This is a genomic window from Tessaracoccus zhenghani (assembly GCF_055326325.1).
Genome location: NZ_JBUZNQ010000009.1, coordinates 1 through 57,671, shown reverse-complemented (window position 1 = coordinate 57,671; position 57,671 = coordinate 1). Strand labels below are relative to the sequence as shown.

Here is a 57,671-nt window from a genome sequence, read left to right as displayed (position 1 = left end):
GGTGGACGCGGTCATCGACGTCGGCGTGAAGGCCGACACGGACCCGACCGCCTATCCGCACCTCGCCGTCGAGGGCGCACGCCTGATCGCGGCCGGGAAGGCGGACCGCGGGATCTTCGTGTGCGGCACAGGGATGGGCGTGGCGATCGCCGCCAACAAGGTGCCGGGGGTCAGGGCCAGCACCGCGCACGACTCCTACTCGGTTGAGCGTCTGGTGAAGTCCAACAACGGCCAGGTGCTGTGTCTCGGGGAGCGGGTCATCGGACGCGAGTTGGCGTTGAAGTTGGTGTCGGAGTTCCTCGGCCACGTCTTCGACCCGGAGTCGCCGTCCAACGAGAAGGTGCACGTCATCGAGTCCTATGAAGAGGAAGAGAGGGAGTGATGACCGCGACGCACGACGTCCGGCGCGATTTCGGCCTGCCCATCGCGCCCGGCAGGGGCCATTGGCGGCCGCTGGGGATCGGGGCCGTCGAGATCACGGGCGGCTTCTGGGCCGACCGGCAGTCGCTGAACGCCTCCACCCTGATCGCCCACGCCCAGGACTGGATGGAGAAGGTGGGGTGGATCGCGAACTTCGACTGGGCGGTGGAGGGCACCCTGCCCGAGAAGCGCCGGGGCCGGGAGTTCTCGGATTCCGACGTCTACAAGCTGATGGAGGCCATGGCGTGGGAACACGGCCGCACCGGTTCAGCCGAGATGAATGACCGCTTCGAGTCCCTCGCCCAGCGGATTCTCCCCGTCCAGGAGGAGGACGGCTACCTCAACACGAAGTTCGGGCGGCCAGGGCAGGAGCCGCGGTACAGCGACTTCGAATGGGGGCACGAGCTCTACTGCTTCGGGCACCTCATTCAGGCCGCCGTCGCCCGGGCGAGGACGTTCGGCCGGGACGGCTTCGTCGAGATGGCCATCCGCGCGGCAGACCACGTCTGCCGGGAGTTCGGCGAAGAGGGCAGGGACGCCATCCCCGGGCACCCCGAGATCGAGGTCGCGCTGGTGGAGCTGGGCCGGCTGCTGGGTGACGATAGGTACGTGCGGCAGGGGGCGCTCTTCGTCGAGCGACGCGGGCACGGTCGCCTGGCCGACATCGAGCTGGGGCGCAGCTACTACCAGGACGACGTGCCGGTGCGCGAGGCCACGGTCGCCAGGGGACACGCCGTGCGGGCGATGTACCTCGCCGCAGGCGCGGTGGACGCCGCCGTCGAACTCGACGACGTGGAACTCCTCGAGGCCGTCAAGCTGCAGGTGGTCAACACCGTCGCCCGGCGCACCTATGTCACCGGTGGCATGGGTTCCCGCCACACGGGCGAGGCGTTCGGGGAGGACTTCGAGCTGCCACCGGACCGGTCCTATTCCGAGACCTGCGCGGGCGTCGCCGCGATGATGGTCAGCCAACGGCTGCTGTTGGCCACGGGTGAAGCCCGGTTCGCCGACCTGATCGAGCGCATCCTCTACAACATCCTCGCCACCTCCACGGCCGAGGACGGGCACAGCTACTTCTACGCCAACACGCTCTACCGACGCTCGCCCGGGTCGCCGCCGGAGATGGACGTCCCCAGCCCCCGGGCCGATTCTTCCCTCCGCGCGCCCTGGTACGACGTGTCCTGCTGCCCCACCAATGTCTCGCGCACGCTCGCCTCGCTCGGCTCCATGGTGGCCACGACGGACGACGGTGGGGTCCAGATCCACCAGTACCTGCCGGCCCAGATCCGGGCCGTCGTCGACGGCGAACCGGCCGAGCTCGAGATGTCGACTCGCTATCCGGAGGACGGCGTCTTCCGGGTGGCCGTCCGCCGGGCTCCGAGCTCAGGGTTGCGGGTCGAGTTGCGGGTTCCCGAGTGGGCCGGCGAGGCGTCCCTGGACGCCGGCTCCGGTCCTCGGTCCGTCGGGCCCGGCTACGCGGTGGTCGAAGAGGTGCGGCCGGGCGACGAGATCGTCCTCACCCTGCCGATGCAGGCGAGGTGGATCTTCCCGGATCCGCGGATCGACACGATCACCCACCAGGTGGCCGTCGCCAAGGGCCCCAGGATCTTCGCGCTCGAATCCACGGACCTCGGCGCCGAGGTGGCCCGGGCCCAGGTGGATGTCAGCGCCGGGATCGTCGACGGGGCGGAACCGTCCGTCACCATCCGGCTCACCGAACCGGCCCACGCAGAGTGGCCCTACGGGGAGGCGCCCCCGGAGGCTGCCGGTGAGCTGCGGCAGACCGTGCTGATCCCCTATCACCGGTGGGGCAACAGGGGACCCGCCACGATGAGGGTCTGGCTGCCCCGGGCAGTAGGGTGAGCCCGAACCGGCACCGCGGCAGGTGTCCGACGACTCGCCTGAGGACTTCTGGAGGGATCTGATGACCACGACCATTCATCTGCGGGCCGACGGCGTCTCGCTGTTGCTCACCACCGACGGCGGGCTGCCTGAAGTCAGGCATTGGGGCGCCGACATCGGCGAGGTCACCGCAGAGGATGTGCAGGCCATGCTGGGCGCTGCCGGCTACACGGCCGAGCACAACGCCATCCTGGCGCCGCTGCGCGTCGGGCTGCTCCCGGAGGGGCGTCATGGCTGGATGGGCACCCCCGGCCTGGTCGGTTCCCGCGACGGCCGCGCGTGGACGCAGGCCTGGGAACTCGCGGGGATCACCTTGGACGGCGCGGACCTGACCGACGGCTTCACCGCAACCGGTCCGGCCGCGGTGGAGTTCACCGCCACGGCGCCCGACGCAGGGCTGACGCTGACACTGCGCGTCGAGCTGCTGCCTGAGGGGCTCGTCCGGGCACAGGCCACCGTCGGCAACACCGGTGAGGACGCCTTCACCGTCGACCAGCTCAATCTCGCGCTGCCCATCCCCAACCGCGCCGCTGAGGTGCTCGACTTCGGCGGCCGTTGGGCGTCCGAACGAGTGCCCCAGCGCTTCGACCTCACCATCGGCACCCATCGCCGGGAAGGGCGCCGCGGGCGCACCGGGCACGACGCCGCCTACATCCTGCACGTGGGCGAGCGTGGTTTCGGCTACGACGGCGGCGAGATCTGGGCCGTCCACACCGCCTGGAGCGGCAACCACGTCCATTACGTCGAGCGCGTCATGCCGGGCGTCCAGGTGGTGGGCGGCGGCGAACTGCTGCTGCCCGGCGAGGGTCGCCTCACGGCGGGGGAGAGCTACACGTCTCCCTGGGTCTACTTCAACCACGCGGCCGGTCTCGATGCGCAGGCCTGGCGCTTCCACCGGTACCTCCGTTCGCTCCCGGTCCATCCGGACAGCCCCCGGCCGGTCACCCTCAACTCGTGGGAGGCCGTCTACTTCAACCACGACGCCGGGCACCTGCGGCGGCTCGTCGACCGGGCCGCCGACGTCGGCGTCGAGCGCTTCGTCCTCGACGACGGCTGGTTCGGTGCCAGGCGCGACGACACCGCGGGCCTCGGCGACTGGGTGGTCAGCGCCGACGCCTACCCCGAAGGGCTCCATCCCCTGGTGGATCACGTGCGGGAACGCGGCATGCAGTTCGGCCTCTGGTTCGAGCCGGAGATGGTCAACCCGGATTCCGACGTGGCGCGTGCCCATCCCGAGTGGATCCTCCAGCCCGAAGGTCGCCTCCCCGGCGAGTGGCGCAACCAGCAGGTGCTGAACCTCGCCGTCGACGGCGCCTACCGCCACGTGCGAGACCAGGTCTCGGCCGTCCTCGCCGAGTACGCCGTCGACTACGTGAAGTGGGACCACAACCGCGATCTGGTCGACGCCGGTTCGGCCGTGGACGACGGCCGCCCGGGCGTCTCCGCGCAGACACGCGCCTTCTACCGGCTGCTCGACGAGCTGCGGGAACTGCACCCGGACACGGAGTTCGAGTCCTGCAGTTCCGGCGGCGCCCGCATCGATCTCGAGGTGCTGCAGCGCGTGGAGCGGGTCTGGGTCTCGGACAACATCGATCCCCACTCGCGCCAGCGCATGCTCTGGTGGACCGGCCAACTCCTGCCCCTCGAGCTGATGGGCAGCCACATCGCGTCCGGCCAGTCACACACCACGGGCCGCAGCCACAGCATCGAGTTCCGCGCCGCCACCGCCCTCTTCGGCCACCTGGGTATCGAATGGGACCTCACGCAGGCCACCGAGGAGGAGTTCAGCGCGCTGCAGCTCACCATCGGCTTCTACAAGCAGGTACGTGAATTGCTCCACACCGGCCGCCTGGTCCGCGTCGACATGGGTAGCCCCCACCTCCTGCTCAAGGGTGTGGTCACCCCGGCGCGGGCGTTGTTCTCCTTCGCCGTGATCGACGAGCCGATGATGCCTGAGCTCGGAGAGATCCGGCTCCCGGGGCTGGAACCCGAATCGCGCTACAAGGTCTCCCTCGTGGGCCTCGGCTACGAGCTGGGCGTCATGACCGGCCGCCAGTTGGCCACCGTCGGCATCCGGCTGGCCGGCCGCTTCCCCGAGGTGGCACTGCTGATCGACGTCGAGCGGGTGTGAGGGAGCCCATCGCCCTGTGGGGGGACAGGGCGATGGGCTCGTTCAGGGGGAGGTGCGCTCAGGCACCCACGACGCGGGTCGCGCCCGCGAACGGCATGGAGTTGAGGGAAGCCACCCGAACGCCGGTGCTCGGGTTGGCCGCGTCGACGATCTGCCCGTTGCCGATGTAGATGCCCACGTGGCTGATCGGACTGTAGTAGAACACCAGGTCGCCCGGCTGGAGTTCGCTCTTGGCCACGCGCTTCCCCACGGAGATCTGCGCACTGGAGCTGCGCGGAAGCGTCACGCCCACCTGCTTGTAGGCCCAGGAGGTCAGGCCGGAGCAGTCGAACGTCGACGGGCCCGCGTTCGCGTACCGGTAGGCGGAGCCCACCTTGGTCAGCGCAGCCTTCGCCACCTGCTGGCCGACGGTGACGTCAGGGATGGGCTTCTCGACCGGCACCCAGCTGAGCGCGGGGGCGGCAGCGGGGATCCTGGTCACGGCCGGCACGCTGGCCGTGGAGAACTGCACGATGTTGTTGATGACCCATGCCTTGGCCGAGGTGTAGGTGCCCGTGGCGGTCTCGATGGTGGTGGTCACCGCGTAGGAGCGGCAGGCGCCGCGGCCGGTGGCGGCGGTGTCGCACTCGGTCTTCCAGCGACGGCCGTCGGTGCCCGTCCAGCTGCCCGCTGTGGCGAGGGGGTTGCTGCCCCAGGAGGCGCGGTCCGACGGGAGGTAGGTGAGCGTGTTGAACACCCAGCCGTCGTGGGTGACGAACCGGCCCTGGTGGCTGACGACACTCGTGGCCCAGATGTCGGTGCTGCAGCGCACGACCTCCGGGGAATACATTTCACAGGTGGTGTGCCAGTAGCGGCCGTTGACCAGGTGGTACCCGGGCTGCGTGTAGACGCTGCCGCCGGCCGCCTGCGCGTCGCCGCCGTAGGCCACGCTCAGCGTCACGGCCATGACGGCCGCGACCAGGAGGTGGATCGCTCGCTTCAACATATCTGTGGGGTGCCTTCCGAATGACTGACCCGCAGATAGTAGGCACCCGAACCTGAGAAATCCAAATCTGGTTCTCAGGAACATCTGTTTCACGAAAGGAACTAGCTGCTCGTCAGAGCATGTTCAACTGGCTCTCACTGAAGAACTCTCAGGACGTCATTCAGCAGCAGGGGGTTTCGCGCGCATCACGGCTGCGTGGCCCCGTCCCCGGCGTACGATGTCACATGGAGTCCTACTGGTTTGCAACTCACCCTCCGAAGACTGATTTCACGGCCGCGTTCAACGCCGGCGCCCACTACGACGTCGTCGTCGCGGGTGCGGGGCTCACCGGCCTCACCACCGCACTCCTCCTCGCACGCACCGGGCTGACTGTCGCCGTCCTGGAAGCACGCAGCGTCGGTGCCGTCACCACCGGCAACACCACGGCGAAACTCTCTCTGCTGCAGGGCCTGTCCCTCAGCGGCATCCGTTCCCACCAGAGCGAGAAGGTACTCCGCGCCTACGTCGAGGGCCAGCGCGAAGGCCAGGCCTGGCTGGTGCGCTTCCTGGAGACCGAGGGCGTCGAGTTCCAACGCCGTACGGCCTACACCTACGCCACCACCTCCGACGGCGCGGGCAAACTGCGCAAGGAACTGGAGGCCTGTCAGGCCGCCGGCCTTGATGAGGTCGTCTGGACCGATCAGACCGAGCTCCCGTTCGCCACCACCGGAGCCCTCACGATGCTGGACCAGGCGCAGATCCACCCCCTCACCGTCCTCGACGCACTCGCGGGTCAACTGCTCGCCCACAACGGCGTCGTGTTCGAGAACACCCGGTTGCTGAACGCTGAGGGCGATTCGCCCGTGAGGGTCACCACCAACCGCGGTGAACTGACGGCCGGCCGGGTGGTGCTGGCTACCGGCACCCCGCAGCTCGACAGGGGCGGCTACTTCGCCAAGCTGGTGCCCTCGCGCTCCTACGCCACCGCGCACCGGGTCTCGAGCGGTCACATCCCGCAGGGCATGTACCTCAGCGCCGACAGCCCCACCCACTCGCTGCGCACCCTCGACGACGGCCCGGAGCAGCTGCTGATGGTGGGCGGTCATGGCCACACCGTCGGCCGCGCAGATTCGGAGGCGGCCGCGCTGCAGAGCCTCGTCGCTTGGGCCGACTCGGTCTTCCCCGGCCTGGAGATGACCCACTCCTGGTCGGCACAGGATTACACCACCGTGGACCGGGTGCCGTACGTGGGGAAGCTGCCCGGCGGGCACGGCGACATCTTCGTGGCCACCGGCTACAACAAGTGGGGCATGACCAACGCTGTGGCGGCCGCGCTGAACCTCAGCGCCCAACTGCTGGGCGGTTCCATGCCCTGGGCAGAGACACTCACGGACCGCGGCACCTCCGCCAGCGCCGTCGGCGAGGCGTTGAGCGCCAACGTGAAGGTGGCCGGGCACCTCGCCAAAGACTGGCTCCGCGGCGAACTCAGCTCGCTGCCCGACGACCCGCCCGGCGAGGGCAAGGGCGTCGTGGGCCGGCTGGACGGGAAGCCCGTGGCGGCCAGCACCGTCGGAGGCGTCACCTGCCGGGTCTCCGGGGTGTGCACCCATCTGGGCGGCATCGTGCATTGGAACGACGCGGAGAAGTCCTGGGACTGCCCGCTGCACGGGTCGCGGTTCGCGGCAGACGGCACCCTGCTCGAAGGCCCGGCGCTGAAGGACCTGGGGAAGGCCTAAGCTTCGCCCGCCTCCGGGTGCGGCACCCCGCGCACCTTGTGGGCCGACGGCACGACGGGCACCTCGACAGCTTCGGGGTGCCCGTTCTCGTCGTGGCCCTTCCCGAACGGAAGGACGTGCATGATCGCCACGAGGATGGCGCCGGCGACGATGCCGATGACGGCCGAGAAGAAGGTGTTGATCAACCAGCCGAGGAGACCACCGCCGACGGCGGCCTCGAGGTCGTGCACGAAGTTGTAGATGGGGTGGAACCCGAGGTCGTGCATACCGACGAGCAGGATGTGGCCGCCCACCCACAGCATGGCGGCGATGCCGACGGTGGACAACACGCTGAGCACCACGGGCATGGCCTTGACGAGGCCCTCACCGAGGCGCTTCGAGTTGGGCTTCGCGGCGAGGTGGAGGCCCAGGTCGTCCATCTTGACGATGATGGCCACCACGCCGTACACCAGCACGGTGATGGCCAGTGCCACTGCCACCATGGAGGCGGCCCGCATCCAGAAGCCGAGATCCGTCACCTCGTTGAGTGAGATCACCATGATCTCCGCCGACAGGATGAAGTCGGTGCGGATGGCCCCGCTGACCATGGTCTTTTCGTGGTCTGCCCCCTTGACCAGCGCCGGGGCCTTCTTCGCCTTGGAGTGGCCGGTCACTGATTCCCAGATCTTCTCCACGCCCTCGTAGGAGAGGTAGAGGCCGCCCAGCATCAGCAGCGGTGTCAGGGCCCAGTTCGCGAACTGGCTGAGCAACAGGATGGCGGGGAGGATGAAGACCAGCTTGTTGACGATGGAGCCCTTGGCGATCCGCCAGATCACCGGCAGTTCCCGATCAGGGGAGAAGCCCTGGACGTAGCGGGGGGTGACAGCCGTGTCGTCGACGACGACGCCCACCGCCTTGCTTGAAGCCCTCGCGGCAGCCGCGGCCACGTCGTCGACGGAGGCGGCCGCAGCACGCGCGATCGCGGCGATGTCGTCCAGGAGGGCTGCGAGTCCGCCGGCCATGGGTGCTCCTACTTTCGGGGTCAGTGACACCGCATTCTAGGCGGGTCAGTGTGTCAGCAGCGAGACCCAGCGCTGCAGGGTCGGCTCGAGGCGGCCGTGGATGCGTAAGGTGGCGACGTCGTCGCCGCGGGTACTGCCGTCGTTGGCGATGATGACCTCCTTGCCGTCGCGGGCCGCCCGGCGGGCGAACCGCAGGCCGCTCATCACGGTGAGGCTGGAGCCCAGCACGAGCAGCACGTCGGACTCGTCGAGCAGCGCGTTGGCGGCGGCCACGGTGTCGCGGTGGGCGTTCTCGCCGAAGAAGACGACGTCCGGCTTCAGCATGCCGCCGCACGTGGGGCAGCCGGGATAGACGAAGTCCTGGGTGCGGTCCACCTCGGCGTCGCCGTCCGGGGCGGCCGCCGCGTCGGAGGCGAGCTGCTCGAGGTGGGCGGCGAACGAGGGGTTGAGCTGGAGGAAGAGCTGCTGCAGCTCGTGGCGGCTGATCTGCCGCCCACACTCGAGGCAGAGGACCTGCGCCAGGTTGCCGTGCAGATCGAGGACGGGGTGCGAGCCGGCCTTCTGGTGCAGGCCGTCGACGTTCTGCGTCACCACCCCGGTGAGCGGGGTGAGCCGGCCCATCCGGGTGAGCAGATGATGTGCCTCGTTGGGCTCGGCTGAGGCGAACGAATACCAGCCGACGGTGGAGCGCGCCCAGTAGCGACGCCTGCTGAGATCTGAGCCCACGAATTCCTGGAACATCATGGGAGAGCGGGGCACCGCGTCGCGGCCGCGGTAATCCGGCAACCCGGAAGCGGTGGACATGCCCGCCCCTGTCAGCACCATGGTGGGACGCCCGCGGAACAGGTCGACGGCGGCCCGCAGGTCGTCGTCGTGCGACTGGCGCCCGAAACTCCCCGTGCCCGGGCCCCAGGCGCCCGTGTTCGGGAGCACGACGGGGCCGTCAACCGCGGTGCGGAACCAGCCACCGACGTCGCGAGGGGTCATGTCTCAACGATAGTGGCCGACCCGCAACGTGCGGGTCGGCCACCATGGCTCAGAGGGGCGTCGGTAGACGTCACAGGGGGTTGCGGTCGTCAGAACGCACGTCCTCCACGGAGCGCTGCGTCTGACCCTTCACCTCATCGACGGCGTGCTGGGCATCGTCCTTCACGTGGCCGGTGCCCTCCTGGGCCGCCTCCTTCACGGAGTCAGCGGCCAGCTGCGCGGACGGCTTCAGGTTGTCCATGGCGTCCTGCGCCATGACCTTCGCCTCGTCCATGAGCGGCTGGGCCTTGTCCTTGGCCTGGCTGGCCAGCTCCTGCTCCGTGCGGGTGGAGGGGATGAGCCCGCCGATGAGCGCGCCCAGCCCGAAGGCGATCAGCCCTGCGGAGATGGGGTTGCCCTGCGTGGAGCGCCGCACCTTGTGTGGGGCCTCCTGCACCTTGTGCGTGGCGTCGTCGACGGCGTGGGCCATCGTGCCTCGCGCGTCGCCGAGCCTGTCCTTGGCGTCGCCCATCATGCCCTCGTCGTACGGGTCGTAGGGGGAGCCGAACACGCGCTCCTTGAGGCCGCGGGCGCTGCCCTTGACCTTGTCCATCTGGCGCTGCGCCATCCGTGCCGGGTTGGCGGAGTCTGCCAGTGCGTTGACGTTGTTGCTGAGGTCGGTGCGGGTCCGTTCGATGTCGCGACGGATCTCTTCGGGGTTGTCTGTCATCGGTTCTTCTCCTCATGGCCGGTTGCGGCGGCGGGAATCTTGCTGACGGTCTCAGTGGTCTTCGGCAGACCCTTCATCTTGGTGAACTCGGACTTGCCGGTCATGGCCAGGATGAGGGCGATCACGAGATAGATCGCGCCCACGATCAGGCCGGACCAACCCAGTGCCGGCTCCGCGTAGCTGCCGATGAGGATGGCGATGCCCCACCACGCGGCCAGCGACAGGAACAGCAGACCGAGGTAGCCGGTGACGGCGGCACCCGAGAAGAAGCCTGCGCCCTTCCCTGCGCGGGTCGCCGACTGCTTGAGTTCGACCTTGGCCAGTTCCACTTCCTGACGGATCAGGGTCGAGGCGTTGTCCAGCGCATCGCTGGCGATCTCGCCCAAGGACCTCGGGTCCGCGTCTCGGCGGTACTGGCCGGCCTCGTCAAAGGCTGTCGCGGGCGCGTGGTCACCAGGCTGCGGAGCGATGTCGTCCGCATGGTGCACGCGCTGCGCCTGTTCGGGGGTGTGACTCATAGGTTCCCCTGCCACGGGTTGGGCTGCGCCCCCGGCCCGGTGGACAGGTTGGGGGGCACTTCGCGGCCATAGTCCGTTGTCAGCGGTGTCTCGGCCGGAGTCGTCAGGGCGTAGCCCTGGGAGTCGGTGCGCGGGTAGTAGCCGCTGGTGTCGGCAGCGAGCCGGGGCACGTCGTCATCCGAAGCCGCGTCCTTGAGTCCGCGGGAGAGGCGTCCGACGACGAGGCCGGCGCCGGCCGCGATGGCCAGGAACGTCCACGGGTTGCGCGACGCGTAGCGGCGCACACTCGTCATGACCTGGTCGGGATCGTTCTCCCTGAGCCAGGAGGACGCGCGGCGACCCCAGTCGTGCGCGTCACCCGCGAAGTGGGTGAGCGGGCCGTCGGTCTGGGTGTTCGCCGACATCACACCGAGTTCCTCGGTGAGCGCGTCGACCGTGTCGGCCAGCTTGGCCTGGAGCGTGTTCGCCTGGGACCGGAGTTCACCGACACCCTCGTCAAGAAGGCGTCTGCCCTGGAACTTGGCCTCCTGGGCGACCTGCCCTGCTTCGAACTTGGCGGTGTCGAGGACGTCGCGCCCGGCTTCCGCGGCCGTGTCCTTGACGTCGCGGGCAGGGCCCTTCAACGAGTCTGCGGCCTGTTCGGTACGTCCTGGCGTTGTGGCGTCGGCGTCGAACCCGCGGTACCCGGAGTCAACCGGGACCTGGGGCTCGGTGGGGCGAGGCTCGAAATCGTGGGAGGACATAGGTGGGACTCCTCTCGTAGTGGTGCGCGGCTGAAGAGCCGTACAACGACGCTAGTTCGCTGGGGCTTCGACTGACAGGCCCCTAAAGGTGTGAATTCAGGGGTGGGGTGGGAGTAAAATCGCGCCCGCCTCTTCTCACCAAGGTCGGCCCGATGCAGATATCTCCCAAGGGGTCGTCTATTTTTCTCCTATGAGTGCTGAGACAACCAGGCCCAGGAAGTTCTCCTTCGGGCTGCTGCCCCAGATCGTCGCCGCCATCGTGCTCGGCGTGCTGCTGGGCACCGTGCTGCCTGACTGGGTGACGCGCATCTTCGTGACGTTCAACGGACTGTTCGGACAGTTCCTCGGATTCGCCATCCCGCTGATCATTCTCGGCCTCATCGCCCCCGCGATCGCCGATCTCGGCCGCGGTGCCGGTAAGTGGCTGGCGATCACGGCCGGTCTGGCCTACCTCTCCACCATTCTCGCCGGCCTGATGGGCTACGGCGCCTCCATGCTGGTGCTGCCCAGGGTGCTGCCGGCCGACGGCGCGCAGTCCCTCACCAACCCGGAGGAGTCACTGCTCGCTCCCTTCTTCGAGCTGCCCATCCCGCCGCTCTTCGGCGTGACCACGGCCGTCGTGCTCGCCTTCGTGGTGGGCATCGCGCTCACCGTCGTGGAGGGCGGCGCACTGCTGCGCGGTTTCCGCGAACTGCGTGACCTGGTCAACTGGGTGATCGCCAAGATCATCATCCCGCTGCTGCCCATCTACATCTTCGGCATTTTCCTCAACATGACGCAGGGCGGCCAGGTGGCCACCGTCATCGTCACGTTCCTCGGCGTCGTGGTGTTCGTGTTCATCCTCACCTGGATCATGCTCGTGCTGCAGTTCCTGGTGGCCGGCGCCGTCGTCGGCCGCAACCCCTTCCGGATGCTGCTCAATATGCTGCCCGCGTACGCGACCGCCCTGGGCACCTCCTCGTCGGCCGCCACCATCCCGGTGACGCTGCGCTCCACGCTGAAGAACGGCGTGTCCCAGCCGGTGGCGGCCTTCGCCGTGCCGCTGTGCGCCACCATCCACCTGGCCGGCTCCATGATCAAGATCACCTGCTTCTCGATCGCCGTCATGATGCTGTCCGGCAGCGCCATCCAGCCCGGTCTGATGATCGCGTTCATCTTCATGCTCGGCGTCATGATGGTGGCAGCCCCCGGCGTGCCGGGTGGCGCCATCATGACGGCTGTCGGCCTGCTGTCGTCGATGCTGGGCTTCACCGACGCCCAGGTGGGCCTCATGATCGCCACCTACATCGCCATCGACTCCTTCGGCACCGCCACCAACGTCACGGGCGACGGCGCGATCGCCGCCATCATCGACAAGTGGGTCCGCTCCTCCAAGAGCCAGGAACAGCTCTCCGAGGAGTCGGCGGCCAAGGCGGACGCCGAGGCGGTCGACGCGCTGGCCAGCTGAGCCTGACGCCGACGGCGAACGCCGCTTCCGTGAAACCAGCGGTGTGGTGAGATGGAGCCATGACGACACACGTTGATTTCTGGTTCGACCCCGTCTGCCCCTGGGCCTGGATGACCTCCCGCTGGATGCTCGAGGTGGAGAAGGTCCGTGACGTGAAGACCACCTTCCACGTCATGAGCCTCTCCGTCCTCAACGACGGCCGCGACCTGCCCTCCGGCTACCAGGAACTCATGGACAAGGCATGGGTGCCGGCGCGCGCGGCGGTGCTCGTCGAGCAGCGCCACGGCTCGGAGAAGCTGCTCGAGTTCTACACGGAGATCGGCACCCGGTTCCACCTCAACGATGAGGAGCGCTCCCCGGAAACCGTCAGGGCGGCGCTCGCCGCCGTCGGGGCTGACGCCGACATCGTCGACATCGCCCAGACCGGCGACATCGACGACGACCTGCGCCGTTCGCACCACGAGGGCATGGACCCGGTGGGCGACGAGGTGGGCACCCCGGTGCTGCGCGTCAACGGCATGAGCCTGTTCGGCCCGGTCATCTCGCCCGCGCCGAAGGGCGAGGAGGCGGGGGACCTGTTCGACGGTTTCGTGAAGGTCACCGCCTACCCCGGGTTCTTCGAACTGAAGCGCACCCGCACCGTCGGGCCCATCTTCGACTGAACCCGGGCCCGTTAGGGGCGACCCCGGAGTCGGCGGGCACAACCGCGTCACTATCGTTACTTCATGACTTCGGTTCTTGTCGGGTACGCCACCCGCACCGCCTCCGCCCGCGACGTCGCACTCACCGTCGCAGAGGTCCTTCGTGAGGGCGGTCACGACGTGCGCGTGGCCGACCTCAAGGACAAACCCGCCGTCGACGGGGCCGGTCTCGTGATCTTCGGCAGCGGCGTCAACGCCAACAACTGGTATTCCGAGGCAACGATGTGGGCCGCCTCCCATGCCGAGGCCCTGAAGGGCACCAGGGTGGCGGTGTTCAACACCTGCCTCAGCGCTCAGGACCCGGCCGCGCGTGACCAGTCCCTTGCGTACAACGCGCCGGTGGTGGAACTGACGGGTGCGGAGGCCAGTGAGTCTTTCGCGGGGCGTTACGTGCCCGGGAAGGTGGGCTTCTTCCGCCGCCTGTTGATGAAGTCGATGAAGCACGGCGAGCAGGACCACTTCGACCCGGCCGCCGTGCGGGCCTGGGCGGCGACGCTCAACCCCTAGCCGCGGCGTCGAGGAACGCTGCCCAGCCCTCCGTCGTGCTGAGGCGTTGCGTGATGCCGAACTCCTGCTGCAGGGCGCGGGCGGCGTCGCGGGTGGTGGCGTCGAAGTCGCCGTGGTCGGGCACGTCCCGGCCGAAGACCCAGCGCACCACGCCCTGCACGAGCGTCACGTGCGTGCGGGAGCCCTCGTTGAAGCCGAACGGTTCGTAGCCGCTGACGCCGTTGTCGACGTGGATGTGATTGTGGTGCTGCTCGTTGTAGCGGTAGGTGAGCGTGTAGTTGAAGTGCTTCGCCAACGACGCCGCCAACCGCCAGTACAGGGCGAGCCTCGTCGGGTCCTCCCCGTAGAGGTCGTAGCGGCAGGAGACCTCGGTGCCGTCCTCATGGGTGAGGACGCCGAAGTCGAACGCCCGGCCCGCGGCGTGCCAGGACCCGCACTTGTCGACGTGGGCACCGTAGGTGGACACCGCCGCCAGCGCGCCGAGCCCGCTGACCGCCACCCAGTCGTCGGCCCAGCCCTGCAGTTGCTCGACGAACCGCGGGTCCGCGTTGAAGCTCTGCGGGGTGCCCGTGATCTCGTAGCGCAGAGGCGCTCCGCCGAGCGTGTCGAAGGCGGTCAGTGACTCAGGCGAGCGGCAGGCCACTGGCCCGTCCAGGGGCACGTCGAAGCCGGGGTCGAACCGCCCGCACGCGGCCAAGGGCAGCACCGCAGCGCCGAGGAGCAGGGCGCGGCGGGACGTCATGGCAGCCAGCGTAGATCTGCCGCCAAGCCCCCGCCATCCGCCGGAAGTGCCGGCGCACCCCGACCCTGCCTCAGGTGGCCCGCTTCGCGACGCGGAACCACCGGTAGCCATACCCGTCGAGCGGCACCTCGAAGCCGCCGCCCTCGTGGTGGACCACGGCCTCGCCGTCCAGCAGGTCCTCCACCACGTCGTCGTCCCCGAAGACATCCGTGAGGGAGACGACGGTGCCGTCCGAGGAGAAGTTGTGGAGAGCCACGACGGAGGAGTCATCCAACTGCAGGCGGTGCGCAAGCACGGAGGGGGTCTTGTGCTCCAGCACGCTGAAGTCGCCCCAGCCCAACTCGGGCCGCCGTCGGCACACGCCGATCAGGGTGCGGATGAAGGACCACAGCGAGCTGGGATCGTGCTCCTGGTCGGCGACGTTGACGTGCTCGGGGCCGAAGCCGTCCGCCACGGGCCGCTGGATGAGCTTGCCGGGGGCCGCGCTGGAGAAGCCTCCGTTGCGGCCGCTGTCCCACTGCATGGGCGTGCGCACGGACATGCGCCCCTCGGCCGAGAGGTCCTCGCCCATCCCGATCTCCTCGCCGTAGTAGAGCGTGGGGGAACCGGGCAGTGAAAACATCAGTGAGTAGGCCATCCGGACGCGGCGGGGGTCGCCGGCGAACATGGGTGGGAGCCGGCGCTTGAGGCCGCGGTTGTAGACCTGCATCTCCTCCTCTGGGCCGAAGGCCTCGAAGACCTCCTGGCGCTCTTGGTCGGTGAGCTTGTCGAGGGTGAGCTCATCGTGGTTGCGCAGGAACGTGGCCCACTGGCAGGTGGGGTGGATCTCGGGGCGGTCCACTAGCGCCTTGATGAGCGGCGCCGGGTCCTCCCGGGCGAACGAGAGGTAGCAGGCCTGCATGGCGATGAAGTCGAACATCATGTGGAGCTCGTCGCCGCGGTCCTCACCGAAGTACTTCAGCTGCTCCTCGTGCGGCACGTTGACCTCGCCGAGCAGCATGGCGTCGCCCTTGCGGCGGCCCAGGAAGTCGCGGATGCCGCGGATCACGTCGTGCGGGTCCGTGTACTGGGTGGGCGTCGTCGTGGTCTCGGAGTTCTGCAGCAGGAAGGGCACGGCGTCGACGCGGAAGCCGTCGATCCCCAGCTCCAGCCAGAAGCCGACGGTGCGCAGGAGCTCGTCCATCACCTTCGGGTTGGCCACGTTGAGGTCCGGCTGGTGGCTGTAGAAGTGGTGGAGGTACCAGGTGCCGGTGCGCTCGTCCTTTGTCCAGATGCCGTCCTCCTCGCCGGGAAACACGACTTCGGCCGAGGTGTCGCCCGGGTCGTCGTCGCGCCAGATGTAGTAGTCGCGGAACTTGTTGGTGGTGCTACGCCGCGACGCGACGAACCAGGGGTGCTGGTCCGAGGTGTGGTTGACGATGAGGTCTGCGATGACCCGGATGCCGCGGCTGTGGGCGGTGCGGATGACCTCCAGCAGCTCGCCGTGATTGCCCAGACGTGGGTCGACGCCGTAGAAGTCCTTGATGTCGTATCCGTCGTCGCGGTCCGGGCTGGGGTAGAACGGCATCAGCCACAGGGTGTTGACCCCGAGTTGGGCGAGGTAGTCGATGCGCTGGGAGAGCCCGGCGAGGTCGCCCACGCCGTCACCGTCGCTGTCCAGATAGGTCTCGATGTCCAGGCAGTAGATGATGGCGCTCTTCCACCACAGGTCGCTCGTATCGGTAATCCTCATGGGTCCATCGAAGCCAGGTCAGGCGAACTCTGGCAAGACCCTTGAGCCGAACTCCTCGATGAAGGGCTGCTGGTGTTGGCCCACGAAGTGGAGGTAGATGTCGTCGAAACCGAGTGCTGCGTACTCCTGAATCCAGGCCACGTGCTGGGCCGGGTCGTCGGAGATGCGCACCGCACGGCGGACCTCGTCGACGGTGATGTGGGACGCCGCCACGTCGAAACCCTCCACGGTGGCGATGTCCCAGGTCAGGGGTGCGCCCACCGCATTGCCCGCCCACTGCTCGTGGGCGATGTGCTCCGCCCTCTCCAGGCTGGGGGCCCAGCTGAGGTGCAGCTGGAGCGCGAGTCGGCCCCTGCCTCCGGCGCCCCGGTAGGCGTCGATGACCCGGCGGAGCGATTCGTGGTCCTGGTTCACCGTGATGAGGCCGTCGGCCCACTGCGCGATGCGCGCGGCCGATTCAGCCGAGACGGCGGGCCCGATGAGCAGCGGCCGTTCCGTGGGCAGGTCCCAGATGCGCGCGCCGTTCACGGTGACCAGGCCGTCGTGGGAGACCTCCTCACCGTCGAGCAGGCGGCTGATGATGCCGACGCATTCGTCGAGGCGTTGTTCGCGAACCTCCTTGCGCGGCCAGACGTCGCCGGTGATGTTCTCGTTCATCGCCTCGCCGCTGGCGAGCGCCGTCCAGAAGCGGCCCGGGAACATGGACGCCAACGTGCCGATCTTCTGCGCCATGACGGCCGGGTGGTAGCGCTGGCCGGGGGCCGTGACGCAACCGAACGTGAGCCCGGTGGTGGCGAGCGCCGCGCCCAGCCAGCTCCACGTGTAGCCGGAGTGGCCCTGCGCCGTGGACCACGGCACGAAGTGGTCTGAGCACATGGCCATCTGGAACCCGGCCTGTTCTGCGAGTTGAACGTCGGTCAGGAGCTGGCCGGGGGCGATCTGCTCGTGGGAGGCGTGGAAGCCGAGTCGCGTCATGGCCCCTAGTCCAGCCCATCCGGGGCCATGGCGCAACGGTTTCGGCTACTTCAGGAGTGCCTCGCGGAGGGTGTCGAGGCCCACGGAGCCGAGGTCCAGGGCCCTGCGGTGGAACGACTTCACGTCGAACGCGTCGCCTCCCCGGGCCGCCGCCTCGTCGCGCGCCTGCTCCCACAGCCGCTGGCCCACCTTGTAGGACGGCGCCTGACCGGGCCAGCCGAGGTAGCGGTCCAGTTCGAAGCGCAGGAACTCTTCGGCCATGTTGGCGTTGGCCTTGAAGAACTCCCAGGCCTTGGGCTCGTTCCACGTGCCGCCGCCCCATTCCTCCGGCGCGTCCTTGCCCAGGTGGACGCCGATGTCGAGGACGACGCGGGCAGCGCGCATGCGCTGGGCGTCGAGCATGCCCATCCGGTCTCCGGGGTCGTCGAGGTAGCCGAGGTCCGCCATCAGGCGCTCCGCGTAGAGGGCCCAGCCCTCGCCGTGGCCCGAGACCCAGCACGCGAGCCGGCGCCAGCGGTTGAGGAGCGCGGAGCGGTAGATCGTCTGGCCCAGCTGGAGGTGATGGCCCGGGACGCCCTCGTGGTAGACGGTGGTCTTCTCGCGCCAGGTGCCGAAGCGCTCGACGCCCTCGGGCACCGACCACCACATGCGGCCGGGGCGGGAGAAGTCGTCAGAGGGGGCGGTGTAGTAGATGGCGCCGGTGTTGCTGGGGGCGATCATGCACTCGAGCCGGCGCACCGGGGCGGGGATGTCGAAGTGGACATCTGCCAGCTCAACGACGGCCTGGTCCGCAGTCTCCTGCATCCAGCGCTGGAGGGCGTCCACGCCGTGGAGCTGGCGGTTGATGTCGTCGTCGAGGCGCGCCATGGCCTCCTCCGGTGAGGTGCCCTCGCCGTAGAGCTGGAGGGCGACGTCGTCCTGCTCGGCGACGATGCGGTGGAGCTCTTCGCGGCCCCACTCGTAGGTCTCGTCGAGGTCGACACGGGCGCCCAGGAAGTAGCGCGAGAACCGCTCGTAGCGCTCGCGGCCCACGGCGTCGTCCTTCGGGGCGCGGGGGGCGAGCTCACGCAGCGCCTCGGCGAGCCGGCCGTAGGCCCCGCGGGCGACATCGGCGCTGCGGAGCAGCGAGGCGGAGGCGGCGTCCGGCACCTGCGCACCCTCGGCGAAACGGGTCCAGAAAGAACCGCCGCCGGCGAGCTCCTCTGCCTGCTTGACGCCCAGCTCGATCTGGCGGAGCGCAGGGAACGGGCCGTCGGCGTGGGCAGCCGCGTGGCGGAGCGATTCGATGTAGCCGTCCACCGCCGTCGGCACGGTGGCCATGCGCTGGCCGATGACCTCCCACTGTTCGAGGGTGTCCGTGGGCATCAGGTCGAAGATGTCGCGGATGCCCTGCAGCGGCGAGGCGAGGTTGTTGAGGGTGGCGTAGCTCTCGCCGGCGTCGTGGAGTTCGAGTTCGAGGCCGAGCCGCTCGTTCATGGCGGCGGCGGTGACCTCGTCGATCGCATCCTGCGGGGCGGTCTGACGCACCTTCGCGAGCGTGGCGCGCGTGGCGTCGGCGAGGGCGTCGAGCCCGGCCGGGGAGAAATCATCGAGGAGATGGTCCTGGCCGGGGATGCCCCAGTTCGTCGCGGCGATGGGGGAGAGCTTGGCCAAGGTCTCGACGTAGTCGTCGGCGATCTGGTCCAGAGGCGAGCTTGGTCGCGCGGGCGTTTCTGTCATGGATCCGACGCTAGCACCGGCCTCTGACCGCCCGGCGAGGGGATCCTCACGGCTCAGGCGTCGGCGAGCATGTCCTTGACGAGCGGGACCACCTCGGTGCCGTAGAGCTCGATGGAGCGCAGGATCGCCTCGTGAGAGAGACGGCCGGCGGACACCTTGAGCTGGTAGCGGGTGGCGTCGAGTGCCTTCATGCCGTCGGCGATCTTGCGGGCCACGGTCTCCGGAGAACCCACCGCCATGGAGCCGTGGGCGGCCTCGTGCTCGAAGTGCTCCCGGCCCATCTGGCCCCAACCGCGCTCACCGCCGATGCGGCGGCTCTGCTCGAGCCACGCGGGGTAGAGCTGCTCCAGAGCTTCCTCGTCCGTTGGCGCCACGTGACCGTACGTGTGGTAGCCCACGGGCTGCGCCGCCTTACCCAGTTCCTCGAGGGCCCGACGGTGCAGTTCGGCGAACGGCGCGAACCGGGCGGTGGGACCGCCGATGATGGCCAGCATGAGCGGCAGACCGTGCGACGCGGCGCGCACCACGGACTGGGGGCTGCCTCCCACGGCGACCCACGTCTTGAGCGGCCCGTCGGCCAGGGTGGGGAAGAGCTCGACGTCCTTGAGGTTCTGGGTGAGCTTGCCCTGCCACGTGTTGATGCCGCCTTGGATGAGTTGGGCGAAGAGGGCGAGCTTCTCCTCGAAGAGCTCCTCGTAGTCGGCCAGGTTGTAGCCGAACAGGGGGAACGACTCGGTGAAGGAACCGCGCCCCACCACGATCTCGGCCCGGCCTGAGCTGATGGCGTCCAGGGTGGCGAAGCGCTCGAACACGCGCACCGGGTCGTCGGAACTGAGGACCGTGACGGCGGAGGTCAGCTTGATGTGCTGGGTGCGGGCGGCGATGGCCGCGAGCACCATCTCCGGCGAGGACACGGCGAAGTCGTCGCGGTGGTGCTCGCCGATGCCGATGGCGTCCAGGCCCACCTGGTCGGCGAGGATCCCCTCATCGACGACGTTGCGCACGACCTGGTCGTGCGGCAGCAGCGTGCCGTCGGCGGCCGCCGTGACGTCGCCGAAGGTGTCGATGCCGAATTCAAGCGTTTCGAGGTCCATGCCCACTCCAACAATGTTTAGGGTTCAACTATTCCCGGAGTCTAGCCGATCAAGCGCCGGTGACCTTGGCGGGCTCCCTGGACTCCTTTAGACTCGGCGCTGGCGACCCGCCCCGGACGACGGATCAGTACCCGGTGAAGACAAGACTGGCCCCCTCGCGTGAGGGCAGTGCAGAAGGAGTTGTGTCTTCATGGATTGGGTCATCCTGCTCGCCTCCGGTGTGATGGAGGCCGTCTGGGCCACCGCGCTCGGCCGCTCGAACGGGCTCCGGCGCCCCCTGCCCACCATGGTCTTCGTGGTGGCGTCCGTCCTCAGTCTCATCGGCCTCGGGGTGGCGCTCGACACGCTGCCGACGGGCACGGCCTACGCCGTCTGGACCGCCACCGGCGCTTCGCTCACCGTGATCTGGGCGATGGCCACGGGCGCGGAGCCGGCCAGCATCAAGAAGGTCCTGCTGCTGGTGGGCATCGTGACGTGCGTCGTGGGCCTGAAGGTGGTGGCGTGATGCGGCTGCCGCAGTCCTGGGCCTGGCCCGTCCTCCTGGTCAGCGCCGTCCTCGAGGCGGTGTGGGCCAACGCGCTGTCGGCCAGCGAGGGTTTCACGAGGCTCGGGCCCACCGTCGTGTTCCTCGTGGCGGTGGCACTGTCCACCGTCGGCCTCGGGTTGGCGATGAAACACATCCCTACCGGGACGGCCTATGCGGTGTGGACCAGTCTCGGGGCGGTGCTCACCGTGACCTACGCCACCCTGACCGGCCAGGAGCAGATGTCCTGGCTGAAGGCGCTGTTCCTGGCCGGCATCATCGCGTGCGTGATGGGCCTGAAGCGGATGGATCGGGACAGCCCCCACTGAGGAGATCCTCGCCGCCGGCCGATGGGCACTGCTCCGGGCTGGCATTCTTGGAAGCCCAGCGACTGAGAAGGCACCCATGAAGCGACGCACGTTCCTCGCTGTTGCCGCAGGCAGCACCGTGGTCTCGTGCGCGCCCGGCTCCCATCAGGAACCGACTGCCAGCACCCAGCCCGGTGCCGTCGCGGACCCTGACATCGCGTCGCTCGGCGACCTTACGTTGACCGTGTGGGACCAGGAGGTCCGCGGGGGTCAGAACGCCACGATGGAGGCCTTGAACGAGGGCTTCCAGGACGCGTTCCCCAACGTGACGATCCGGCGACTGTCGCAGTCCTTCGACGACCTCCGCAAGCAGGTCACACTCGCGCTCTCCGGCAACGATGTGCCCGACGTGATGCAGGTCAACAACGCCCGGGCCGACATGGGGGCCTTCGTCCGTGCGGGTCAGATCCTCGACCTCTCCGGGTTCGCGGCCGCCTACGGCTGGGACGACCGGTTCGCCGGCTCGGTGCTGGGCAAGATGCGCTACTCACCAGATGCGGTCAGTTTCGGGGAGGGGAACCTCTACGGAGTGCCGCAGACGGGGGAGATCGTCGGGTTGTACTACCGGCAGGCGACCCTGGACAGGCTCGGCGGCGAGGCCCCCGGAACGTGGGAGGGCTACTTCGCCCTGCTCGACGCGGCGCGCGGCGACGGCCTGCAGCCGATGGTGCTCGGCAACCTGGACAAGTGGCCCGCCCTCCATGTGTTCGGGCCGCTCCAGGCTGCCTACGTGCCCACGGACGACATCATCAAGCTCGGCATGGGCAACTCGGGGGCCAGTTGGACCAGCGCCGCGAACCTCGAGGCGCTCACGAAGTTCGCCGCCTGGGGTGCGGAGGACTACCTGGGTGACTCGCCCAACGGCACGGACTACGACTCGGCCTGGCTCCACTTCGCCGAGGGCAAGGCTGCCTTCCTGCCGGCCGGGAGTTGGCTCGCCACAGACCTGCAGAATGCCGTGGGCGAGGGACTGCGCTTCATGGCTCCACCCATGGGCCTCGACGGGGCGCTGGCCACCACCGGGGGTACCGGCATTCCGTGGTCCATCCCGTCGAGGGCCGCCCATCCGGAGGTCGCGGCAGCCTATCTGGACTTCATCACCAACGAAGGGGCCATGGAGACGGTCGCGGCCAACGGCGGGCTCCCCGTGCTACGGGCAGGCGAGCTGGCGCCGGAGACCGGCGTGCTGCACGACGTTTTCGTGGAATTTGAGGCCGTGTCGCAGCGGGGCACGCTGTTGCCCTACCTCGACTACGCGACGCCCACCTTCGGCGACACCGCGGGCGCGGCCTTCCAGGAACTGATCGGCGGCCAGAAGGACCCCGAAGCGGTGGCCGAGGTCCTCCAGGCCGACTACGCGGCCTTCGTCAGCTGAACAGAGCGGTGATCAGGGGCGCCGCGGTGGTGCCGCCGCTGTCGCCGACCTCCACGAACGCCGACACCGCCACCTTGTCGTTGTAGGCGATCATCCACGCGTGCGTCTGCTGGTTGCCCGTCGGTCCCCACTGGGCGGTGCCCGTCTTGGCGCCGATCATCTTGCCCTTCAGGGACTGCGCGGTGCCGGTGTCCACCGTCGCCTTCATCATGGCCTGGAGGCTCTGCGCCTCGGCAGCCGCCAGCGGAGCGGCCGTCGGCGACGCCTGGTGGCCCTTGACGAGCCACGGCACGACGGTGCGGCCGGCGCCGACGGAAGCGGCCACCGCCGCCATGCCCAACGGCGACATCGTGATCTGGCCCTGACCGATCATCGACGCGGCCCGGTCGATCCGGTTGCTGGGGGCCACCGTGCCGAAGTTCGACGTGAACCCGGCGTCGTAATCGGTGCCCACGCCCAGCGACCCTGCGGCGGCGGCCAACTGGTCCGAGGTGACGGTGTCTGCGGCCGAGACGAACGCGGTGTTGCACGAGTACTTGAAGGCGTCCGTCAGCGTGATGGCACCGGTGCGGCTGTAGCCGGTGTAGTTGCCGAAGGTGTAGGTGTCGATGGCGAGCGTGGGTGGGCATTGCACCGTCGACGACGGCGACAACCCGTTGCGCAGCATCGCCAGCGACGAGACGACCTTGAAGGTGGACCCTGGAGCGAACTTGCCGAACGTGGCGTGGGGGTAGGTGCCGCCCGACGGCGACTGTGCCGCCGCGAGCAGCCCACCGTCGGCCAGGTTGATCACCACGAGCGACGCGAGACCGGGCTGCGTCGCGAGGACCGCTTCGGCCTTTGTCTGCAGGTCGCGGTCCATGCTGAGGTCGATGCCTTCGCTGACGGATGTGTCCTGGAGGAACAGCGGTCGGGGTTCCATGGGGGTGGGTGACGGTGACTCGCCCTCCTCCGTGGCCCGCGATACCAGGTCCACCCGGATCAGGGGTACGCCGCGGAGTTGCTCGTCGTAGCGCAGTTGCAGGCCGGAGATGCCCACGCGGTCGTTGACGGTGAGCTTGCCCCCGGACTCCTCGATCATCTCCGCGGTGGGCTCCCCGATCGCGCCCAGGATGGGCGCGGCGAACGTGGAACTGGGGCCCAGCACCGCGCGGATCTCCCGCACGTGCCGGCCCGGCACATCGGCGACCCCGGCGGGGATCTCCGACTGCGGCAGCGTCTTGGCGATCACGAAGGCCTTCGGCCCGCCGCCCAGCACCTTGGCCGTGAAGGCCTCCGCGTCGGCGCCCAGGAGGGTGGCCAACTGGGCGGCCGAGGCGGCCCACTCTGCTTCGGCCAGCGCCGCCTTGTCGATGCCCACCTCGTAGAGCGCGCGCTCCTCGACCAGCGCCAGGCCGGTGTTGTCGTTGATGGGCCCCCGCTTGGCCTCCTCCTGCGTGAAGCGCAACCTCGTCGACCCCGTCAACTCCGGGTGCGCCAACGTCGGCGACCACTCGAGCACCCACTGGTCGTCGCGCAAAGTGAACGCGGCAGGCGTGGCGTAGGTCCAGCCTTCCACGCCCAGCGGGTACGTCACCGTCAAGGTGCCGACGGCGCCCTCACCCTGGTAGGTCAGCTCGCCCGGTTCGAACGTGGGGTAGATGCCGTCCATGCCGGCGAAGATCGTTTCGAGTTCGGCCTGCGCCGCGGCGTTGCTGGCCGACATCGTGAGCTTGGAGACATCCCTGGCCGTCAGTGCGGCGGCCACCTCCGCCAGGACGGAGTCTGCGGCGGGCAGGTCACCGGCAGGGCTTGCCGCCGTCGGCGACTCCTGCGGCTGGGGCGACTCCCCGTCGGTGCCCGGGGCGCAGCCCGAGGCGAGTAGGACGGCGGTCAGTGCCGCGGCCAGCAGTCGACGCATAGGGGACCTCCTCTTCGGCGCCACCCCAGGCTACCCAAGGGTGACGTCAGCCCTCGCAGAACGCGCGGTGGCTTCCGGCGTTTCCGGGCGGGCCGTGCCGGACGGTAGACTTGATGAGTCATCGACGTTGGCCCTGAAGGGTACCGATGGCAGAAACCCCGTTTTCTCGCCAGTCAGGAGCTTTTGCGTGTCGACAAACGTGCCCCTCTGGGTCTGGGCGATCACTCTGGTCGCCATTCTGGCCCTTCTCGCGTTCGACTTCTTCTTCCACGTGCGTCAGGCGCACGAACCCACCCTCCGCGAGGCCACCATCTGGTCGGCCTTCTATGTGGGGGTGGCGATCCTCTTCGGTGTCATCCTGCTGGTCTTCGGTGGCACCACCATGGGCGTGGAGTACTTCTCCGGCTATCTGCTGGAAAAGGCGTTGTCAGTTGACAACCTCTTCGTGTTCCTGGTGATCATCTCCAGCTTCGCAGTGCCCCGCGCGGACCAGCAGAAGGTGCTGCTGTTCGGCATCGTCTTCGCGCTGATCGCCCGCTCGGCCTTCATCTTCGCCGGCAAGGCGATGATCGACAACTTCACCTGGACCTTCTACCTCTTCGGCCTGATCCTCATCGTGACGGCCGGCAAGCTGCTGGCCCCGGAGAAGGAAGACTCGGAGGCGGACAACTTCATCATCCGCCTGGCCAAGCGCTTCCTCCACACCACGGATCACTACGACGGCGACAAGCTCTTCACCATGGAGAACGGCCGCCGGGTCCTCACCCCCATGCTGCTCGTGATGGTGGCCATCGGCGGCACGGACATCCTGTTCGCCCTGGATTCCATCCCCGCCATTTACGCGGTCACCACCAACGTCTACATCGTGTTCGCCGCCACCGCGTTCTCGCTGATGGGTCTTCGTCAGCTGTACTTCCTCATCGACGGCCTGTTGGACCGCCTCGTCTACCTGAAGTACGGCCTGTCGATCATCCTCGGCTTCATCGGCGTCAAGCTGGTGCTCGAGGCGCTGCACACCAACGCGCTGTTCTTCATCAACGACGGTGAGCCTGTCAACGTGTTCACGTTCGACGCGTACACGTCGCTGCCCGTCATCGTCGGCGTCCTGACCCTCACCGTGGTCGCGTCGCTCGTCTCGCCCAAGGGCAAGCTCATGGCCGCCGTCCGCCGCGTGGACCGCCTGGCCCACGGCTACCTGAGCCACGACTACCAGGGTGAGCCGGGTGAGCGCACCGCCAAGTACGAGGAGATGCTGGCAGCGCAGAACGCCCTCATGCGCTTCGACCGTGACAAGGTCGACGCCATGATGGAAGAGGTCGGTGCCAACTGGTCCGTCGAGAAGGCGGAGCGCGCGCACGCCGAGGCCAGCGGCTACTGACGTGCAGCTGATCAGCGCCCTCAGGCGACTCTGGCGCCACGCAGCCTTCCGTCGGCTGCTGACCCTGCGGATCCTGAGCCAGGCTGCTGACGGCACACTCCAGGTGGGGATGGCCAGCTACATCCTGTTCTCCCCACAGTCGCAGGCCAGCGCCTGGGCGATCGCGGGTGTGCTGGCGCTCACCCTGCTGCCGTTCACCGTGATCGGCCCGTTCGTGTCGCCGCTGCTGGACCGCTGGTCACGACGCGACGTCGCCCTCTACTCGGACCTCACCCGTGCGGTCCTCGCCGCCACCATCGGCGTGATCATCGCCACGGGGGCCACGACGGGGGGCTGGGCCGTCGTGCTGTTCGGCGCGCTCCTGGTCGCGATGAGCATCAACCGGTTCATGCTGGCCGGGCTGTCGGCCGGGCTGCAGCACACCGTCGAGCAGGACGAGTACCTCACGGCGTCGTCGATCGTGCCGACGGTGGGGCCCATCGGGGTCGTCATCGGCGCGGTCGCCGGCTTCGCCGCCCGGTTCGCGCTGGGCGACGCGCTGGGGGCCAACAGGGCCGATGCCGTGGTGTTCGGGTTGTCGGCGGTGATGTTCGTCGGCTCGGTGCTGGTGTGCCGCGGCTTCCACCGCGACGCCCTCGGCCCCGGCCCCGTTGACCCAGCCGCTGGCGGCGTGGGTTCCACCGTCGTCAGGCGGAGTTCGACCACGGAGGTGGTGGCCGGCCTGGCAGATGCCGCCCGCCATCTGCGCACCCGTCCCGTCGCGCTTCTGGCGCTGCTGCTGATGGCCGCCACACGGCTGCTGTTCGGCCTGCTCAGCGTCGCGGTCATCCTCGCCGCCAGGCACCTGTGGCACCCTTCGGACCGCCCGGAACTGGCGCTCGCCGACCTGACGGTCTGGGGCCTGGCCACCGGCGCCGGCTTCATCCTGTCGGCACCCGTGGTGCCCGTCATGGTGCGGTGGCTGGGGCTGCGCCGCACCTCGATCGCGGTGCTCCTGCTCGGCACGGCCACCTCGGCGGCGTTGGCCATCAGCTCCGCGAAGCCCGTGGTCTTCGTGACCAGCTTCTTCGTCGGCCTGGCCGTCCAGGCATTCAAGGTCTGTGTGGACACCATCGTCCAGTCGCACGTGGAAGAGCAGTACAAGGGTCGCGTCTTCACCTTCTACGACATGCTCTTCAACGCCGCGTTCGTCACCGCTGGGGTCGTGGCTGCCTTCGTGCTGCCCACCACGGGGCTGTCGACTGCGGCCTTCCTCGGCATCGGGGTGGGTTACGTGGCCTGTGCAGCGGTGCTGTTCGGGGCAGGGGCGCGTCTGGGGCACGCCACGTTCGAACGCGGGACGGAAGACCTCACGCGCGCGTCCTGAACGCCGGTGTCAGTCTGTCGCCTCAGCCCACAGCTCGCGGCGACGCGCGGCCTGCCGACGGTCCACCGCCCCCACCACCACGCAGGCCAGGGTGATCAACCCGACGAGCCACAACAGTTTGCGCATCATGGCCGCCAATCTACCCGGCCGGCCCTGTGTCCCGCGGCTGCTCACCAGCCGCGGGCGATCCAGTCAGCGAGCTGCGGGCGCTCGGCCCCGATGGTGGTGGAGGTCCCGTGCCCGGTGTGGACCACCGTCTCGTCGGGAAGCGTGAAGAGCCGCTCGGAGATGGACCCGATGATCTGCTCGAAGCCGGAGTAGCCCCAGCGCGTGGCGCCCGGGCCGCCCTCGAAGAGGGTGTCGCCGGTGAAGACGCAGCCGAGATCCTCCGCCACCAGAGACACCGCCCCGGGCGTGTGGCCCGGGGTGTGCCGCACCTCCAGCTCGGTCCCCGCGACGGCGAGGCGCTCGCCGTCGAGCAGCGGGTTGAAGTCGTCGCCCGGGTGCTCCTCGTCCCAGAGGAACCTGTCGGCCTCGTGGAGCCGGATGGGTGGGTTGTCCACCTGGGGTGCGAAGTCCAGGACTGCTCCGATGTGGTCCCAATGTCCGTGTGTCAGCACGATCTGCGTGACGCGCCGCCCGCCCACGAGTTCGACGACGGCCGAGGCGTCGTGGGCCGGGTCGATGACGATGGCCTCGGTGTCGTCGCCCACCAGCCACACGTTGTTCTCGAAGCCCTGGCCGGAGGCGGTCACCAGGTGTTCGACGCGGGCGCTCACGCCCCGGTCCCGATCGGCTCGACGAAGGCCTGCGAGGCGAGGGTGATGAGCCGCTTCGATTCCTCGTTGTAGCCGATCTGGCGGGGGGAGTAGTGCAGTGTCTCGAGGATCTCCAGCGCATCGGCGACCGGGACGGTGAACCGCACGCCGGCGCGGGCGGCGGCCTGCTCGGCGACCTCCAGGTACATGGGCAGCAGCCCGGCGCGGGTGGCGCGCAGCCGCTCGCCGAACTCGGGCACCCGCGCGGCCCGCAGCGACAACTCCACCTCCGTCGCATGCAGTGCGGGGGACAGGTGCGCCACGTCGAGGATGGCCGTGACGATGCTGTCCGCCGGGATCTCGTCGGGCATGGTGGCCAGCGCGTCCCGGATCCGGGCCGACGCCTCCTCGGCCACGGTCTGGGCGATCTCGATGCAGAGGTCGTCCTTGCTGGAGAAGTTCGAGTAGAAGGCCCCACGCGTGAAGCCGGCCGCCTCACACACCTGCTCGACGCTGGTGGCGTCAATGCCACGGGTGCCGAACTCGCTGATGCCGGCCTCGACGAGGCGGGCGCGGGTGGCCCGTCGTCGGGCTGTGTCCAAGACCGTCATGTTGCTCACTTTCGCGACGGGTACAGGAATGTATTGAAATCGGTACACCGATGTATCCTGATGCCGGTACACCAGAGGATAGGGCAATCTCATGTCAGCTTGGCTTTACGCCGTCGGCAAATGGTGCTTCCGGCGCCGCCTCACCGTGCTTGCCATCTGGCTGGCGGTCCTCCTGGGCCTGGGCGGCGCGGCCGCGGCCTGGTCAGGGAGCTTCAACAACGACTTCGACATCCCCTCCTCCAACTCCCAGGAGGCGCTGGAGAAGCTGAGGATGACGTTCCCGCAGGGTGCCGCCTTGTCGGCCATGGCGGTGATCGTGCTCCCCGAGGGCGAGTCGGTCGAGACCTACCGGCCCCAGATCGAGGACGCTGTCGCCAGCTTCGCCGCGCTCGACGAGGTGGAGGCCGACGGTGCCACCTCGCCCTGGAATGAGTTCGTGGACGGACTCATCTCCGACGACGAACGCGCGGCGCTGATCCAGCTGAGCCTCGGGTTCTCCGGAGTGACCCCGACCGCCGACGACCTGGCGCCCATCACCGAGGTGGCCGACGCCCTGCAGGCGGAGCTGCCGCCGGGCAGCGAGGTCGCGATGGGCGGCGAGGCCTACAACATCGAACTGCCCGCGCTGAGCCTCATCGAGATCATCGGCCTGGTGGTGGCCCTCATCGTCCTCACCGTGGTGCTGGGATCCCTCGTTGCTGCGGGACTGCCGCTGCTGACCGCCATCATGGGCGTCGGCATCACCACGGCGCTCATGTTCCTGCTGACGTCGGTCTTCGCCATCAACTCCACCACGCCCATCCTCTCCGTGATGCTCGGCCTCGCCGTCGGCATCGACTACGCCCTCTTCATCCTGTCGCGGCACCGCGACCAGTTGCGCCAGGGCCTCGAGCCGCAGGAGTCGGCCGGCCGCGCCGTCGGCACCTCCGGGTCGGCCGTCGTGTTCGCCGGCCTCACCGTCTTCATCGCGCTGCTCGGCCTGTCCGTGGCCAACATCCCGTTCCTGACCGTGATGGGCATCTTCGCGGCGCTCGGCGTGGCCTTGGCCGTCGCCGTCGCGCTGACCCTGCTGCCCGCGCTGATGGGGTTCATGGGCGAGAAGATGCGCCCCCGGGAACGCGCGCCGAAGGCCAGGAAGAAGTCCCGTTCCGGGACGGGTGCCTTCGCCTGGTGGGTGGGCGTCACCACCAAGCACCCGGTGGCCACCATCATCAGCGTCGTGGTGCTGCTCGGTGCGTTGACGATTCCGACGGTGGGGCTGCAGGTGTCGCTGCCCAACGCCGGCCAGCAGCGCGCGGAACAGCCCGCGCGGATCGCCTACGACCTCATGGCGGAGCACTTCGGCGAGGGCGTCAACGGCCCGCTCGTCGTGACCGCCGACATCATCGGCTCGACGGACCCCCTCGGCGTCATGGCCGACCTCAAGGCCGACATCGAGCGGATGGACGGCGTCGCCTCCGTGCCGCTGTCCACCCCCAACCCCAACGCCGACACGGGCCTCATCCAGGTGGTCCCCACCACCGGCCCGGACGACCCCGCGACCGCCGTCCTCGCCCGCGCGCTGATGGACCGACACGACGAGTGGCTGGCCGAGTACGACGTCAACACCAACGTCACCGGCATGACCGCCGTCCAGATCGACATCAGCGACAAGCTCACCCAGGCGCTGCTGCCGTTCGGGCTGCTGGTGGTCGGCCTGTCCCTGGTACTCCTGGCCGCAGTGTTCCGCTCGGTGTGGGTTCCGGTGAAGGCGACGGTGGGCTACCTCCTCAGCGTCGGCGCGGCGTTCGGTGCCACCACTCTGGTGTTCAACCACGGCTGGCTCAAGGAGTTGGTCAACCTCGAGCGCGGCATGCCGGTCATCTCGTTCCTGCCCATCCTGCTGATGGGCATCCTGTTCGGCCTCGCCATGGACTACGAGGTGTTCCTCGTCAGCCGGATCCGTGAGGAGTACGTGCACGGCAAGAGCGCGCTCGACGCCATCCGCAGCGGCTTCGTCGCCTCAGGGCCGGTCGTGGCCGCTGCGGCCGTGATCATGTTCGCCGTGTTCGCGTTCTTCGTCCCCGAAGGCATGGGGCCGATCAAATCGATCGCGTTCGCGCTGGCCGTGGGCGTCGCTGTGGACGCGTTCCTGGTCCGCATGACGCTGGTGCCGGCCGTGATGACGCTGCTCGGCGACCGCGCCTGGTGGCTGCCCGCGTGGCTGGACCGCCTGCTGCCCACCTTCGACGTGGAGGGCGAGGTGCTCTCCAAGGAGATGGCGCTCAAGGAATGGCCCGGCGACGGGTCGGCGCTGCACGCCGAAGACCTTGAGGTGGAGGGCATCGTCGAGCCCCTCGCCCTGTGGCTGATGCCCGGCCAGGTGGCCGGAGTCGTCGGCCCCGTCGGCGCCCGCACCGGCGCCCTCCTGGCGCTGGGCGGCAGGCTCCAGACCACCGGTGGCCGAGCCCGGGTGGCCGGCGCGTTGCTGCCCGAAGGGGCAGGCCGGGCCCGCCGTCGGGTGACCTACCTCGACCTCGCCCATGTCGAGGACGTGGCCGCCGCGCTGGAGAGCACCCGTCCGGCCACCGTCGTGATCGTCGACTCCGTCGACGTGGTGACCCCGGGCGCCGCGCGGGACGCCCTCGACCAGCTCATCCAGAACACCCGTGCGCGGGGCGCCGTCCTCCTGGGCGCCGCCAGCGCGGAGCACCTCATCGACCTGACCCCCGACGGCGTGCTGAACGTCGCCACCCCCCTGCACGAGGAGACAAGGGCATGAGAAACACCCGCCCCACCCCTGCACAGATCGTCGCGATGGCGCTTGTGCCGCTGCTGGCCGCAGGCCTGCTGCTCGGCCTGATCGGCCGTGGCGGCGAGAGCCGCATCGAGGCCGCCGTCGTGAATCTCGACCAGGCGGTCACCGTCGGCGACCAGTACATCCCCATGGGCCGCCAGCTCGCGGCCGCCATGCTCGAGCGCGAAGGCGACAACATCAGCTGGACCCTCGCGGACGCGCCCAGCGCCACCGAGGGCCTCAGGTCCGGCAGGTTCTCCGCCGTCGTGACCATCCCGGAGAACTTCTCCGCCAACGCCACGTCCTGGTCCGAGAACGACGCGGCCAAGGCCGAGCAGGCTGGCATCCAGGTGGCGGTCAGCGACAACGCGCCGGTCACGGACGCCCAGGTGGCCGAGCAGATCGCCCGCATGGCCACCGACACCATCAACGCGCAGCTCACCGAGGGGTACCTCGACGGCATCTACGTGGGCTTCAACACCGTGGGCGAGCAGTTCGGCACCATCGTCGACGGCGTCTCCGAGTTGGAGGACGGCGCCTCGCAGCTGTCCGACGGCGCCCAGCAGTCGGCCGACGGCGCCGCCCAGCTCAACGACGGCATGACGCTGCTCAAGGACAACGGCGGCAAGCTGGCCGACGGTGGCGCGCAGCTCGCGGAGGGCGTGGGCGACCTCGCCGTGGGCGTCGGCGCCCTGAACACAGGCGCCGGCCAGCTCGCTTCGGGAGCCGACCAGTTGGCCGACGGCGTGGACCAGTTCGCCGGTCAGGCGCCCCGCCTCGTCGACGGGGCCGAACAGTTGGCTGACGGCGTCGAGCAGTTCTCCGGACAGACCCCGGCCCTCGTCGACGGCGTGACGCAACTGGCGGACCAGGGCGGGCAGTTGCTCGCCGGGCTCCCCGAGTTCGCCGAGGGTTCCGCCGCAGTGGTCGGCGGGGTCGACCAGCTCAGCGACGGCCTCAGCCAGATCATCACCGGCATCGAGAACCAGCCGGTCGACACCGCGGAGCTCGATCTGTTGGCCCAGGGCGCCCGCGCCACCGCCGACGGCGCTGCCGGGCTCAGCGGCGGCCTCGCCCAGGCGGACCAGGCCCTGCAGGGCTATGCCTCCGGCGCCGTGCCCATGCCCGCCGAGGTCGCGGCGGTCGCAGACCAGATCGCGCAGGCCTTCACGTGCCCGGTGGAGGATCCGGCCACGTGCGAGATGCTCCGCCAGACGTTCGCGGCCGGCGCTGCCGCCGGCGTGCAGGGCGGGTTCCAGGCCGGCACCGGCGCGGGTTCGGCCGCGCTCAACACGCCAGACCCGCAGAGCGGGCTGTCGCTGGTGGGCGGCGCGGGCCAACTCGCCGGCGGCGCCGACGCGCTGGCTGACGGGGTCGACACCCTTGTCGCCGAACTGCCGACGCAGACCGCCGAGCAGATGGCCGTCCTCAGCGGCGCCCTCACGCAGGTGCGTGACGGCGCTGACCAGATCGTCACCGAGGCCCAGCCCCTCGTCGACAACGCCCCCCTCATCGCGGACGGCGCCACCCAGTTGAACGGCGGGCTCCAGCAACTCAAGGGGCAGATCGGCGCGCTGCCGACCGGAGTCACGCAGTTGGCCGACGGCGCCCGCAGCCTGGCAGACGGCATCGCCCAACTCCCGGCCGGTGTGCAGCAGTTGCAGACCGGCGCCCGCGGCCTGGCTGACGGGGCCTCGGGCCTCGCCAGCGGCGTGGGGCAGCTCGACTCGGGCGCCCAGCAGCTGCAGACCGGCGCCGAGGAATACGTCTCGGGCGTCGGCCAGTACACCACCGGCGTGCGCTCGGCGGCCGAGGGAACCGACGCGCTCAGCGGCGGGCTCAGCCAGCTGTCGTCCGGCGCCGGCCAGCTCTCTGACGGTCTCGAGCTGTTCAACACCGAGCTGACGAAGGGCGCCGCGGAGCTGCCCAGCTACTCGGCCGAGGACCGTAAGCAACTGTCCAGCGTCGCCGCGTCGCCGGTGGCCGAGGAGAAGGATTTGATCACGCCCACGGAGGTGGGTTCCACGGCGCTGCTGATCGTGGCCGGGCTGTGGCTCGGCGCCCTGGCGGCGTTCGCCTTCTGGCGTCCCGTGCCGCGCAACGTCGTCAGCTCCCGTGCAGCGAGCATCGTGCTCTGGGGCCGCACGGTGTGGCTGCCTCTGGTGCTCGTCGTCGGCCAGGGCCTCGTGCTGGGGCTCATCGGTTCGGTCGTGCTGGGCCTGGGCGTGGGCACGGCCGCGGTGCTCGTGTTGCTGATGATGCTGTTGGGCGGCTCGTTCGCGTTGGCCAACCACGCCCTGGCCGGTTGGCTGGGCAACATCGGGCGGTTGATCTCCGGGCTGCTGCTCGTCGTGACGGTGGGCCTCGGCCTCTCCTCGGCCGTCGGCTGGCTCTCGCCGATCGGCGCGGTGTCACCGCTGCAGAACGGTTTCGAGCTGGTCCGCACCCACATGGCGGACGGCACCGGCGAGGTGGGCCTGGCATCCGTGGCGCTCCTGCTCGGCGTCGTCGCCCTGGCCTTCTCGGTGACGGCGATCGCCGCCAAGCGTCGTCTGACACCTGCGCAGTTCCGGGCGGCACACGCCGGCTGATACTCCAAGCAGGTGGGCGTACGGGGCCCCGCCACCGGCCGGCAAACGGTGTGTGACGTGACCCGAACGGCTGGTTAACTTGGCAACGGTCTATGCCCGGAGGAGATGGCCATGGGTGACGCTGACGAGGCGTGGGAGCAGCTGATGAAGCGGGCCGCCGAGGGTGGTTTCGCCGGGTTGCGCGCAGATTCCGACGACGAGATCGACGACTCAGACCTGGGTGAAGCGCCCATCAATCCGAACTCCACCGGCTCCAAGGGCAGGAAGGGCGCCGGCGGTCCGGCGATGATGCCGCCCATGATGGGCGGCCCGGGCGGCGCGGGCCGCCCCGGTGCGCCCGGCGGTGTGGCCCCCGGAGACATGGCGGGCGCCATGGGTGGCGGGATGATGCGAGGCGCCCCCGGCGCGGCCGGAGCTGGCATGCCCGGTGGTGCCACGTCGATGGGCGGCGGCCTCGCCGGAGGCGGCGCGGGCGCCCCCGCAATGGGCGGCGTGCCCGGTGGTCCGGGTGGCCCCATGGCAGCGGGCCTCGGCCCGGACGGGACCGGCCCCGGAGGCCCTGGCCACGTCCTGCGGCCCGGTGACCCGGGCTATGTGCCCCGTCCGGGTGATCCGGGCTATGTGCCGGGGCCCGGGGAGCCGGGCTATTCTCCCCGCCCCGGGGAGTCCGGCTATTCGTTGCGTCCGGGTGATCCGGGGTACGTGCCGGGTCCGGGTGATCCGGGGTACGTGCCGCGTCCGGGTGATCCGGGCTACGTGCCGCGTCCGGGTGATCCGGGCTACGTCCCCGGCCCGGGGGATTCGGGCTACGTCCCCGGCTCGGGCGATCCCGGCTACGTCCCCGGCCCGGGCGATCCGGGCTACGTCCCACCGTCGCCCGGCTCAGAGGGTCCCTCGCCGTACCAGCCGCCGAGCTATCAGCCACCCTCCTATCCGGCGCCCTCATCCCCGCCCGCGTACCAGCAGCCCGGAGCCGAGGGTTCTGGGCAATACACGTCACCCAGTTACCCGACAGGGCCAGGGTCGTACTCGCCGTCCGGCGGCAGCTCGGGCGGCGGCGGGAGCACCGGTGACTATCAGGTGGATCCGGCCCAGCTGGAGGCTGCAGCCCAGGAATGGGAGGAGCTGTCCGGCGAGATGGAGTCTGTGACGTCGACCCCGGTCCCCACCGAATTCGGTCTCGTGCCGGACCTCGGTGTGAACTCCCTGACCTCGTCCACCACTGACTGGTCCTCCGGGGCGGGGGGCGAGTACAACACGATCTCGGCGATGCTGCGGTCCTCCGCCAGCGACTACCGGGGCACGGAGCAGGCCAATGCCCAGCAGGCGAAGGGGATGAACTGATGATTCCGATCGATCTGGTGGACGGGTTGTTCATCAGGCTGGGCGGCCAGCCGAGCGGATTCTCCCTGACCGAAGCGGAGGGCGTGGGGGCCCACCGGCTCGGGCCGGCCGTCGACGCGCTCAAGGCTGCCGTCGACGCCGCGGTGGAGGCGGATCGGAAGGACTCCGTGAACTGGTGGGACGAGTTCCTGTCGTTCGTGGAGCACGGCCTCTTCGGCTACCAGCAGGACCGCCGCGAGTTTGAGGCGAAGGGCGAGAAGATCATCCGGGATCTTCAGCGCGAGGTTGAGGCCGTTCGCGAGCAGATGACGGTCGTCCGAACGGAGGTGGGGCATGTCCCCGGCGACCTTGAGGCTGATGCGAGACGGTGGCGGACCAAGGCCGAACAGGTGTCACAGGTGCGCAGCAGGATCACTTCACTGCGACAGATCCCCGGTTGGATCAGCGGCGCCAGCAGCAGTTACACGGCGCGCAGCATCGTGCAGGACGGCGCGACGGAGGAACTGCGGGGGTTGGCCACCAGCATGGCCAATGCGATCAGCCAGCTCGCGCTGTTCAACCGGGCCCTCTTCCTCGTGATGGAGCGGGAGATCAAGGCCACCACCCAGGCTGTCCAGAGTCTGCAGCCTGGCGCCAAGGGCTATCACTACCGACGGGTTGCCAACGCGCTCGATCTTCTGAGGGCGTTGCGGACGAACCTGCAGGACGCCCAGTTCGGACGCCCTGTCCGAGACAGCGCCGATGCGCTTGCCGGCAAGGTGACGGAATGCCTCTCGGCTCCTCAGCTGCTTCAGCCTGGCACGTGGCCCACAGGCGGTGGGCAGGCCTCTGTCCCGCCGGCCCCCACGGACTCGGTGCCGGATCCGGATGAGGCAGAATCTCGGGTGGACGATCCGGCCGGCGCCCAGCAGCCCGGCGGAACCAACGACGGGGTGAAGAGGTAAGGAATGCGTGGAGCCGTTTCATTGGGATTGCGGTCCCTGGCCGCTTGCAGTGTCACGCTGTTGATCGTGAGCACCGGCTGCACCCCGGACGGCCCGGCACCCCCCAGCCCCACAGGGACTGTTGAGGCGTCGACAGCTGCTCCCTCGGCGACCCGGTCGTCCAGTGACCCGGCGGCCACTGGGTCGGTGCAGCTGGAGGAGTTGGGCGAAGACGAATACCCCACGACCGTCGGCGATTTCACCCTGAACTGGCTGCTCGGACAGCCGGTGTACGACGCCGGAAAATCGGATCGGATCGTTGTCGCGCCCTGGGCATGGAGTGAGCGGGCGGCCGAGTGGAGCGAGGGCCTCGAGAAGGGGCAGACAGAACTGCGCCCCGGTGTCTGGTGTTACGAGGCCAATGACGCGCAATGGTGCGTCGGGAACTCGGAGAGCGGTCGCCTCTTCCTCAACCGGGACATGTTTGACACCTTGACGCTGGAAGAACTCGCCGCCTGGACCGAGAGCTTCGTGGCGGAGGTTCCCTGACGTGACCGAATTCGACGACGACCTGGACCCGCTCGCGCCGCCACCTTACGGCGGCAATGAACCCGAGGAAGAGGCGATCGACGAATCCGACGGCGGGTTCTCAGACCGCGAAGGCATTGTGCGCCTCTGGTCTGAGCACGGCCGCCTCACCAAGGTGCGGCTGAGCCCCGTCTGGTTCCACAAGGTGCCGGACGCCGCGGCGTTGGAGGCCAGGTTCCGCGAGGCGCTGATGCTGTCGACCCTCCAGCTGGCGGCACCGCCAGAACCCGGCGCGGCTCCCGAGGAGCCCGAACTGCCCCGTGAAGTGCGCGAGCGTCTGCGCGACCTGCCCGCGCTCAGCCGTCGGTCACTGGTGTTGTTCGACCGCGTCGGCCGGGATCTCGACGCGCGGCATGCCGCAGCCCTGGCTGCGACCAGGGAGACGGAACCAGGGGCGCCGGCCAGGGGCCGCTCGAAGGGCGTCACCGTCATCCTCAACGGCGACGGTGGGGCGGAACGCATCATGTTCGATCCGAAGTGGCTCGATGATGCTCAGGTGGGGTCCATCTGCACCCACATCATGCTGGCGGCCGAACGGGCCTATGCACGCCACGATGAGGTCGAACGGCCACCCTCTGGGCTGGATGAACTGGCCCAGGAAAGAGACGTGTTGAGGACGGCCCTCCTCACCATGCTCAAACCTCGCGACAGTCGGCCCTGACAGGGTCCTCTGCCTCTTCCCCGTCGGCATCGACAGCATTTCATCACGCAGTTATGTGCACCGGTGTCTAACCGTTGTGCACAAGTGTGCATGGCTGTTGCAATGACGTGCAACATGCCCTTTGCTGGAGCAAACGCGTCTATGGAAGACGTCTATCTGACACTGCAGTCAGGAATGGAGAAATCATGGGAACCATCTTCCTCTCTGAGGCCGTTGGCTCGATGCTGCTGCTGCTACTCGGTGGTGGCGTGGTGGCCAACGCATTGCTCGCCAAGACGAAGGGCAACGGCCAGGGCTTCCTCTTCATCAACTGGGGCTGGGGTCTTGCGGTGTTCGCGGGCGTCCTCGCCTCCTACGCATCCGGTGGCCACATCAACCCCGCCGTCACCGTCGGCCTGCTCGTCAACGGCGCCGAGGAGATGGGTGGCGAACCCGTCTCCGTCGGCCTGGTGCTGGTGTACTTCGCCGGCCAGCTCGTCGGCGCCATGGCCGGCGCCGGCCTCGTGTGGCTGACGTACAAGCAGCACTTCGACACCGACACGGACCCCAACCTCAAGCTGGCCGTCTTCTCGACCGCACCTGAGATCCGCAACCCGCTCTGGAACCTCATCACTGAGGCCATCGGCACCTTCGTGCTCGTGTTCGTCGTCATCGCGGCCGGCAAGTTCACTGAGGCCGGCGGCGAAGGCCCGGCCAACCTCGGCTGGCTCGGCGCCCTCGGCGTGGCACTGCTCGTCGTCGGTATCGGTATCAGCCTCGGTGGCCCCACCGGTTACGCCATCAACCCCACCCGTGACCTCGGCCCCCGCATCATGCACGCCATCCTGCCCATCCCCGGCAAGCGCGACTCCGACTGGAGCTACGCCTGGGTACCGGTGGTCGGCCCCCTGATCGGTGGCGCCCTCGCGGGTCTGCTCGCGCTGGTCCTGCTCCCGCCGGTCGCCTGATCGCATCCATCCACCCTCACTGACGAGAAGGACTGAAGACACATGACTGACAAGTACGTACTTGCCATCGACCAGGGCACGACGAGTTCCCGTGCCATCGTTTTCGACCACAAGGGCACCATCGTGTCCGTGGGCCAGAAGGAGCACGAGCAGATCTTCCCCCGCGCCGGCTGGGTCGAGCACGACCCGCAGGAGATCTGGCGCAACGTGCGCACCGTCGTGGCGGATGCACTGAGCCAGGCCGAGCTGAACCAGAAGGACATCGCGGCCGTCGGCATCACCAACCAGCGCGAGACCACCGTCGTGTGGGACAAGAACACCGGCGAGCCTGCCTACAACGCCATCGTGTGGCAGGACACCCGCACGGCGAAGATCGTCGACGAACTGGGCGGCGCCGAAGGCCAGAACAAGTACAAGGCCCGCGTCGGCCTGCCGCTTGCCACCTACTTCTGTGGACCCAAGGTGAAGTGGATCCTCGACAACGTCGACGGCGCCCGCGAACGGGCCGAGGCCGGTGACCTGATCATGGGCACCATGGATTCCTGGGTGCTGTGGAACATGACCGGTGGCACCGACGGCGGCGTGCACGTCACGGACGTCACGAACGCCTCCCGCACCATGCTGATGGACCTGAAGACCCTCAGCTGGGACGAGGAGATCGCGGCCGACATGACCATTCCCCTGTCGATGCTGCCCGAGATCCGCAGCTCCGCAGAGGTCTACGGCGAGGGCCGCGAGAAGGGCATGCTGGCCGGCGTCCCGATCGCCGGCATCCTGGGCGACCAGCAGGCCGCCACGTTCGGCCAGGCCTGCTTCGAGGTGGGCATGGCGAAGAACACCTACGGCACGGGTAACTTCATGCTGATCAACACGGGCACCGAGGTCGTCCCGTCGGAGAACGGCCTGCTGACCACCGTCTGCTACAAGATCGGCGACAAGGACGCCATCTACGCCCTCGAGGGCTCGATCGCCGTGACCGGCTCGCTGGTTCAGTGGCTGCGTGACAACCTGGGCATCATCTCGTCGGCTCCCGAGATCGAGAAGCTGGCCGCCTCGGTCGAAGACAACGGCGGCGCGTACTTCGTGCCGGCGTTCTCCGGCCTGTTCGCCCCCTACTGGAAGTCCGACGCCCGCGGCGCGCTCGTCGGCCTCACCCGCTACGTGAACAAGGGCCACATCGCCCGCGCCGTCCTGGAGGCCACCGCCTACCAGACGCGCGAGGTGCTCGACGCCATGGAAGCAGACTCGGGCGTGAAGCTCGCAGAGCTCAAGGTGGACGGCGGCATGACGGCCAACGAAACCCTCATGCAGTTCCAGGCCGACATGCTCGGTGTCGACGTGGTGCGCCCCGTCGTCGCAGAGACCACGGCGCTGGGCGCTGCCTACGCGGCCGGGATCGCCGTCGGCTACTGGGAGGGCGAGCAGGACGTCATCGACAACTGGGCCGAGGACAAGCGCTGGACCCCGTCGATGGACGAAGCCGAGCGCGATCGCAAGTTCCGCCTGTGGAAGAAGGCCGTGACCCGCACGTTCGAGTGGGTCGACGAAGACGTGAAGGAGTGATCCTTCCGGCTCTGATTTCCTAGTTGGTTCCCGCTGCGTCGCAGGGCTTCCGTGAAGGAGGCCCTGCGACGTTGCATTTCCCCGGCTCCCGGCCCCGGCGGCGGAGTGAAGTTGTGCACCAAGTCCGCTGCACAACTCAACAACGCCGCCCCCGGCCCACGTGGCACCGCATACCGGCTCGACGGCGGAGTGAAGTTGTGCACCAAGTCCGCTGCACAACTTCACTCTGCCCCCTCGGGAAGTAGCCTTGGCGCATGGCTGAGCCGGTGATCCTCAAGATCGATGGACCCTACGGCGAGCGGGAGCTGAAACTCTCTTCGCCGGACAAGGTGCTGTGGCCCGACGATGGGGCAGGCGCCGTGACCAAGCGCGGCCTCGCCGACTACCTCCTCAGGATCTCCGACGCCTTCCTGCACCTGAACGGGAACCGGCCGATGACGCTGCAGCGGTTCCCTGAGGGGATCGAGGGCGAGGAGTTCTTCTCCAAGCGGCCACCCCGCGGCGCGCCGGATTTCCTCCGGACAGTGATGTGCACCTACCCGTCCGCCCGACGACACGAGCAGCTCCTCTTCGACGAGCCGGCGGACCTCGCCTGGGCCGCGCAGATGGGCACCATCACGTTCCACCCCTGGCCGGTGCGTGAGGACGACGTCGACAACCCCGACGAGCTGCGCATCGACCTCGACCCCCAGCCGGGGACCGACTTCAAGGACGCCGTCAAAGCCGCCCACGCGCTGCGCGAGGTGATGGCCGAGGTGGGCCTCAAGGCCTACGCCAAGACCTCCGGCAACCGCGGCGTGCACGTCTTCGCCCGCATCAAGCCCACCCACGAGTTCCAGCACGTGCGCCACGGGGTCATTGGCATCGCCCGCGAGCTCGAGCGCCGCATGCCGGACCTGGTCACCACCAGCTGGTGGAAGGAGGAGCGCGGCCAGCGCGTCTTCGTCGACTTCAACCAGGCCAACCGCGACCGCACCATCGCCGCCGCCTACTCTCCGCGCCCGCTCCCCGGTGCCCCGGTGTCGATGCCGGTGCGCTGGGAAGACCTCGACGACGTGGAGCCGCGCCAGTTCACCGTCCACACCGCGCCCGCCGTCGTGCAGGAGCGAGGCTGCGCCTGGGCGGACATCGACGACGAGGCCGGCGTCGTCGACGGCGCCCTCGAGTTGTGGGAGAAGGATCTCGAACGCGGGCTCGGCGAGCTCAACTTCCCGCCCGACTACCCCAAGATGCCCGGCGAGCCGCCTCGGGTGCCGCCGTCGAAGCGCCGGGAGGATAAGGCCGACGACGACTACCTCGCGCCCAAGGCCGAGCGCGACGCCGAGTGGGGCACCGCCGTCGTGCCGCCGTTCGGGCCGATGCTGGCCAAGCCGGTCAAGAAGCTGCCGAAGGGTGAGTACCTGTTCGAGCCCAAGTGGGACGGCTTCCGCTCGATCATCTGGCGCTCCGGCGACAACGTGGAGATCGGCAGCCGCAACGAGCGCCCGATGACCCGGTACTTCCCGGAGCTGGTCGAGGCCATCATCGACAACTTCCCGGACCACTCCGTGATCGACGGTGAGATCATCATGATCGACCCCGAGACCGGGGACCGCCTCAATTTCGACGCCCTGCAGCAGCGCATCCATCCTGCCGCCTCGCGCATCGAGAAGCTGTCGAAGCTCATGCCCGCCAGCTTCGTCGCGTTCGACGTGCTGGCCCTCGGCATGGACAACTACACCGAGAAGCCGTTCAAGGAGCGCCGCAAGGCGCTGGAGAAGGCGCTGAAGAAGGCGAAGCCGCCGATCTACCTGACCCGGGCCACCAGCGACGAGCCGACCGCGATGGAGTGGTTCGAGCAGTTCGAGGGCGCCGGGCTCGACGGGGTGATCGCCAAGCCGCTGGGCGAGGTGTACCAGGAGGACAAGCGCGTCTTGTACAAGCTCAAGCACGAGCGCACGGCCGACTGTGTCGTGGCCGGCTACCGCCTCTACAAGGGCGAGACCGAGGCGATCGGTTCGTTGCTGCTGGGCCTGTACACCGACGACGGGACGCTCAACTCGGTGGGCGTGATCGGGTCGTTCCCGATGGAACGGCGGCGCGAGCTGTTCGCGGAACTCCAGACCCTCGTCGACGAATCCGATGCGCACCCATGGGCGGAGATCGCCGCGGCGCAGCGCACGCCGACCTCGGCGCAGCATTCACGCTGGAACGCGAAGAAGGACCTGTCGTTCGTGCCGTTGCGCCCGGAGCGGGTGGTGGAGGTGAGGTACGACCACATGGAGGGGGACCGGTTCCGGCACACGGCGCAGTTCGTGCGGTGGCGCGACGACCGGGAGCCGGAGTCGTGCACCTACGACCAGCTCGAGGAGCCGCTCAGCTACGACCTGGACAAGGTGCTCGGGGCCGGCTGACCTGCCCGGTCACTGCAGCGTGACCTCGGCCATCTCGGCGCGGAACCCGCCCTCGACGGCCGGCAACTCAGTGAAGTACACCAGCACCCACTGGCTCTCGACAGGCTCCGTGAGGGTGACGGTGGCCGTGCCGGTGGCGGCCGGGTCTGCCCCGACGACCTCCCAGTCGGCCTCGGTGCGCATCGATGGGGTCTCGCCCTTCGGCACCCGGATCTCCACCGAGGTGGCGCCCACCAGCGTGAGGGTGACGCTGCTCACCGTGCGCGGCTCGCCCAGGTCCAGCAGCAGGCCCACGCCGGGCTTCAGCCCGCCGAGTTTGGGGTTGCGGAGGTAGCGCATGGTCTGCCAGGTGGTGGCCGGGTCGCCGTCGACGACATTGGCGGCCCGGTCCGGCACTTCCTCGTTGTTGCCGCCGTCGGTCTCCGGGTCGAAGTCGGTCACCTCTGCCACGGTGATGGGCCCCGACGCGACGGTGCTCTCGCCGTTGCCGGGTGTCGTCTCGCCGGGCGAGACGGCAATGGCGCTGGTCCCGCCGGGGGTGGTGGGGTTGGCCGGCTGCGGATCGTTGCCGCCGAAGAGGCTGAAGACCAGTGCGATGGCGAGCCCGATGACGGCCAGCGCCAGCAGGATCCACCAGAGGCGACCGTTGCGGCTGGGGCGTGCGCCCTCCCTGACGGGCGCCTCGTCCTGGCGCGACTCCCGGCCGAAGCCGAAGAGCGAGTCGTCGTCCGAGGCGGCCGGGAGCGTCACGGTGGGGGGCGCGGCCACGGCGTCGTCGGAGCGGCGGATGACCTCCGTCTCGCGGAACAGGGCGGGGCGGGGTGGGACGTCGTCGAGGCCGTGCCACGAGCGCACCCGCTGCTCCAGGTCCAGGGAGGCGTCCGCGGTGCCGAGCACCTCGTCGAGGGCGGCGACGAGCTGCGAGGCGCTGAGGATGCGCGGGACGCTCAGGTCGCCGCGCTCCGTGAGCGTGGCCGAGCAGATCCGGTCGAGGGCGGGCGAAATGCCCACCTGCACCGTGTGGGCGGGTGCGGTCTCGCCGGCGATGATGGGGGCCGCCGGCAGGTCCCAGGCGGCGCCGCCAAGCCAGTGGCGCACGAGGGTGGCGTACAGCAGGCTGCCGAGCGCGACGACGTCGGCCCGTTCCCGGGTGAACCAGGCCGTGTCCTCCGCGTCGCCGCGGGCCAGCGTGGCCTCGATCCCGAAGCCCACCAGCCGCACGGCGCCGGAGGTGGTGATGATGACGTTGTCCGGGGTGATCTGCTCATGGAACAGGCCCTGCGCGTGCACGCCGACCAGCGCATCTGCCAGTTCGCGCACGATGTAGGCGGCCTCGATGGCGCTCAGCGGGCCCTTCGAGAGCAGGTCGGTGAGCGAGCGGCCGAAGGCGTACTCGGCCACCACGTATGCGCCGATGCCTTGGTCGCGGTCCACCGTCTCGTCGGCGTCCAGCACCCGCAGGAAGCGCGAATCGGTGGCGGCGGCGCCCTTGCGCGCGGCCCGGAGCAACTCGGGGCTGCGGGGGTCGCCGGGGGCGAGCACGTGCACGACGACATCGCGCGACAGCACCTGGTCGTGCGCCCGCCACGTCTCGGCGCCATGCCGCTCGGCGAGTTGCTCGACGAGCTCGTAGCGCGTGTTGAGCAGCGTGCCGACGCTGGCGATCTGCCCCCGCTGCTCCTCGCGGAAGAGGCCCTCCAGGTCCAGCGGACCGGTGGGGTCGTCGTCGATGTCGGGTTCGGGATGACGGTCCATGGCGATGTCCTCAACTTCAGCTCCGGCGGCGACCTCGTTGTCGACGGGCCAGGCGGGGTGGGCATCGAACGTGCGCTGCACGATCGGGGGACGGTTACGGATGACGGTGGGCGGCCCCGAGTCGAAGTCGAGCGGGCCGGTGATGGCGGTCATGACGAGCGCCTCGTCGTCGCGGTCGGCGCTGTCATCACGGTCGCCGTGCGGCGCGTCCGTGGCGGGCTGGGCCCCCGGCGTGGCTGGGCCGCGGCGGCCGAAGCGGCTGCTCAGCAGGGTGGAGAGGCTGGTCAGCTCGCGCACCTTCAGCAGCTTGCCGATGCCGACGAAGCTGCCGAGGATCAGCAGCCCGCCCAGCGCCAGCGCCACGACGTTGCCCAGGAACTGGGAATCGATCAGGCGGGTCAGCCAACCTGCAAGGAAGTAGGCCGGCACGCCGCCGACGGCCGAGGCCAGCAGCAGCCGGAGGATGTGCATCCCGATGGCCCCGCCGTCGATGCCCGGCACCCGCCGCTTCAACAGCCGCCAGGACACCAGCACTCCGGCCAGATAGGCGACCGAGTAGGCCAGCGCGAGCGCGGTGGCCACCCACGAGGACGGCTCGTCCATCCAGGCCTGCGCGGCTGAGACCAGGCCGATGGCGCCCACCATGTTCAGCCCCGCGATGAGGACCTGCACGAGGAACGGGGTGCGGGTGTCCTCCAGCGCGTAGAAGGTCCGCAGCGTCACGAACTGGACGGTGAACGGGATGAGCCCGAGAGCGAAGGCCATCAGGGCCCAGGCCACCAGGTCTGAGCTGGAGCGGCCGGCGCCCTGCCCGAACAGGATCCCGGTGGTGGGCTGGGCCAGCGCGAGGAACACGACGGCGGCCGGGACGATCACGATCAGCGCGAGCCGCACCGTCTTCATGAACTCCTGGCTGACGCCTTCCGTGTCGCCTGAGGCCGCCAGGCGGGAGGCGCTGGGCAGCATGGCGGTGGCCAGCGACACCGTGATCAGCGAGTGGGGGAGGATCCACAGGAGATGCGCGTTGGCGTAGGCGACGACGCCGGCGCCCTCGCCGGTGGCCGTGGCCGAGGTGGCGAGGCGTTGCACGACGACCAGCGCGAGCTGGTTCACGGCCACGAAGCCGATGGTCCACTTCGTGAGCGAGAAGGTGTGGCCGAGGCCGGTGCCCTTGAGGTCGAAGCGTGGCCTCAGCTTGAAGCCCACCTTCCTGACGTACGGCAGCAGCACGAGGGTCTGCACGGCGATCCCCGCCGTCGACCCGATGCCCAGCAGGAGGATCTGCGGTGTGGTGAACGCCTGGCTGTGGTCCTGCTGGTTGCCCCAGACCACCAGGTAGGTGCTGAGCACGATGATCGCCACCACGTTGTTGGCGATGGGGGCCCACATCATGGGGCCGAACTTGTCGCGGGCGTTGAGGATCTGGCCCAGCAGGAAGAACGCGCCGTAGAAGAAGATCTGCGGCAGCGTCAGGAACATCAGCGCGATGAGGGAGCCGTACTGCGCCGCCAGACCGGGGTCACGCCAGGAGCCGGAGGTGTAGATCCCGGCGACGATCGGCGCCCCGATGGTGACCAGCACCGCGACGGCGGTGATGATCAGCATGAACGCCGTCATGATGCGGTTGGTGTAGGCCTCCCCGCCGTCCTCGTCCTTCTTGATGGCGCGCACGATCTGCGGCACGAGCACCGTGTTGAGGGCGCCGCCGGCGAAGAGGATGTAGAGCGAGTTGGGCACCATGTCCGCGAGGCCGTAGATGTCGGCCTGACGGGTGGCGGTACCGAGGATGAACGCGAGCAGGGCGACGCGGACGACGCCCAGGACGCGCGAGATCAGAGTCCCCGACGCCATCACCGCACTCGCGGAGACCAACCTCTTCGTACTGCTGACCTGACTCACTCGCTCCCCTTCGGCGGAAGGCCTTGATCCGCCCGCGCCCGTTCGCGGCGGACGGCGGCGATGCGCCACGCGGTGCCTCCCAGCACCACTGCACCCGATACGACGATGATGATCCAGCCGACGCGCCCAAGATCGGTGGCTGTGATTTCGATGGGCGGGCCCTCGGAGAGGAGCTGGCCCTCTGCGGTCACCAACCGGGGCCGCACCAGGGCGACTCCGTTGGCGGCGGCCTCCGGCGTGATCGTGATGGTGGCGGTGCCCCGTGCAGGCACCTCGACTGCCTTGACGCCCGGCACGCTGATGCGCTGCGGGGCGTCGGAACTGAACTCGACCCCGACGACGATGGGGATGTCCAGTTCGTTGCTGAGCGTGGCGGGGAACTCGTTGACCCGCGCCCCCATCACGTAGTTGGCGGCGGCCCGCAGCGTGACGCGGGAGAGGTCCACCTCCGCCGGCGACGCGGCGTTGAGGTAGTCGACGGCGGCCGCCTCCGTCGGGAACCCCTTCGAGTAGACAGTCGCCCCCACGGCGGCCAGGTCGTATGCCTCCGCGCTGGGGGTGAGGTCCGCCATCAGCGAGGCGTTGCCGGTCTGCTCGTCCAGCGCCGCCACCAGTTCCTGGTAGGCCGCCGGCGTCTGGGCGTCGGCCCAGCGCAGCGGCTCCGCGGGGGTGGTGGTGGCGGGGACGTGCTCGCGGTAGGGCGCGAGCTCGTTGTCGATGGCGGCGGCCTCCGGGGTGTCGATCACGTACAACGGCGGGCGGGGCGCGAGCAGCTCGTCGGCGATTTTGCGGGCCAACTGCACGCCGGCCGGCAGGGCGGTGACCGCGCCCTGCGGGGCTGCGGTGAGCACGCGGGGCGGGCCGACGCTGGCGCCGGTGGCGTTGCGGATCACCACGGTGCTGAATTCGCCCAGTTTGCTGACCAGATCCGTGTTGGCGCCCTCGTCGAGGACGGCCACCGACGGCAGCTCGAGGAGGTACTCGGGCGTGGCTTCGCGCGCCCAGGCCAGCACACGCGGCAGCTGGCCGGTCGCGTCGACGCGGACCAGATCCGGGTTGGCGAACGGGAGGCGCCACAGGCGACCGTCGTCGGCCAGGGCGTCGACCCGCTCGATCCAGCGCAGGGCCACCCCGTTGGCGGGTCGTGCCTCACCGGCGACGGTGTGCTCGGCGCTGAGCCACTGCACGGCCTGGTAGAGCGCCGGGTCCACGGCGCTGATGACGCCGGGTCGTTCGGCGGAGCTGAGGAGGGTCTCGAGGCGGCCACTGAGCTGCTCCGTGAGGGAGTCGTCGAGGAACGTGCCGTCCGGCAGCCACGACGGGGTGCCCGCCAACACCACGAGGGCGCTGGAGCCCACCGGCTGCTGCGTGGCGGGGGTGACGACCTGGGCGCGGCCGACCACCATGTTGTCCCCGTCGTCGGGGATGCCGCGCACCTGGACGCCCAGCAGGTAGACCGCGTCGTCGCGGCTGAGGGGGATCTGGGAGGGGGCCTCGGTGATGAGCTCGGCGACGGTGGCGCGGACGGTGAAGTTGGCGCGCTCGCCGGGGCCGAACGGCTCGTCGCGGGTCAGGATGTCGAGGTTTCCGGCGGCCTCTTCGAACAACCGGTTGCCGACGGGCAGGTTCGCGGTGATGGAGGTCAGCTCGTCGGTGGTGAGGATGGGCACCGGGGCGCGCCAGAAGTGCACGTTGACGTAGCGGATGGGGGTGGTGGAGACGTTCGTCAGCCGCCCCTGGATCTCGACGACCTGCTCGGGGTTGTCCAGATTGAGCGTGGGGGTGGAGATGGAGGTGATCTCCACATCGAGGTATTCGGAGGCTGCGTTCGCCGTCGACGGGGTGCCGACGAGGCCCATCGCCAACAGCATCGCTGCCAGCAGGGCACGCAGCAACCGACCGACCATCACCGTCTCATGGTAGACGGGCCGCGGGAAGATTGAGTTGCGCGCGCTCCCGGAGGGCGGATCCGGCGCGGCCCTCGACGTGCGCGGCGGCGGCCGCCAGGGCGTGCCGCAGCCACTGCGTCGGCTCATCCGAGGCGAGCCGGCCCCAGGCGAGGCCGGCCACGAAGGAGTCGCCTGCCATCACAGATTGGATGGGTCGCTCGACGGGCAGCGAGCCGTACTCCGCGGCAGCGTGCGGGTCCGGGACATAGGCCACCCCGCGCGCCCCCAGCGACACCATCGGTAACCGAACCCCCGCGCGGCGGAGGACCTCCAGCGCGACGGCGACCCGGTCCTCCTGCGGTGCGGCCGCGACCTCCGGGATGGCCAGGATTTCGTCGTCGTTGGGCTTGAACGCCAGCACTCCCGGCACGTCGAGAGCGGCCACGAGGGCGTCCTTCTGCGCATCGACCACCACCTCCGCGCCGCGTTCCAGCACCGCGCGGGCCACGTCTGCCCACGTGGTGACGGGCAGGCCGGTGGGGGTGGATCCGTTGAGGGTGACGATGTCGCCCGGCTGCACTTCCGCCAGCAGGGCGTCGACGAGGGGGCGCACGTCGGCCGGTCCGGAGAGGGTGAAGCCCTGCGCGACGAAGTGCGCCGCCACCTTCTCGCCCGCGGCGTCGATGAGGGTGAGGTTGTGCCTGGTCGCGCCCGGCACGGTGACGAGCCGGTGCGCGATCCCCTCCGCCGTGAGCCGGCCCGAGTAGTCCTTCTCGTCATCGGCCCCGACGAGGGCGTAGGCGACCGTGGGTACGCCCAACGCGACGGCGGCCCGGGCGCAGCTGATGCCCTTCCCTGAACAGACGCTACGGAAGGCGTGCATCTGGGAGACGCCGCCCCAGACGGTGTCGCCGACGGTGAAGTAGTCGTCGTAGCCCGTGTTGAGGGTGACCGTGCGCAGAGTCCGCATGCCCACAACCTACTCACGCCACCATGTCGGCGCCGCAGGATTGCCCGCGTCGCCTGTCAGGCCGGCGCTGGGGGCAGGGCAATTGTCGGTCGTCGTAGAGTGCAGCTGTGCGCAGCATCATTCGGATCATGGCAACGGCCAGGGAATTGTGGCCCCTCTACGTCAGCATCGTCCTGGGGGCCATCCTGGTGTCGGCCACCGCGCTGCTCACGCCGTTCGTGATCGGCCGGGCCACCGACACCGTCGTCAGCATCGCCTCGGGCGACGGCGGCACCTGGACGGACCTCGTCTGGTACGCCGTCGTGCTGCTGGTGATCGCCCTGGCCAACTCGCTGCTGACCAACATCGCCGGCTACTTCGGCGACCAGATGTCGGTGAAGCTGCGCGCCATCCTGTCGGGTCGCTACTTCCACAAGCTCCTGCGCCTGCCGCAGCGCTACTACGACAACGAACTGACCGGCAAGATCGTCAGCCGGCTGAACCGGTCCATCACCTCGATCACCGACTTCCTGCAGACCTTCGCCAACAGCTTCTTCCCCACCGTCGTCACCTTGCTCGCGGTGCTGGTCATCACGGCGTTCTACTCGCCGTGGCTGTCGCTGCTGCTGATCATCATCTACCCGACGTTCGTGTGGCTGACCGCCATCACCTCGCGCCGGTGGATGGTGTGGGAGAAGCAGAAGAACGACCACTACGACATCGCCGGCGGCCGCTTCGCCGAGGTCATCGGCCAGATGCGCGTGGTCAAGTCCTTCGTCGCGGAGAAGCGCGAGCTCAAGGGGTTCAACGAGCACTACGACAACACGCTCACCCTCACGAGGTCCCAGTCGGCGTTCTGGCACCGGATGGACTTCTGGCGCCGGGCGGCGCTCGACCTGGTGTTCTTCGGCGTCTACGCCATCATCTTCGTGCAGGCGGCGCGCGGCGACTACACCGTGGGCGCGATGGTGCTGCTCATCCAGCTCACCGCCATGGCCCGCCAGCCCGTCACCTCCATGAGCTACTGGGTGGACCTCACCCAGCGCGCCGTGGTCGGGAGCGAGGAGTACTTCAACGTGATGGCGGAGATCGATGAGCCCAACAACGCGCTGGAGGCGGAACCCACCGCGGAGGTGAAGTGGACCGACGAGGACCCGGTCATCGCGTTCGACGACGTCGACTTCGGCTACGACGACGGTGACGGCGGCAGCGACAACCTGGTGCTGCGCGGCATCGACCTGGCCGTCAACCGCGGGGAACGCGTGGCCTTCGTCGGCGAATCCGGCGGCGGCAAGACCACGCTGGTCAACCTCATCATGAAGCTGTACCCGGCCACCCGGGGCGAGATCCGGGTGCATGGCCAGTCCGTCCGCGACGTGCCGACGGTGGCGCTGCGCAAGGCGATCGGCGTGGTCTTCCAGGACGCGAACCTGTTCAGCGGCACCATCCGCGAGAACATGGAGTACGGCCGCCCCGGAGCCACCGACCAGGAACTCACCGTCGCGGCGCAGCGGGCCAACGCGCTGGATTTCATCTCCCGCCTGCCCAACGGTTTCGACACCGAGATCGGCGAGCGGGGCATCAAGCTGTCCGGCGGCCAGAAGCAGCGGCTGTCCGTGGCGCGGGCGCTGCTGAAGGACGCCCCCATCCTGATCCTCGACGAGGCCACCAGCTCGCTCGACACCAAGGCCGAGCGGGCCGTCCAGGCCGGGCTCGAGCAACTCATGGTGGGCAGGACCACGCTGATCATCGCGCACCGCCTCTCCACCATCGCGTCGGTGGACCGCATCGTGACGCTCCGCGAGGGTCGCATCGACGAGGTGGGCTCTCCCGCCGAGCTGGCGCGCTCCGGCGGCATCTACGCAGAGCTCCTGGCGCTGCAGGGCTCGGAGAACAAGGCGGACAAGGCACGCCTGCTCGCGTACGAGATCACGCAGTAAACGCACCGGCGACTTCTGACTCAGCCCGTGGCGCCGGACCTGTCCAGCAGCGCGTCGATGTCGCGGATCACGATGCCCCGGCGGCCGTGGAGGCCGAGCACGCCGTCGTCGACGAGCTTGCGCAACTGACGGCTGAGCGTCTCCGGAGTGGTACCCAGGTGCGAGGCCACGTCCTTCTTGGCCATCGGCAGTTCCACCTCTGCCCCCTCCGGAGTGGAGGTGGAGGGCAGATCCAGCAGGTAGCTGGCCAGGCGCGCGCCGACGTCGGTGCCGCTCATGGCGGCCAGCATGCGCTCGGCGTTGGCCAGCCGCTCCGACTGGACCTGCAACATCCGCACGGCGATGCCGGGATAGCGGGCCACCAGGGCGGCGAGGTCGTCGTGGTCGAACGTGCACATCGACGCCTCGGTGTCGGCGTAGGCGTAGTGGGTGGGGCGACGGCCCAGGACGAAGGCGTCCTCCCCGAGCACGTCCCCCACGCTGAGCACCCGCACGACGTGTTCGCGGCCGCCCTCCGACAGGTGCACCACCCGGACCCGGCCGGAATGCACCACGAAGAGCCGGCGGCTGCGGTCCCCGGCGGCCACCACCTGGTCGCCGGCGTCGAAGTGGAGCGGTCGGGCGAACCCCGCCACCTCCAGCTGCTGGGTGTGGTCGAGGCCCTTGAAGATCGGCACGAGGGAAACGCAGGTATCGCCGGTTGACATGGCTCAAGTATGCACCTGCTCGGTCCGTTCCTTCTTGACGTAGGTCAAGGACTCGGTGGCGGTTCCAGCGTAGCTTCGACTCATCGGCAACAACGCCGGAATGAATAGAAGGAACCGACATGACCACGCAGACCACCACCCGCACCATCCTCCGCGCCGAGGGCTTCAGCTGCCCCTCCTGCGTCGCCAAGATCGAGAAGGCCGTCGGCCAGCTCCCCGGCGTCGCCCTCGTGAAGGTCCACTTCGCCTCCTCGCGGATCGAGGTCGACCATGACGTCGAGGCCACCAGCGTCGACGACCTGGTCGCCGCCGTCGCCAAGGTTGGCTACACCGCCCGTCCGTCGGCTTTCTGAGGGGTTAGGTAGCCATGCATGCCCGTCTTCATCGCTGGGCGATCCCCGCCGTTTCCGGCGCCCTGATCGTCGTGGCACTGGTCCTCGGCCAGGTCGCTCCGTCCGTCGGCGAGTACTTCATGCTCGCCGCGGCGGTGGTGGCCGGCGCCCCCGTCGTCAAGAAGGCCTGGCTCGCCCTGCGGGTCAGGGTCATCGGCATCGACCTGCTGGTGGCCGTCGCGGCCATCGGCGCGATCGCCATCGCCAACTACTGGGAGGCCGCAGCCGTCACGTTCCTCTTCGCGTTGGGTCACGCCCTCGAGAACGCCACCCTCGCCAAGACCCGCTCCGCGCTGGCCGAACTCGTCGCGCTGGCACCCACCACCGCCACGGTGATCCGTGACGGCGAACAGGTCGAGGTGCCCGCCCACACCGTCGGTGTCGGTGAAACGGTCATCGTCAAGAACGGTGGGCGGGTACCCGTCGACGCCGACGTGGTCAGCGGCCAGGCCGCCGTCGACGAGGCCGCCATCACCGGCGAGTCCATCCCGGTCGAGAAGTCGGCCGGCTCAGAGGTGTACGCCGGCACCATCGTCGCCGACGGCTTCCTCACCCTCAGCGCCACGGGCGTGGGCGCCGACACCACCCTGGCCCGCATCGTCCACCGCGTGGAGGAGGCCCAGGACGCCAAGGCCCGCACCCAGCAGTTCATGGAGCGGTTCTCCAAGTGGTACACCCCCGGCATCATCGCGCTGGCCGTCGTCGTGGGGCTCCTCACGATGGACCTCGAACTGGCGCTCACCCTGCTCGTCATCGGCTGCCCCGGCGCGCTGGTGATCTCCGTGCCCGTCGCCCTCGTGGCCGGCATCGGCCGCGCCGCCCGAGACGGCATCCTCATCAAGGGTGGCGAGTTCCTCGAGACCGCGGCCAAGATCGACGTGGTGGCGCTGGACAAGACCGGCACCATCACCCGCGGCGAGCCGCGGCTCACCGACATCATGAGCCGGACTCTCGGCGACGACGAGGTCCTCCGGTGGGCCGCTCAGGCCGAGGCAGGCTCCGAGCATCCCCTCGCCGTGCCCGTCCTCGACGAGGCCCGCGAGCGCGGGATCACCGTCCCTGCCGTCCCGGAGCACGTCCGCTCCGTGCCCGGCCACGGCGTGGTCGCGATGGTGCAGGGCCGCGAGGTCGCCGTCGGTAACGTCGCCCTCATCGAGAAGGCCCTCCGCTCCTCGCAGGCACCCGCAGGGCGCCAGTGGGCGGAGGCCGCAGTCGAGGAGTTGTCCGCGGCCGGCCGCACGCCGCTGCTGGTGGCTCTCGACGGTGACATCATCGGGGCACTCGGTGTCGCCGACACCGTCCGCGACGAAGCTGCCGAACTCGTCGCCTCCCTGCACGCCGCCGGCGTCAAGCGCGTCCTGATGCTCACCGGCGACAACCAGCGGGTCGCCGATTCCGTCGCCGCCCAGGTGGGGATCGACGACGCCCGCGCGTCGCTGCTGCCCGAGGACAAGCTGGAGGTCATCCGCCAGCTCCAGGCCGAGGGCCACACCGTGGCCATGGTGGGCGACGGCGTCAACGACGCCCCCGCGCTCGCGCTCGCGGACGTCGGCATCGCGATGGGTGCAGCCGGCTCGCCGGTGGCCGTGGAGACCGCCGACATCGCGCTGATGACCAGCCGCCTCAGCCGCATCCCGGACGCGATCTCGCTGGCGAAGCGCACGGCCGGGGTCATGCGGGCCAACATCGTGATCGCCCTGATCACGGTGGGCACCCTGCTGGCCGGCGTCCTGTTCGGTGGCGTCACCATGGCGATCGGCATGCTCGTCCACGAGGCCTCCGTGCTGGTGGTCATCGTCAACGCGATGCGCCTCCTGCGCCGCAGGAGCAGCGCCTCGCAGCCCCGGCTGCGCCCTCGGGTGGGCGACCGGCAGCTCGCCACGGAGCGGAAGCCTGAGCTGGTTCGCTGAGGCTTCCTGTCGAACCTGTGCGGCGTCCTGCCCCACAGGTTCGACCCGCTTTCCCCCGAGCGTCCCGCGCGTCACTAGCATCGATCGGCAACAGAGCTGAAGGGGATCCGCATGCCGTGGTTGGAGATCGTCGGGTGGCTGGGCTCCATCCTGGTGGTGTGGTCGCTGACGCTGGGCAGTGTGCTCCGGTTCCGCTGGATGAACCTCACCGGGTCCGTCATCGCCGCCGTCTACAACGGGATCATCGAGGTGTGGCCGTTCATGGCGATGAACGCCGTCATCGTGCTGATCAACATCTACTGGCTCAGCCGCCTCTACCGCGAGCGGCACGACGCCGCCGTCTACGAGGTGGTCCCGGTCAGCCCGGACGACGCGTACCTGGCGCGGGTGCTCAGCGTGCACGCCGACGACATCGCGGCCACCCACACGGGCTTCCGGCCCGAACTCCTCAACCGGGGGGACCGCCACGCCTGGTTGGTGGTGCGCGGCGACGAGACCGTCGGGGTCACCGTGGTGCGTGACGCCGGCAACGGTGAGGGCATCGTCGAACTGGACTGGGTCAGCCCCCGCTTCCGCGACTTCACCCCCGGCGAGTTCGTGCACCGTCGCTCCGGCATCTTCGAGGAACTCGGCCTGGAACGGGTGGTGGTGGAGCGACCGGAGAAGCACCTGACGGAGTACCTCAGCCGGGTGGGCTTCGCTCCCGAGGGCGACCGCTGGGTGCGCGCCGTGTGACACCGTTGCGCCACGCAACGATTTCGGACTGGAGTGGGCCGGGCGTACATTGGGCGGTTGTGACCAAACAGCCAACCCCCTTTGAATTCGCGACCATCCGGTGGGCATATTTCGGTCTCGTGGTCGGCATGTTCAGCGCCTCGATCTCGCAGACGATCGTCGGCCCCGCCATCCCGCGCATCGTCGCGGACCTCGGCGGCCTCGCCTGGTATTCGTGGCTCTCCACGATCGTGATGCTGGTCAGCGCCGTGGTCACCCCCATCTCGGGCAAGCTGTCCGACATCTTCGGCCGCCGTCGCTTCTACATCATCGGCCTGCTGCTGTTCATGCTCGGCTCCGTGCTCTCCGGCATGGCGTTCAGCTTCTGGTTCCTCATCGTCGCCCGCACCGTCCAGGGCATCGGCATGGGCATCCTCATGCCGCTGTCGCAGACCATCCTCGGCGTGCTGATCCCGCCGCGGCAACGCGGCAAGTACCAGGGCTACATGGGTGCGGTCATGGGCGCGTCGCAGGTGGCCGGCCCGCTGCTGGGCGGCTGGATCACCGACGTGTCGAGCTGGCGGTGGCTGTTCTACATCTCGATGCCCGTGGGCCTGCTCGCGCTGCTGATCATCCTGCGGCACCTGCACATCCCCGAGGAATCGGTGCGCGGGAAGATCGACCACGCGGGCATCTCCACCATGACCATCGGTGTGTCGGCGGCGCTGCTGGGCATCAGCCTGGGCGGGCAGAACGGCTGGGGGGAGCCGCAGGTCATCGTGCTGCTGTTGGTGGGTGTCGTCTTCAGCGTCGCGTTCGTCTGGGTGGAGCACCGGGCCGAAGAGCCCATCGTGCCGATGCACCTGTTCCGCAACAAGATCTTCACGTTCTCCACGGTGGGCGCGTTCTTCATGAACATGGCCATGATGGCGGTGCTGATCTACGTCCCGGTCTACGCCCAGGGCGTGCTGGAGGTCTCCGCCACGGAATCGGGCCTGATCCTGATCCCGATGAACGTGGTGCTGTTCGCCATGGGCATCGTCGTGGGTCAGCTCACCAGCCGCACCGGTCGCTACAAGGAGTTCGCCGTCGCCGGCGCCGTGGTGCAGGTGATCGGCGCGCTGTTGATGTTGCGGCTGGGCGAGGATTCCAGCCGTCTGGAACTGGTGGCCTCCACCGCGGTGCTGGGCTTCGGCTACGGCATGGCGTTCCAGATCTACGTGCTCGCGGTGCAGAACGCGGTGCAGCGGCGCGACCTGGGGGTGGCCACCTCGGCCCTCCAGTTCTTCCGCAACATCGGCAACACGCTGGGCACTGCCATCGCCGGCACCATCATGACCACGCACCTCATGAGCGGCATCGAGGAGCGCCTGACCCCCGAGCTGGCTGCGCGGGTGCCCACCGGCGGCCTCAACCCCAACGCGGTGCTGCATCCCGGGGACCTGCTCTACCTGCCGGAACCGTTGGCCGACCTGCTGCGCTCTTCGCTGGGCGACGCGATGCAGGCGGTGTTCCTCATCCTGCCGGTGCTCACGCTGCTGTCGCTGGGGGGGACGCTGTTCATCAAGGCCGTCCCGTTGCGCGACACGCTGGCCCAACCGGAGGAGCGCGGACGCGAACTGCTCGACGCCACCGCCATGTCGGCGCCCGATCAGGAGCGCGTCCGGCTCACGCCTGAGGACTCCCACGCCCGCAGCAAGGAGCGCATCCTCGGCGCCCACCTCGTGCTGCTCGCGGAACAGGTGCGCGACGACAACCCCATCCTCCGCGACGCCGTGGCCGAGTTCGGCGGCGGCGACCTGGGCAGGGGCCTGCAGATGCTGCGCTCCACCGGCACGATGCTGCTGACCGAGGACCCGGACCTGATCGACGAGCACGAGGCGTTCGCCGTCGAGATGTCGAAGCGTGGCCGCAGGGAGCGGATGCTGAGCGAGCAGATGACGGCGCGCCTCGACGCCGTGGCCGAGTTGGTGGCCCACCGGCCGACGGGGGATGTGACGCGCCCGCGGATCGACACCGCCGAGGGCATCGACGGCGCCGGGTTGCGTCGGGCCGTGATGATGCTCGACAGCGCGCTGGTGGCGGACATCGCCACCCGCCGCTGGGACCGACCGTGAGCAATTGGATGGGGTCACGGCGCGACACGCCGCGCGAGTTCAGGGGGTGAGTGCAACAGATCTGAAGGGGATGTGTTGTGTCGGTCGCGGAGAAGCGTGGGGTTGCCCTTGCCGGGTTGGCTGAGGGGCTCAGTGCGCGAGAAGTCGCACGGGGGTTGGGTATCTCGCCTGGGATGGTGTGGAGGTGGGCCAAACTCGAGGGTGTGAAGTTGCAGCATGGGCGGCTCGGGGGTGTGCCCGAGCTGCGGCCGCGGGCGGCGCGGGAGCCGCGTCGGGTGCCCGAGGGGGACTGGGTCGATTGCAATGGCAGGCTGACTCAGGCGGGTCGGATGGTGATCGCGATCCGGCTGAGCGAGGGACGTGGTGACACGTGGATCGCTGCCGAGTTGGGGGTGGCCCGTTCGACGGTGTGGCGGGAGCGTCAACGCGGATCCGTTGAGGGTAAGTACCGGTGGCGTCCCGCGCAGACACGTGCCGACCAGGCCCGGAAACGGCCGAAGCCTGGGAAACTGGCCCCTGGTAGCGCGGTGCGTGCTGAGGTGGTCGAGCGGTTGAAGCGGCGTGATTCTCCCGAGCAGATCTCGGGCCGGTTGAAACTCGAATTCCCTGACCGGGAGGACATGTGGGTGAGTCACGAGACGATCTACCAGGCGCTCTACATCCAGACCGCCGGGTCACTGCGTCACGAATTGACGGTTGACAAGGCGTTACGTCAGGGCCGCAGCAAACGTCGACCGAGATCGAAGCTGCCTGCTAAACCCCGGGGCTGGATCGGGGAGGACGCGGTCCTGGCGAAACGTCCCGAGGAGGCTGACGACAAGCGGGTGCCAGGCCACTGGGAAGGTGACCTGATCATCGGGTCGGATCTACGCTCCGCGCTGGTCACCCTCGATGAGCGTCACACGAAGTACACGATGATGCGGCGGGTCTGTGTCCATGACACCTTCACCGTCACCGACATCCTCACGATCATGGCCCGAGAGTTACCCGCTTCGCTGTGGCGCTCGTTGACCTGGGACCAGGGCGTAGAGATGGCCGCCCATCACCGATTCACCGACGAGACCTCCTGCAAGGTGTACTTCTGTGATCCCCACTCCCCGTGGCAGCGTCCCACCAACGAAAACAGCAACGGACTCAAGCGTCAGTACTTCCCCAAGGGCACCGACTTCACCCGTGTCACCGACGCAGAAGTCGCCGCGGCCGAGTACGAACTCAACACCCGCCCCCGGAAGGGCTTGGATTACGAGACCCCTGCTGAGAAACTGGCCAAACTAGTTGGTGTTGCACCCACCGATTGAATCCGCCC

The 57,671-nt window shown here is 69.1% G+C and carries 45 protein-coding genes and 1 riboswitch (1 of these 46 running past the window's edge); of the genes, 27 read left to right on the top strand and 18 right to left on the bottom strand.

Annotated elements, in window-relative coordinates; genetic code table 11:
• The 3 genes from ACZK4S_RS14040 to ACZK4S_RS14030 form a co-directional block, all read left to right on the top strand.
• Positions 1-382 carry the 3' portion of a ribose-5-phosphate isomerase gene (locus ACZK4S_RS14040; RefSeq protein WP_463644706.1) on the top strand. It extends 86 nt beyond the left edge of the window, so only the last 382 of its 468 coding nucleotides appear in the window; its start codon lies beyond the left edge, outside the window; it ends in the stop codon at positions 380-382.
• Positions 382-2,283, top strand: a complete 1,902-nt coding sequence (locus ACZK4S_RS14035) for a glycoside hydrolase family 127 protein (protein ID WP_463644705.1) — start codon at positions 382-384, stop codon at positions 2,281-2,283. The genes ACZK4S_RS14040 and ACZK4S_RS14035 overlap by 1 nt, the downstream gene beginning before the upstream one ends.
• 61 nt (positions 2,284-2,344) lie before the next feature.
• Entirely contained in the window at positions 2,345-4,453 is a 2,109-nt protein-coding gene (locus tag ACZK4S_RS14030; protein WP_463644704.1) for an alpha-galactosidase, read from the top strand.
• Between the two features lie 58 nt (positions 4,454-4,511).
• On the opposite strand, the gene ACZK4S_RS14025 is transcribed toward ACZK4S_RS14030, so the two are convergent.
• Positions 4,512-5,438 carry a C40 family peptidase gene (locus ACZK4S_RS14025; RefSeq protein ID WP_463644703.1) on the bottom strand — a complete coding sequence of 309 codons (927 nt, stop codon included), beginning with the start codon at positions 5,436-5,438 and terminating at the stop codon, positions 4,512-4,514.
• Positions 5,439-5,662: 224 nt separating this feature from the next.
• On the opposite strand from ACZK4S_RS14025, the gene ACZK4S_RS14020 reads away from it, so the two are divergent.
• Positions 5,663-7,153, top strand: a complete 1,491-nt coding sequence (locus tag ACZK4S_RS14020; RefSeq protein ID WP_076062129.1) for an FAD-dependent oxidoreductase — start codon at positions 5,663-5,665, stop codon at positions 7,151-7,153.
• Here the strand turns inward: ACZK4S_RS14020 and ACZK4S_RS14015 are convergent.
• From ACZK4S_RS14015 to ACZK4S_RS13995, 5 genes are all read right to left on the bottom strand, one after another.
• Positions 7,150-8,154 carry a DUF808 domain-containing protein gene (locus tag ACZK4S_RS14015; RefSeq protein WP_083665543.1) on the bottom strand — a complete coding sequence of 335 codons (1,005 nt, stop codon included), beginning with the start codon at positions 8,152-8,154 and terminating at the stop codon, positions 7,150-7,152. The two genes, ACZK4S_RS14020 and ACZK4S_RS14015, sit on opposite strands and share 4 nt — an antisense overlap.
• Before the next feature lie 45 nt (positions 8,155-8,199).
• Complete coding sequence (locus tag ACZK4S_RS14010; protein ID WP_076062131.1) at positions 8,200-9,141, bottom strand: Sir2 family NAD-dependent protein deacetylase; 942 nt, start codon at positions 9,139-9,141, stop codon at positions 8,200-8,202.
• 70 nt (positions 9,142-9,211) lie between these two features.
• Entirely contained in the window at positions 9,212-9,850 is a 639-nt protein-coding gene (locus tag ACZK4S_RS14005; RefSeq protein ID WP_463644702.1) for a DUF3618 domain-containing protein, read from the bottom strand.
• The gene (locus ACZK4S_RS14000; RefSeq protein ID WP_463644701.1) at positions 9,847-10,368 is read right to left on the bottom strand and encodes a phage holin family protein; all 522 of its coding nucleotides are present in this window, start codon (positions 10,366-10,368) and stop codon (positions 9,847-9,849) included. The genes ACZK4S_RS14005 and ACZK4S_RS14000 overlap by 4 nt, the downstream gene beginning before the upstream one ends.
• Positions 10,365-11,111 carry a hypothetical protein gene (locus ACZK4S_RS13995; protein ID WP_463644700.1) on the bottom strand — a complete coding sequence of 249 codons (747 nt, stop codon included), beginning with the start codon at positions 11,109-11,111 and terminating at the stop codon, positions 10,365-10,367. Before ACZK4S_RS13995 ends, ACZK4S_RS14000 begins: the two co-directional genes overlap by 4 nt.
• 190 nt (positions 11,112-11,301) lie before the next feature.
• On the opposite strand from ACZK4S_RS13995, the gene ACZK4S_RS13990 reads away from it, so the two are divergent.
• The 3 genes from ACZK4S_RS13990 to ACZK4S_RS13980 all read left to right on the top strand — a co-directional run bounded on the left by ACZK4S_RS13990 (position 11,302) and on the right by ACZK4S_RS13980 (position 13,766).
• Positions 11,302-12,558, top strand: coding sequence for a dicarboxylate/amino acid:cation symporter (locus ACZK4S_RS13990; RefSeq protein WP_463644699.1), 1,257 nt, complete (start codon positions 11,302-11,304; stop codon positions 12,556-12,558).
• Positions 12,559-12,617: 59 nt separating this feature from the next.
• On the top strand, positions 12,618-13,220 hold the full coding sequence (locus ACZK4S_RS13985) for a DsbA family protein (protein WP_463644698.1): 603 nt from the start codon (positions 12,618-12,620) through the stop codon (positions 13,218-13,220).
• A 63-nt stretch (positions 13,221-13,283) separates the two neighbouring features.
• Positions 13,284-13,766: a flavodoxin domain-containing protein gene (locus tag ACZK4S_RS13980; protein WP_463644697.1), complete on the top strand. Its 483-nt coding sequence runs from the start codon at positions 13,284-13,286 to the stop codon at positions 13,764-13,766.
• Here ACZK4S_RS13980 and ACZK4S_RS13975 read toward each other — a convergent pair.
• The 5 genes from ACZK4S_RS13975 to ACZK4S_RS13955 form a co-directional block, all read right to left on the bottom strand.
• Positions 13,756-14,508 carry an extensin family protein gene (locus tag ACZK4S_RS13975; RefSeq protein ID WP_463644696.1) on the bottom strand — a complete coding sequence of 251 codons (753 nt, stop codon included), beginning with the start codon at positions 14,506-14,508 and terminating at the stop codon, positions 13,756-13,758. The two genes, ACZK4S_RS13980 and ACZK4S_RS13975, sit on opposite strands and share 11 nt — an antisense overlap.
• A 70-nt stretch (positions 14,509-14,578) precedes the next feature.
• Positions 14,579-16,240: an alpha-amylase family protein gene (locus ACZK4S_RS13970; protein WP_463644695.1), complete on the bottom strand. Its 1,662-nt coding sequence runs from the start codon at positions 16,238-16,240 to the stop codon at positions 14,579-14,581.
• Between the two features lie 18 nt (positions 16,241-16,258).
• Positions 16,259-17,215, bottom strand: coding sequence for a TIGR03885 family FMN-dependent LLM class oxidoreductase (locus ACZK4S_RS13965; RefSeq protein ID WP_463644694.1), 957 nt, complete (start codon positions 17,213-17,215; stop codon positions 16,259-16,261).
• A gap of 45 nt (positions 17,216-17,260) precedes the next feature.
• Entirely contained in the window at positions 17,261-18,934 is a 1,674-nt protein-coding gene (locus tag ACZK4S_RS13960; RefSeq protein WP_463644693.1) for a DUF885 domain-containing protein, read from the bottom strand.
• 53 nt (positions 18,935-18,987) lie between these two features.
• Positions 18,988-20,028: an LLM class flavin-dependent oxidoreductase gene (locus ACZK4S_RS13955; RefSeq protein ID WP_463644692.1), complete on the bottom strand. Its 1,041-nt coding sequence runs from the start codon at positions 20,026-20,028 to the stop codon at positions 18,988-18,990.
• A gap of 96 nt (positions 20,029-20,124) precedes the next feature.
• Positions 20,125-20,183: riboswitch (guanidine-III (ykkC-III) riboswitch) on the top strand.
• 35 nt (positions 20,184-20,218) lie between these two features.
• Here ACZK4S_RS13955 and ACZK4S_RS13950 point away from each other — a divergent pair.
• From ACZK4S_RS13950 to ACZK4S_RS13940, 3 genes are all read left to right on the top strand, one after another.
• Positions 20,219-20,533, top strand: a complete 315-nt coding sequence (locus ACZK4S_RS13950) for a DMT family transporter (protein WP_076062155.1) — start codon at positions 20,219-20,221, stop codon at positions 20,531-20,533.
• Positions 20,533-20,880: a DMT family transporter gene (locus tag ACZK4S_RS13945; RefSeq protein ID WP_463644722.1), complete on the top strand. Its 348-nt coding sequence runs from the start codon at positions 20,533-20,535 to the stop codon at positions 20,878-20,880. Before ACZK4S_RS13950 ends, ACZK4S_RS13945 begins: the two co-directional genes overlap by 1 nt.
• Before the next feature lie 76 nt (positions 20,881-20,956).
• Positions 20,957-22,294, top strand: a complete 1,338-nt coding sequence (locus tag ACZK4S_RS13940) for an ABC transporter substrate-binding protein (RefSeq protein WP_463644691.1) — start codon at positions 20,957-20,959, stop codon at positions 22,292-22,294.
• On the opposite strand, the gene ACZK4S_RS13935 is transcribed toward ACZK4S_RS13940, so the two are convergent.
• Positions 22,287-24,194 (bottom strand): penicillin-binding transpeptidase domain-containing protein, encoded by a 1,908-nt coding sequence (locus tag ACZK4S_RS13935; protein WP_463644690.1) that lies wholly within the window; start codon positions 24,192-24,194, stop codon positions 22,287-22,289. The genes ACZK4S_RS13940 and ACZK4S_RS13935 overlap by 8 nt on opposite strands.
• 187 nt (positions 24,195-24,381) lie before the next feature.
• Between ACZK4S_RS13935 and ACZK4S_RS13930 the strand changes: the two genes are divergently transcribed.
• Positions 24,382-25,572 (top strand): TerC family protein, encoded by a 1,191-nt coding sequence (locus tag ACZK4S_RS13930; RefSeq protein WP_463644689.1) that lies wholly within the window; start codon positions 24,382-24,384, stop codon positions 25,570-25,572.
• A 1-nt stretch (position 25,573) separates the two neighbouring features.
• Positions 25,574-26,938 carry an MFS transporter gene (locus ACZK4S_RS13925; RefSeq protein ID WP_463644688.1) on the top strand — a complete coding sequence of 455 codons (1,365 nt, stop codon included), beginning with the start codon at positions 25,574-25,576 and terminating at the stop codon, positions 26,936-26,938.
• 170 nt (positions 26,939-27,108) lie between these two features.
• On the opposite strand, the gene ACZK4S_RS13920 is transcribed toward ACZK4S_RS13925, so the two are convergent.
• Together ACZK4S_RS13920 and ACZK4S_RS13915 are read right to left on the bottom strand one after the other, a co-directional pair.
• Positions 27,109-27,717 (bottom strand): MBL fold metallo-hydrolase, encoded by a 609-nt coding sequence (locus tag ACZK4S_RS13920; RefSeq protein WP_463644687.1) that lies wholly within the window; start codon positions 27,715-27,717, stop codon positions 27,109-27,111.
• Entirely contained in the window at positions 27,714-28,307 is a 594-nt protein-coding gene (locus ACZK4S_RS13915; protein WP_076062167.1) for a TetR/AcrR family transcriptional regulator, read from the bottom strand. Before ACZK4S_RS13915 ends, ACZK4S_RS13920 begins: the two co-directional genes overlap by 4 nt.
• Before the next feature lie 91 nt (positions 28,308-28,398).
• Between ACZK4S_RS13915 and ACZK4S_RS13910 the strand changes: the two genes are divergently transcribed.
• From ACZK4S_RS13910 to ACZK4S_RS13870, 9 genes are all read left to right on the top strand, one after another.
• Positions 28,399-31,068 carry an MMPL family transporter gene (locus ACZK4S_RS13910; RefSeq protein ID WP_463644686.1) on the top strand — a complete coding sequence of 890 codons (2,670 nt, stop codon included), beginning with the start codon at positions 28,399-28,401 and terminating at the stop codon, positions 31,066-31,068.
• The gene (locus tag ACZK4S_RS13905) at positions 31,065-33,674 is read left to right on the top strand and encodes a hypothetical protein (protein WP_463644685.1); all 2,610 of its coding nucleotides are present in this window, start codon (positions 31,065-31,067) and stop codon (positions 33,672-33,674) included. The genes ACZK4S_RS13910 and ACZK4S_RS13905 overlap by 4 nt, the downstream gene beginning before the upstream one ends.
• Positions 33,675-33,785: 111 nt before the next feature.
• On the top strand, positions 33,786-35,018 hold the full coding sequence (locus ACZK4S_RS13900; RefSeq protein WP_463644684.1) for a WXG100 family type VII secretion target: 1,233 nt from the start codon (positions 33,786-33,788) through the stop codon (positions 35,016-35,018).
• Entirely contained in the window at positions 35,018-35,962 is a 945-nt protein-coding gene (locus ACZK4S_RS13895) for a hypothetical protein (protein WP_463644683.1), read from the top strand. The genes ACZK4S_RS13900 and ACZK4S_RS13895 overlap by 1 nt, the downstream gene beginning before the upstream one ends.
• Positions 35,963-36,028: 66 nt before the next feature.
• Positions 36,029-36,490, top strand: a complete 462-nt coding sequence (locus ACZK4S_RS13890) for a hypothetical protein (RefSeq protein WP_158069070.1) — start codon at positions 36,029-36,031, stop codon at positions 36,488-36,490.
• 1 nt (position 36,491) lies between these two features.
• Positions 36,492-37,190: a hypothetical protein gene (locus ACZK4S_RS13885; RefSeq protein WP_076062181.1), complete on the top strand. Its 699-nt coding sequence runs from the start codon at positions 36,492-36,494 to the stop codon at positions 37,188-37,190.
• A 185-nt stretch (positions 37,191-37,375) separates the two neighbouring features.
• On the top strand, positions 37,376-38,137 hold the full coding sequence (locus ACZK4S_RS13880; RefSeq protein ID WP_076062184.1) for an MIP/aquaporin family protein: 762 nt from the start codon (positions 37,376-37,378) through the stop codon (positions 38,135-38,137).
• A gap of 42 nt (positions 38,138-38,179) precedes the next feature.
• Positions 38,180-39,700, top strand: coding sequence for a glycerol kinase GlpK (gene glpK / locus ACZK4S_RS13875; RefSeq protein WP_076062186.1), 1,521 nt, complete (start codon positions 38,180-38,182; stop codon positions 39,698-39,700).
• 254 nt (positions 39,701-39,954) lie between these two features.
• The gene (locus tag ACZK4S_RS13870) at positions 39,955-42,093 is read left to right on the top strand and encodes an ATP-dependent DNA ligase (RefSeq protein ID WP_463644682.1); all 2,139 of its coding nucleotides are present in this window, start codon (positions 39,955-39,957) and stop codon (positions 42,091-42,093) included.
• A gap of 9 nt (positions 42,094-42,102) precedes the next feature.
• On the opposite strand, the gene murJ is transcribed toward ACZK4S_RS13870, so the two are convergent.
• The 3 genes from murJ to ACZK4S_RS13855 are packed head-to-tail and all read right to left on the bottom strand — an operon-like array spanning position 42,103 to position 48,606.
• On the bottom strand, positions 42,103-45,747 hold the full coding sequence (gene murJ / locus ACZK4S_RS13865; RefSeq protein ID WP_463644681.1) for a murein biosynthesis integral membrane protein MurJ: 3,645 nt from the start codon (positions 45,745-45,747) through the stop codon (positions 42,103-42,105).
• Positions 45,744-47,654 (bottom strand): DUF6049 family protein, encoded by a 1,911-nt coding sequence (locus ACZK4S_RS13860; protein WP_463644721.1) that lies wholly within the window; start codon positions 47,652-47,654, stop codon positions 45,744-45,746. The genes murJ and ACZK4S_RS13860 overlap by 4 nt, the downstream gene beginning before the upstream one ends.
• A gap of 7 nt (positions 47,655-47,661) precedes the next feature.
• Entirely contained in the window at positions 47,662-48,606 is a 945-nt protein-coding gene (locus ACZK4S_RS13855; RefSeq protein ID WP_463644680.1) for a 1-phosphofructokinase family hexose kinase, read from the bottom strand.
• 107 nt (positions 48,607-48,713) lie between these two features.
• Between ACZK4S_RS13855 and ACZK4S_RS13850 the strand changes: the two genes are divergently transcribed.
• Positions 48,714-50,525, top strand: a complete 1,812-nt coding sequence (locus tag ACZK4S_RS13850; protein WP_463644679.1) for an ABC transporter ATP-binding protein — start codon at positions 48,714-48,716, stop codon at positions 50,523-50,525.
• Between the two features lie 20 nt (positions 50,526-50,545).
• Here the strand turns inward: ACZK4S_RS13850 and ACZK4S_RS13845 are convergent, their stop codons facing one another.
• Positions 50,546-51,232, bottom strand: coding sequence for a Crp/Fnr family transcriptional regulator (locus ACZK4S_RS13845; RefSeq protein WP_182763028.1), 687 nt, complete (start codon positions 51,230-51,232; stop codon positions 50,546-50,548).
• Between the two features lie 119 nt (positions 51,233-51,351).
• On the opposite strand from ACZK4S_RS13845, the gene ACZK4S_RS13840 reads away from it, so the two are divergent.
• The 5 genes from ACZK4S_RS13840 (at position 51,352) to ACZK4S_RS13820 (ending at position 57,663) form a co-directional block, all read left to right on the top strand.
• Positions 51,352-51,585, top strand: a complete 234-nt coding sequence (locus ACZK4S_RS13840; protein ID WP_459396644.1) for a heavy-metal-associated domain-containing protein — start codon at positions 51,352-51,354, stop codon at positions 51,583-51,585.
• Positions 51,586-51,599: 14 nt separating this feature from the next.
• Positions 51,600-53,534 (top strand): heavy metal translocating P-type ATPase, encoded by a 1,935-nt coding sequence (locus ACZK4S_RS13835; RefSeq protein ID WP_463644678.1) that lies wholly within the window; start codon positions 51,600-51,602, stop codon positions 53,532-53,534.
• Positions 53,535-53,645: 111 nt separating this feature from the next.
• Entirely contained in the window at positions 53,646-54,269 is a 624-nt protein-coding gene (locus tag ACZK4S_RS13830) for a hypothetical protein (protein WP_182763025.1), read from the top strand.
• Between the two features lie 59 nt (positions 54,270-54,328).
• A complete protein-coding gene (locus tag ACZK4S_RS13825; protein ID WP_463644677.1) occupies positions 54,329-56,365 on the top strand; it encodes an MDR family MFS transporter in 2,037 nt (678 codons plus the stop codon).
• 329 nt (positions 56,366-56,694) lie between these two features.
• On the top strand, positions 56,695-57,663 hold the full coding sequence (locus tag ACZK4S_RS13820; RefSeq protein WP_386086559.1) for an IS30 family transposase: 969 nt from the start codon (positions 56,695-56,697) through the stop codon (positions 57,661-57,663).
• Positions 57,664-57,671: the final 8 nt, after the last annotated feature.

Coding starts and splice junctions, on each gene's coding strand:
- ACZK4S_RS14035 (WP_463644705.1), top strand. CDS start 382: ATGACCGCGACGCACGACGTCCGGCGCGATTTCGGCCTGCCCATCGCG.
- ACZK4S_RS14030 (WP_463644704.1), top strand. CDS start 2,345: ATGACCACGACCATTCATCTGCGGGCCGACGGCGTCTCGCTGTTGCTC.
- ACZK4S_RS14025 (WP_463644703.1), bottom strand. CDS start 5,438: ATGTTGAAGCGAGCGATCCACCTCCTGGTCGCGGCCGTCATGGCCGTG.
- ACZK4S_RS14020 (WP_076062129.1), top strand. CDS start 5,663: ATGGAGTCCTACTGGTTTGCAACTCACCCTCCGAAGACTGATTTCACG.
- ACZK4S_RS14015 (WP_083665543.1), bottom strand. CDS start 8,154: ATGGCCGGCGGACTCGCAGCCCTCCTGGACGACATCGCCGCGATCGCG.
- ACZK4S_RS14010 (WP_076062131.1), bottom strand. CDS start 9,141: ATGACCCCTCGCGACGTCGGTGGCTGGTTCCGCACCGCGGTTGACGGC.
- ACZK4S_RS14005 (WP_463644702.1), bottom strand. CDS start 9,850: ATGACAGACAACCCCGAAGAGATCCGTCGCGACATCGAACGGACCCGC.
- ACZK4S_RS14000 (WP_463644701.1), bottom strand. CDS start 10,368: ATGAGTCACACCCCCGAACAGGCGCAGCGCGTGCACCATGCGGACGAC.
- ACZK4S_RS13995 (WP_463644700.1), bottom strand. CDS start 11,111: ATGTCCTCCCACGATTTCGAGCCTCGCCCCACCGAGCCCCAGGTCCCG.
- ACZK4S_RS13990 (WP_463644699.1), top strand. CDS start 11,302: ATGAGTGCTGAGACAACCAGGCCCAGGAAGTTCTCCTTCGGGCTGCTG.
- ACZK4S_RS13985 (WP_463644698.1), top strand. CDS start 12,618: ATGACGACACACGTTGATTTCTGGTTCGACCCCGTCTGCCCCTGGGCC.
- ACZK4S_RS13980 (WP_463644697.1), top strand. CDS start 13,284: ATGACTTCGGTTCTTGTCGGGTACGCCACCCGCACCGCCTCCGCCCGC.
- ACZK4S_RS13975 (WP_463644696.1), bottom strand. CDS start 14,508: ATGACGTCCCGCCGCGCCCTGCTCCTCGGCGCTGCGGTGCTGCCCTTG.
- ACZK4S_RS13970 (WP_463644695.1), bottom strand. CDS start 16,240: ATGAGGATTACCGATACGAGCGACCTGTGGTGGAAGAGCGCCATCATC.
- ACZK4S_RS13965 (WP_463644694.1), bottom strand. CDS start 17,215: ATGACGCGACTCGGCTTCCACGCCTCCCACGAGCAGATCGCCCCCGGC.
- ACZK4S_RS13960 (WP_463644693.1), bottom strand. CDS start 18,934: ATGACAGAAACGCCCGCGCGACCAAGCTCGCCTCTGGACCAGATCGCC.
- ACZK4S_RS13955 (WP_463644692.1), bottom strand. CDS start 20,028: ATGGACCTCGAAACGCTTGAATTCGGCATCGACACCTTCGGCGACGTC.
- ACZK4S_RS13950 (WP_076062155.1), top strand. CDS start 20,219: ATGGATTGGGTCATCCTGCTCGCCTCCGGTGTGATGGAGGCCGTCTGG.
- ACZK4S_RS13945 (WP_463644722.1), top strand. CDS start 20,533: ATGCGGCTGCCGCAGTCCTGGGCCTGGCCCGTCCTCCTGGTCAGCGCC.
- ACZK4S_RS13940 (WP_463644691.1), top strand. CDS start 20,957: ATGAAGCGACGCACGTTCCTCGCTGTTGCCGCAGGCAGCACCGTGGTC.
- ACZK4S_RS13935 (WP_463644690.1), bottom strand. CDS start 24,194: ATGCGTCGACTGCTGGCCGCGGCACTGACCGCCGTCCTACTCGCCTCG.
- ACZK4S_RS13915 (WP_076062167.1), bottom strand. CDS start 28,307: ATGACGGTCTTGGACACAGCCCGACGACGGGCCACCCGCGCCCGCCTC.
- ACZK4S_RS13910 (WP_463644686.1), top strand. CDS start 28,399: ATGTCAGCTTGGCTTTACGCCGTCGGCAAATGGTGCTTCCGGCGCCGC.
- ACZK4S_RS13905 (WP_463644685.1), top strand. CDS start 31,065: ATGAGAAACACCCGCCCCACCCCTGCACAGATCGTCGCGATGGCGCTT.
- ACZK4S_RS13900 (WP_463644684.1), top strand. CDS start 33,786: ATGGGTGACGCTGACGAGGCGTGGGAGCAGCTGATGAAGCGGGCCGCC.
- ACZK4S_RS13895 (WP_463644683.1), top strand. CDS start 35,018: ATGATTCCGATCGATCTGGTGGACGGGTTGTTCATCAGGCTGGGCGGC.
- ACZK4S_RS13880 (WP_076062184.1), top strand. CDS start 37,376: ATGGGAACCATCTTCCTCTCTGAGGCCGTTGGCTCGATGCTGCTGCTG.
- glpK (WP_076062186.1), top strand. CDS start 38,180: ATGACTGACAAGTACGTACTTGCCATCGACCAGGGCACGACGAGTTCC.
- ACZK4S_RS13870 (WP_463644682.1), top strand. CDS start 39,955: ATGGCTGAGCCGGTGATCCTCAAGATCGATGGACCCTACGGCGAGCGG.
- ACZK4S_RS13860 (WP_463644721.1), bottom strand. CDS start 47,654: ATGGTCGGTCGGTTGCTGCGTGCCCTGCTGGCAGCGATGCTGTTGGCG.
- ACZK4S_RS13855 (WP_463644680.1), bottom strand. CDS start 48,606: ATGCGGACTCTGCGCACGGTCACCCTCAACACGGGCTACGACGACTAC.
- ACZK4S_RS13845 (WP_182763028.1), bottom strand. CDS start 51,232: ATGTCAACCGGCGATACCTGCGTTTCCCTCGTGCCGATCTTCAAGGGC.
- ACZK4S_RS13840 (WP_459396644.1), top strand. CDS start 51,352: ATGACCACGCAGACCACCACCCGCACCATCCTCCGCGCCGAGGGCTTC.
- ACZK4S_RS13835 (WP_463644678.1), top strand. CDS start 51,600: ATGCATGCCCGTCTTCATCGCTGGGCGATCCCCGCCGTTTCCGGCGCC.
- ACZK4S_RS13830 (WP_182763025.1), top strand. CDS start 53,646: ATGCCGTGGTTGGAGATCGTCGGGTGGCTGGGCTCCATCCTGGTGGTG.
- ACZK4S_RS13820 (WP_386086559.1), top strand. CDS start 56,695: ATGGTGATCGCGATCCGGCTGAGCGAGGGACGTGGTGACACGTGGATC.